A 56,171-nucleotide genomic window follows, 5' to 3' on the forward strand; every position below is an offset into this window, starting at 1 on the left:
GCCTGCGGCTGTTCTCCGCCGCCCAGCTGGTCACCACCGGCCGCCGCCGCTGGCTCCGCTTCACCGCCCGGTGGCCCTGGACGGATGTGATCACCGCGCGATCCAGCGACTCGTAGCCCTGCCGAACCCCGGCTGACCAGCAACTCCGACCGTCCCGACGAGCCTCAGCAACATCCCGGAGCCGTGGAACCCCGGCGCCCACCCGACGTGACAGCCGGGCCGCCAACCTGCCCCAGCCACGAAATTCCGCACCTCGCAAGCACGGAGCCCCCGTCAGCGAACCGACGAGGGCTCATGAACGATCGAGGCTATGGGAACGGTCTTGAAAACCGTCGTGGCGCGAGTCACCGTGGGTTCAAATCCCACACCCACCGCAGCAGGTCAGAGAAGGTACTGATCAGAAGGGGTGTCCCGACCAGGGGCACCCCTTCGTCATGGGGCCTGTCTCACCCTGAACCGCCCGTGTGCCGCTTTGGATCACCGTGTGTGGACCAGGCGTGGACCAAGAGGCGCCACGTAACCGCGCCGCAACGACTGCGAGGCGTGCGAGGGTTCCGGCACCAAGGATGCCGCTGGCAAGACACTCACGATCACCGACGGCGCCAGGCTCGTCATGCTTCACTGCCGGCGCGAGGGCTGGGCCCTGCCCGAGTGGGCGTAGGCGCGCAGGGGCACAACAAGTTCCACGAGTAAGTCCGCACCTGCACCGCACATGTCTTTGCCCGCGTCCACCCCGCCATGCTTGGCATTGCAGGGACGCACAACTCGGCCTCACTGGGTAGACCAGCGGGCCGTACGGCGGCCCGTTATACCTGAGGCAACTCCATGACTATTTAGGGCCAATCCTCAGGAGGCAAGCACGGCCGCGGGCAGAGACCGAACGATTGATCCTATGTTCAACCGAATATTCTCTTGAATATCAAGTCGAACTCGCATTCAGGATCCCCGGCAAATGAATCTAGTTTTCTGAGTTCGTCCGCGGTCGTGTAGGTGTCGCAGAAAGACTGCGCCTTCGCAATCTTTTCACCCTTAATAGAGTCTGGGTAGTAGCTTTCGATCGCACCCTTTTGTAGCACGAAGATGCCTTCTGCGCGAAGGCTGTCAGCCAGCCTCATCTTAGCTTCGAGTAGTTCGGGAGGATCGGCTGCTGCTAGCTCATCAAGCCGCTTTTGCGAGTTCGCGTGAGAGAAGAAGATCTCCACCTCCTTAGCGAGGTCATCCCACTCGCAGAGACCGTTCTTATGGTCCTCTGCTCTCTGGGTGACGCTCTCCCAGACGGACTTTATGTCCGGCGACTTCTGGAGAGCTCGAAGGTGGTCGCTTTTGATCTTTGCGTCGTCTGAAAAATCTGGTTTGGCGAACTGGTGAAGCTTATCCATAACGGACTGGCGAAGGGCGGCGGATTCTGCGCTCGCACCGAGTTTGTTGAAGCTCTTCAGTAGCGAATCCAGATCCGTCAGAGCGAAGACGGTCACCCCGAATGCTTCAAAGAACTTCCGGTATCGCTCAATGCTGCCCTTACCGCCTACTTTGGCGACTGCCACGCCGCGCTTATCGAAGTCCCACTCTGGGCTGAGCGTGCGTGCAATATGGGGAATCAGGATCTGATCGCTGTCACCCTCTACGAGGAGGACTGCGTCGCAGAAGAATGCTGCGTCGTTGTTTTCCTGGGTGATGATTTGGAACTGATCGCGAGCGTCCATATTGGTTAGATCGATGGATAGCGCCTGACCTGCCGGCGGGGATTGTGTCTGATCCTTGACCAGCTTCACGAAGGTTCCAGTGGCGTGTGCCGAATAGAACTGCGATGAATGGGTCGTCACGAGCACGTCGTTGTACTCGGAGAAGATCTTCAGGGCATCGAAGAGTTGCCGCTGAGCTCTGGGGTGCAGGAAGACCTCGGGCTCTTCGAATAGGAGCAGGCACGGCCGCGCCTCCGCCTGATCATGTTTTTCAGACCGGAGTTCCACATAAGCTCGAAGAATGGCAAACGTGACTGAGCGCTTGAGTCCGTCTCCCTTTGTGTTGAAGTGGCCGCTTACGCCATCATCGATAGAGATGGAAGCGCCCGACAGCAGACTGCGTAGAGTGGGAGGGGGTACCGATATGGCCACTGATGCGCCAGGAAATGATTGCTTGAGATTTCGCTCAATCGCATCCTCTACAGCACGAACTTCCGGCATCCGGTCATCTCTTGCTATCCCCTCAGAATCAACGGTGACGTTGAGTGCGCTTTGGAGATCGTCAAAGAGCTGTGCCACTTTGCCGAGCTGTGGTTCGATCTGTCCAAAGAGGATTGTCAATAGCTTTCCGAAAGTCGCGCTCTCGCTCGTCTTTAGTTCGTCGCTGAGTTCCTTCACTGCCGGGATGTAGATTACGTCAGGGAGGAAAGGGGTGGCCGAGCTCGCGATGCCCGTGGGAAGAGGGACCTCGCCGTCTTTCATCGCCTCTGGGGGGAGGGCCTGCGAGTACTCCTCAAACCAGTTGCGAAAAGCAACCTTGGTGACCCTCCCGTTATCGGGGATCGGGTATTCAGGGTACTGATACGCGACGGCCTCTTTCAGATGGTCACCCGCGCTGACGGATATGACCTCTTCCATGGCTGGCTTGGTAAAGCGATCCTCTGTCGGGACCTGGGTGAGTATCTTTACTTGCATCTTGCCGTCGTGTGGATACTCTCGGACGAGGGTCATCTGTCCGTCGACTACGTACTTCTCGATCCTTTTTCGGTGCTCGTAGTCAAGGCGATCCAGGTCTGAGGAACTGACGTCGCAGAATGTCGCGTGAATGCGTACAGAGTGAGACGTGTCGTAGTAGTCCGAATCCGAGAGCTTTGGCCCCTGAAGGAAGGTGTGCAGTGCTTGGACCACGGAGGATTTTCCAGCGCTATTCTCGCCGATTAGGCATGCGAACCTGGATATGTAAATTTCAACATCGCGGAGGCTTCTGAAGTTCTCGATGCGAAACTTTGAAATGCGCATGACGGTCCCGGGCTCGCTGGGTTGGCTGCGAGGTGCCGCCCACAGGTGACAGTGGCCCCTCTGGCATCCGGAGCTTACAAGTCGTCAACTTGCTGCACACCGAAATTCCCAAAGGTGTGGACCTTTTGCGTAGTTTACTACTTATAGCCCCATTGGTTCCTGTCATCGGTACGGAGGGCGTGCTCAATCTGCTGGTTGGCGTGGTCCTGGTTGCGGTGGAGGGCCTTGGCGTAGAAGCGGAAGGGCACGGCGATGCTGTGGCCGGCACGGCGGGCGACCTCGGCCGGGGAGACGCCGGACTCCAGCCAGAGGGAGATGCAGGCGGCACGGAGTCCGTACGGGACCTCGGCGAGAGGCGTCTTGGCTTCCTGTTCGGTGAGGACGGCTTCCCGGGCGGCCTTCCAGGTGTCGCCGTACTCCTTGCTGAGCAGGCCGCCGTTCCGGACAGCTCGGAAGAGTCGTCCGTCTTCGGCCGTGCCGAACTCCTTTATGTGGTCACGGATCAGGCGGACGAGGACCGGGGGATGGGCACCTCGCGGGTGGCCCGGCGGGCGCGCTTCTTGAGGCTGCGGGAGTCGTACGACTCGCCCGAGTCGGTCCAGCCGGAGCCGACACGCGCCGAGCTGGACGACAGGACGACTTGGCCCCAGCCCTCCTCGGGCAGGGTGAAGTCGGACGCCCGGAGCGTCACGGCCTCGCCGGGGCGGGTTGCCGCGTAGTAGATGCACCCGAAGAACGCCTTGAGATGCTTCCCACGATCACCTTGTGCTCCTACGGCATCGATCAGTTTCCTGGCGAGAGCCGGGCCAGGCACGTAGCGGAAATCGATCTCGTCGTCCGTCTCGGGCGGAGTCCAGTCCACCTTGGCCAGTGGAAGCGACGGCAGGCGTTCCAACTCGTCGGCCTAGCAAAGGCAGTTGCTGAAAACGGGCACCTTGCAGTTCACCGTGTTGTCCGCCGCAGCGGTGCCGTCCATCTTGCGGGCCAGCGCATCCAGGGCGGACCGGACGACGGCTGGCGTGTTCAAGGCAGAGATGTCCACGGACTTGCGTTCGATCCAGTCGAGGGCCCGTGAAGAACCCCGACAGCCGCCCCACGGTGGGCACGGCCAGCAGGAGCGGGGTGCATGTCAGGTCCGCGCCGGTCACCGCGGATTGCCGTTCAACCAGCTGTGGCTGGGGCGGTCGGCCTCCACGGCTTTACCCACTTGTTCGGGCCGGGGCCCGCGTCGGGCAAGTCCAGGGGGCCACTCGTTCAAATTCCGGGCAGGGGCAAAGCCTGCCCGAGTTGCCGGGCCAGCGTACGGCCCCCTGAACATGCCCGACCCCAACTCGAAGAGGACACCGGCCAAAGCCGCTCCGGCTGGCCGCTCGCTCGGCTTACCCGCGTGGAGGGTTCGGTTCAACCAGCCTTGCGGTGCGCGTGCCAGGCGTTGGCGGCATTCGAGAGGCGGAGGGTCCACGGGTCGGGGTCGGCGGTGCTGATCTCGGACCAGACGTTGGCGTTGGCGGCGGCGAAGGCGGTGATGCCTTCGGCGGGGGCGGTGTGCCAGGAGGGGATCTCGGCGGCCCAGCGCTCGGCGGATGCGGGGGTGTGGCCGGTGGCGATGAGCCAGACGACCCAGTAGCCGACGTCGAGCCAGGCCGCTCCGCGGGTGGCCCAGGCCCAGTCGACCAGGCGGGCCCGGTCGCCCGCCGGGGCGTGGTCGTCGACGAGGACGTTGGCGTTGTTCAGGTCGGTGTGGAGGAGGTGGGGTCCGGCGAAGAAGCGGAGGTCGTCCGGGTGGGCGACGTAGCGCTCCAGGCGCTGTTCGGCGAGGCGGAGTTCGATGCCGGGGCAGGGGGTCTCGCCGAGGCGGCGCAGGAGGGCGGCGACTTCGGGGAGGTCGGGGGAGCCGGGGGCGTAGTCGGCGTGGTGGCCGGTGAGGGCTTCGAAGCCGAGGAGGTCCCAGCCGGCGGTCTCGACGCGCCAGCGGAGGGCGGGGGCCAGGCCGCCGAGGAAGGGGGCGACCGAGGCTTCCCGGTGCTGGGTCCAGGCGCGGGGGTGGTCGGTGCGTAGACCCTTGATGTGCCAGGTGCCCGTGGCGGAGGTGACGCGGGCCGCGATCTCGCTGTTGAAACCCTCGGCCGTTTCCTCGACCGTGAGGAGGGGGCCGGTGTACTCCTCGATGGCGATACGGGCGGCGGGCGGCAGTTGGTCGAGGCCGATGCGGGTGGTCGCCATGGGGCTTCACTCTTCCAGGGGGGTAGTGGTGCGGGGGGCTCCGGACGGAAGAACGTCCGGAAGCCCCCGCGGTTCTGTGCGGCCGGTTGTCTACCGGTACGGGTTGTCGTCGTTGCAGCCGGGGATGGCGCCTTCGGTCAGTACCTCCAGGTCGTCCAGGAGGATGACCCCCTCGTGCTCCTCCGGGGCCGGCGGCCGGGGGCTGATCTCTACCATGACAGCGGTCATGACACTTCCTCGCTTCCGTGTTGGCAGTAGGTGTTCAGTGGTGCCTTCGCCTCCTGGTACGCCTTGGCGAGCGGTCGGCAGACCCGGCAGGTGCCGGAGAGCTGACAGCCGCCGCAGCCATCGGTGCGAAGCATCTGGGCATCGGCGATGCCGGGCAGACGGAGCAGTCCGTCCAGGCCCTCGGTCATGAGGTCGACGGGGTTCTCGCGGCCGACCTTGCACATGGTCGCGAGGCCGTGCGGGTCGACGTGGAAGAAGGTGTGGCCGGCGGGGCAGCCTTTGAAGACGCTGGTTTTGTCCAGGAAGCCGGGGGCCTGCGCGGCCAAGGGCTCGGGGGTCCCCGTGTACGTGGGGGAGATCGTGCCGTACTCCTGGCGGCCCGCCCCGTACCGCTCGGTGAGGGCCCGCATGGCGTCCAGCTCGTGGGCGTTGTGCCGAGTGATGATCAGCGCCAGTTCCAGCGCGATGCCGGCCTCGCGCGCCGCGACGAGCCCCTTCTCGACCAGCTTGAACGCTCCCGGCTTGCGGGTGAGCGAGTCGAAGCTGTCCGGGGTCGCCCCGTAGAGGGAGACGGTCACCTTGTGCGGCGGCAGCTCGCGCAACAGGCCGATGATCTCGGGTCGGTGGAGCCGGGAGCCGTTGGTCAGGATCTCGATCAGCATCCCGGAGCGGTGGGCGAGCGTGTACGCGTCCACGAAGTCCCGGTCGATCAGCGGCTCGCCGCCCGTGAACTGGAGCCACAGCACCCCGGCGTCCCGCAGCAGGTGCAGGAGCCGGACCTTGTCAGGCCAGGGCAGCCCCTCGAACTTCCGCTCCGCGAGGTAGCAGTGCTCGCAGTCGAAGTTGCAGCCCTTGTTGATCTCGTACGTGGCCCGGCCGTAGCCGAGGCCGGTCTCGGAGCGTACGAGAACGGTGTCCCGCATCACCGTGTCCGCCAGGTCCAGGCCCCAGGCCGTGCGGGCGTGGTCGAGGAGCCAGACCGGCAGAGGCCGGCTGCTCCCGGCGGTCGAGGCCAGCTCCTCGTACAGCGTCCGGGGGATGCGCATACCGCCCTTGGCACCGGGGCGGGCGATCAGGAACGTTCCGTTGTACGGGCTCGCGATCAGCTGGTGCACGAGACCTCCTCCAGGGCGTCTTCCCAGGTGTGCTGCTTGGCGTGGTCGGCGAACAGACAGCAGCCCTCACCGTCAGGACCTGGGGCGGCCACCGGGCAGTCCGGCAGTACGGCAAGTTCCGCCTCGTCCGTCCCGTGCCAGCGGAGCCACAGCGCGGTCCCGTACGCGCCGGCGTCGGTGAGGAGACCGAAGTGGTCACCTTCGTCGTGCGCGGACAGCTGGCACTGCACCGCCCTGTCGACGTACGGGGCGGCCGACTTCTCCCGCGCTTCCCGTGCCAGGGCGCAAGGCACCCGGCGCCAGTGCGCGCACCGCATCACGACACCGTCCGGAAGGACGCGACGGCATTCCGTTCCTGCTGCGAGCACCGGGGGCAGACGCACGGCGGGAAGCGGCCCGGGTTCTCGGGAACGACCGGGTCCTCGCCCACGCGTACCTCGGTGAGAGACCCCCACGTCTGGCCGGAGTCGCGGGAGACCTGCAACGTCATCCGTACGTCGTCCTGTTCGTTCGCCATGGCCAGGAGCATCGCGATCCACGGGCCCGGCCAGAAAGGCCAAGCGGATTACCCAACGTGGGTAACATCACCCTTGGTTGACCAAGTGCAGCGATCCGTAATCCTCATGCCGGAGCGTGCCCGATGCCCGATCCATCCCGCTCGAAGGAACTCCCGGTCAGCCTGCTCACGGACCCAGTGACGATCGAGGCATGCCAGGCCAGAGACTTCGGCCGCATCTTCCAACTGGTCAAGGCACGAGCCGGTATCTATCCGTCGATGATCGCGCGCCGCTGCGACCTGACCCCGAGCCGAGTGGGCGATGTGATCGCCGGACGGCGGCAGTTGCTGCACATGGACGTGATCGAACGGATCTCGGACGGACTGCGTATTCCCGGACACATGCTTGGACTTGCTCGACGCTCCTGGGAGACGCTGCCCAGCCTGACGGTCACGCCCCGCGAACCGGCTGAGGTGCCGGCCTCAGCAGTCGAACCGCTTTCCGTCGGACTACCGGGGGCGGACGGTGATGCCCGATCCCTAGCCGCCGATACGGAGCTCTCCGCCAGGCTCGCTCGTCACGCGGCGGAAACCAACGTCAACGCGCTCGTACTGGAGCAGTTCGATGCTGACGTTGAACGACTTGCCCGGGGCTTCGTCAGCCGGCCCCTGCCTTTTCTGATCCCGGAGATTCGCAAAGCTCAGGGTGGAGTGTTCCAGTTACTGGAAGGCCGCCAGCACCCCAGCCAGACCCGTCACCTGTACATGGTCGCGGGGTGGTTATCCGGGCTCGCGGCGCATGCGGCGCTTGACCTGGGGGACCGCTCTGCCGCGGCTACTCATGCCCGCACCGTGGTGCAGTGCGCGGAGATCTCGGAGCACTCACAGCTACGCGCATGGGCGCGGTCGTTCCAGTCACTGGTCGCCTACTGGGCGGGGGACTACCGGCGGGCAGGACACCTTGCGCAGGTCGGGCTGAGCGAGGGTCGAGGCCCCGGCACAGGAACGATCAAGGCCCGGCTGCTGAGCCTGGAGGCACGTGCACGCGCAGCCGCAGGGGACAACCGCAGCGCGCTGCGGATACTTGCATTGGCCCATGAGGCGCGGGGTGCTGCGGGACCCGACGAGTTGCCGGGGGTCTTCTCGTTCCCTGAGGCCAAGCAGTGGGCCTACGCCGGTACCACCCTGTTGGCAGTTGGGGGCGACGAGCAGATCCGGCACGCCATAAGCGCTTCCAATCGTGCCGTGGAGCTGTACCAGGCCGGGCCGGAAGGCGACCGTTCCCCCGGCGATCTACAAGCTTCCCACCTGGACCTGGCCACGGCCTACCTTGCGAGCGGCGAGGTCGAGGGAGCCGGCGAGAAGCTCTCGGAGGTGTTCACCGCTGAGGGATATACGGCGAGCATCACCATCAGGCTTCGCAATCTGGCCGCACTCCTTGGAAGCGAGCCGTACCGTGGCGCACAGTCGGCAGTCGATCTCCGCGCGCACATCCACGAGGTTACCGTCCGCCCTGCTCTGACCAGCAGCCCCACGGAGCCCCGATGACCGCCCAGCCCACGCATGATCATCTGGTCACTGACCGCAGCCTTCTTTCCACCAAGGCGTACGGCACGGGTCAGCACTTGGCCGCGCGCCAGTCCCTCTACCAGTGGCAGACCCCGAGCCACGACCTTCCGGGCATCGTCGTGAACGAACTGGCCGGCATACGCGGTGCGGTCGCGGACGTGGGTTGCGGTAACGGGAAGTTCGTCGCCCGGGTGCGGGACGACCGTCCCGACCTGAACGTGCTGCCCATGGACGTCTCTCACGGCATCCTCGGCGCCATCCCCGGAGCAGTCGTCGCGGACGTCCAACAGTTGCCCATCGCGGATGGAGCCCTCGGCGCGGTTCTTGCGCTGCACATGCTGTACCACGTCGAGGACCAGGCCCAGGCCGTACGGGAGCTGGGCCGCGCACTTGCACCCGGCGGCATCGCGATCGTCTCCACGAACAGTCAGACCGACAAGCGGGAACTGGAGCACCTTTGGCGCCAGGCCGCGGGCGATGTGCTGGGCATCCAGGAGGGCCCGGCCCGAGTGCAGCTGTCCGCCCGCTTCACCCTGGAGGACGCGCCGGCGATCCTCGGTACGGTCTTCGGGGAGATCCGCACGATCCCCCTTCCCGGGGTGATCGAGGTGACCGACGCTGAACCGGTCGTCGCGCACTTGGCTTCGTACCAAGCCTGGGCCGACAAGATGGGCGTTCCGTTCCGGGAGACGATCGATCGCGCGCGGGAACGGGTCAACGAGACCATCCAGGCAGAGGGCGTTTTCCGCGTCACCTGCCTCGGCGGCATACTCGTCTGCCAAGGACCACAGCGGTAGAACCTACGTTTCGGGCCCAGTGGACCAGGTGTGGACCGCCATCGGAGGCGAGGAGCCCCGGGGGTGGGGAACGAGCAGGCCAGCCACGGTGAAGACGCTTCCCACAGCACTCTCTTGAAAGCCGTAGGGGCTTAAAGCGTTCTGCGGGTTTCGAGTCCCACCGTCTCCGCGGGTCGGGGATGTGGTGTGTAGAAGGGGTGTCTCCCACTGAGGGGCACCCCCTTCTGCATGGTGCTGTCTCACCTTGATCCAGCGCTGTTGCGTCTTGGCTCACTGCGTGTGGACCAGGCGTGGACCAAAGTGACCGAGTCTCATCCACCCCCCATCCAGCCGGATTAGAGGTGCGCCACGTATGACTGAACCGGCCAGCTTGTCCACTGGCAGCGAGTAATCTGTGCGCTCCGTGGCGAAGCGCAGACGAGCGCATCATGGTCAGAGGGGGAGAACTGTCCGTGGAGTTGGGGCGTACATCCATCGGCTTACTTTCGGCGGTATCCGTGCCTGCTGCCTTAGGTTGGCTCAAGAAAGATCCCTGGTGGGGAGTTTTATTTACTCTCCTTTATGGGGGCGTAGTTATACTGCCCGAAAGTCGGGGTACTCATGCCTGGCTCATATTGCTAGGTGCCACCCTGATTTCCGTCTTTGGTGCTGTCTTTAATAGGCCGTGGACTAGTCTATCGATAAGTTTCGGCTGGCTTCCGTCCATGTCTCCCGTGCGGTACGTGGCAGTCGCCGGGGTGGCGGCGTCAACCTTCCTCTTGACTTATATCGGTTGGGACGCCGGATTGGATCGCTTGCATGAAATAGTGACTAATGATGATCGATTCGTGATTACTGCATCAGGTTTGTTGTTGGCTGTTTTCGGATTTCAATTCCTGATTTCCATTGCTGTTGATCCCCTCATCAAGAAGATCGACGTCGAAATCGCGGGTGGGCGACTCCCGGCGAGTGTGAGAAAATTCGTTGAAGTTGGATCTCATGTTGGCTGGATTGAGAGGCTTATTCTCTTCTCCTTTCTTGTCTCGGGGAGTCCGGAAGCGGCTGCTTTGGTGGTTACCGCAAAGTCTTTTGCGCGCGCCCCAGAGGTGAGGGAGGGTGGGCGACTGATTGGGGACTACTATCTGATCGGAACCCTTGTCAGCGTGGCGGCCGCCCTTGGGCTGTCCATCATCACTAGGCTGGGGCTCGGCCTGTCGCCTTTCTAGGGAGCCTAGATGTTGCGCGAGCATCCTTTCTTTCGGGAACTTATTATGCTGGGGCTTCCAGCGGATGGCTACGTGATCGCTGGAAGTGGGGCTATGTTCGCGCACGGCCTTAGAAAGGAAATTGGGGACGTTGATGTTGTGGCCGGCAGAATTGTGTGGGGAATGGCCTTAAAATTGGGGCAGCCGGAGCCGGCTCCGCTGGGATATGTGCAGCGCATAGTTTTGTTCGGTGGAGCCATCGAGGTCTTGGATGGATGGTTCGGCCATCCTGTCGATTCCCTGATTCTGGAGGCTGAAACGATTGAGGGAATCAATTTCATGCCCCTGAAGAGGGTACTTGAGTGGAAAATTAGATTCAGGGAAGGTGGGATGGATCGCAAAAAAGATGCGCGAGATATTGAATTGCTGGAGGAGTATCTGCGGTAGTTTCCTTGAGGTTATTGACGTGGATTGGGGAGTCATTGCAATCGACCCCACGGCGAGACTGGTCAGCGGCTGAGATGAGCTTGTGCCGATCCCGGCCGAACAGTGGGGACTTTGCTGCGGCTGCGCGGTATCCCCTCTTGAGAGTCAACCTACGCAGAGGGCGAGGGTTGCGGGACATGTGTGCCGAAGCAGCCCTTGCCTGAGATCGTCGGCAGTCCGTGGCCGCTGTCCTGCGTAGGGCGGCAGGGCAGCGTGCGGACAGTGGTGATGGCGGGGTGGGGCCGGGTTCGACGTCGGAGTCCCGCACTGGGGCGCGGCTCGGAGCTGATTGGACGAGGGAACGGAGTCAGTGGACCCCGTGTGGACCATGGCCCCGCGCAAGGCGTGAGGCCGGTACGCTGTACCCGCTCCGTCCCAGGTGGGCCGGGGCCAGGGTGGGTTGCCCGAGCGGCCTAAGGGAACGGTCTTGAAAACCGTCGTGGCGCGAGTCACCGTGGGTTCAAATCCCACACCCACCGCGCAGGTGAACGGCCTCCGACCAGGCATGACGGTCGGGGGCCGTTGTGCTGTTCGCTGGGTTTTTGGGGGCGCGAGAGGGTTTGCCGGACGGTCCTCACGCTTGCGGGGGAATCGGGTCGCCCCGTGGTTCGCCGGGGAATCGGCGGGCAGCTCCGGTGTCGCGACGTCGTGACCAAGCCGGGGCGGTCGGCCAGCTGCTCCGGAACAAGCCGTACTTTCGGTTCCTGGAGGAATTGACATGGCAAGCATCCGCACCGCTCGTGCCCTCGCCGCTGTCGCAGCCCTGCCTCTCGCCGCCGCTCTCTTCGGTGGTGTGGCCCAGGCCGACAACGGCTCGTTCGCGAACGACGGATCGAACGCGGCTGTTGCCACGGTCGCTGACAGCGGCGTCGGCGGCATCAACTCCGTTAATTCGTCCACGTCGCAGCAGCAGGCCGTCAGTTCCGGAGCGTCGAACCAGAGCAACTCCGCCCAGGTGAACGGCTCCGCGTTCACCGTCATCGATCAGCACAACGAGGATCTCGCCGTGAACTTCACCAAGCTCTGGTGAGTCGGGCCGGTCATGGGCCGGTCGAGGGGGCCGGGCCACGGCTGGTTGAACAGCGGCCTGCGCGAGGGTACTTCGGTGCCCGTGCGCAGGCCGCTTCGCGTGGTGCCGGTGGTCGTGCCGGGTTGTCGTCGACCTTGACAGCACATACAGATCTGACGGACAGTCAGAAACCTTGAACCCGCGTCCGTATCCGTATCCGCGTCCGTATCCGTGTCCGTACGCCCATGTCCGTACGCCCGTGTCCGGGAGGCAGCCGCCGTGCACCTCGCCCAGACGGAGCGACAGCAACAGCTGCGCGCCGAACTCCGTACGTACTTCCGCAAGGTGATGCCGAGGGGGGAGGAGAGGACGGGGCCGCCCGGGGCCGAGGACCCGGCCGGCCAGCGGCAACTGCTGTGCCGTATCGGTGCCGATGGCATGCTCGGGCTCGGCTGGCCCGTCGAATACGGCGGTCAGGGCCGCGGAGCCGACGAGCAGTTCGTCTTCTTCGACGAGGCATACCGGGCGGGTGCGCCCGTCTCGATGGTCACCCTCAACACCGTCGGACCGACACTGATGAAATACGGGACCGACGAGCAGAAGGCGTACTTCCTGCCCAGGATCCTCAGTGGCGATCTCGTCTTCGCCATCGGGTACAGCGAGCCGGAGGCCGGTACGGACCTCGCGGCGCTGCGCACCAGGGCCGTGCGGGACGGCGACTCCTGGGTGATCGACGGGCAGAAGATCTTCACCAGCAACGCGCAGAACGCGGACTGGATCTGGCTGGCCTGCCGTACGGACCCGGACGCGCCCAAGCACCAGGGCATCTCGATCATTCTGGTTCCGACGGACGCCCCCGGGTTCTCCTGGACGCCGATCGAGACCGTGGGCGGGCTGACCACGACGTCCACGTACTACGACGCGATACGGGTGCCCGTCACCCGCCTGGTCGGTGCGGAGAACGGCGGTTGGGGGCTGATCACCAACCAGTTGAACCATGAGCGGGTGGCTCTCGCCGCCATCGGAATGCAGGCCGAGGACTTCTACGAGTCGGCACTCGCCTTCGCTCGCACCCCCGACCCGGTCACGGGCCGGCGCCCGGTCGACGAGCCCTGGGTGCGGAGCCGGCTGGCCGAGGCGTACGCCCGGCTGGCGGCGACGCGCCTGCTCAACTGGCGCCTGGTGGGGGATGTCGGCGCGGGTGCGCTGGCACCCGGCGAGGCGAGCGGCGTGAAGTTCGTAGGAACCGAGAGTGCCGTCGAGGTGTACCGGATCTGCCAGGAGATCACGGGTGAGGCCGGGACGATCCGGGGCGGTTCGTCCGGCTCCTTCGGGGACGGGGAGCTGGAGCGGATGAACAGGGCGGCGCAGATCAACACCTTTGGGGGCGGAGTGAGCGAGGTGCAGCGGGAGATCGTCGCGACCATGCGGCTCGGGATGAAGAGGGGCAAGCGGTGACGGGCGCGCGGGAAGGGCGGGAAGAGCAGGAGGGTCGAGGGGCGCAGGAGGGCCGGGGAGCGCAGAAGGAACAGAAGGAGCAGAAGGCACGGGAGGGACGGGAGACACGGGAGGGACGGGAGGCACGGGAGGGACGGGAAGGACCGGAAACGCGGGAAGGACCGGAAACGCGGGGAGAACGGGGAGAACGGGGAGAACGGGGAGAACGGGAAGAGCGCGATGAGTTGTATGAGCGCCTCAAGGAGTTCGAGGGGCGGCCCGCCGCGACCGCGGGCGTCGGCAAGGATCCGGTCAACGAGCCGATGATCAGGCACTGGTGCGAGGCGATGGGTGACACCGGTCCCGCCTACACGGGACCGGACGCGATCGCTCCGGCGACGATGCTGCAGGCATGGACGATGGGCGGTCTGTCCGGGCACACCGAACGCTCCGAGGCGTACGAGGAGTTGTTCGGGCTGCTCGACGGCGCGGGCTGCACCTCGGTGGTCGCGACCGACTGCGAGCAGGAGTACCTGCGGCCGCTGCGGCCGGGCGACCGGATCACGTTCGACGCGGTGATCGAGTCCGTCTCGGAGCGCAAGACGACCAAGCTGGGGACGGGCTACTTCGTGACGACCCGGATGGATGTCCGGGCGGAGGGGGAGCGCGCCGGGACGCACCGCTTCCGGATCCTCAAGTACGCGCCCGCGGCGGTGAAGCGGGCGGTGCGGCCCGGCGGCCGGAGCCTGCGCCCGAGGCCGGTGATCAACCGGGACAACGCCGGGTTCTGGCAGGGCGTTGCCGAGCACAGGCTGCTGATCCAGCGGTGCGGCGGGTGCGCGGCGCTGCGCTTTCCCTGGCTGCCCGGCTGCAATGCGTGCGGCAGCCAGGAATGGGACACGGTCGAGGCGAGTGGCGAGGGCACCGTCTTCAGTCATGTGGTGATGCACCACCCGTCCTTTCCCGCCTTCGGGGCCCCGGACGGGGGCGGTCCGTACGCGGTGGCGCTGATAGAGCTGGCAGAAGGGGTGCGGATGGTCAGCAATGTGATCGGGGTGCCGTACGACAAGGTGCGGGCGGGCATGCCGGTACGGCTGGAATTCCTCCGTACGGACCCGGAGCTGGAGCTTCCGGTCTTCCGGGGAGGCGAGGGCTGACATGGACTTCGCACCCACTGAGGAACAGACCGCGGCGCAGGGGCTGGCCGCGCGGATCTTCGGGGATCTGTCGACGCACGAGCGCCTGGCCGCGGCCGGCACGGGGACGGACGCCGAGCTGTGGAAGGAACTCTGTGCGGCCGGGCTGACCGCGGCGGTCGAGGAGATCGGGCTGCTGGGCCTGGTGCTCCTGCTGGAGGAGCAGGGCCGGACGACGGCGCAGGTGCCGTTCGCGGCGAGCTGTGTGTACGGTCTGCTCGCCGTTGCCGCGCACGGCACCGACGAACAGCGGGAGCGGCTGCTGCCCCCGCTGCGGGACGGTACGGCCGTCGCCACCGGGGCGTTCCCGGCACGAGGGGGGATGCGGGCGGACGGTGAGGGACGGCTGAGCGGCAGCGTGCCGTACGTGCCGTGGCTGCGGGACGCGTCCCTCGTCCTCGTCGCCGACTCGGACCGGGGGCTGTGGATCGTGCGGACCGGTGATCCGGGTGTGGGGACGGAGCCGGTCGGGACCACGGCGCCGTGGTCGGCCGCGCGGCTCGTCCTGGACGGGGCGCGCGGGGAGCGGCTCGGTGGTGAAAGGGCGACCGGGGAGCAGCTCGGTGGTGAAGGGGGGCGCGAAGAACGGCGTACGGACATCGGGGGCGCCGGAGCGCACAGGGAGCCGCGCTTCGGGCACGTCGGGGCGTACGAGGCGGTGCTGGCTGCGAGCCGGACCGCGTTCGCCGGACTGCAGGCCGGGGTGTGCGCCGGTTCGCTCGCCCGTGCCGTCGCCCACACCAATACCCGGGAGCAGTTCGGGCGCCCGCTCTCCACCAAGCAGGCGGTACTGCTGCGCGCCGCCGACGCCCATATGGACACCGAGGCGATCCGGGTCACCGCGTACGAGGCGGCCTGGCGGTACGACACGGGACTGCCGTACGGACCGCAGGCGCTGACCGCCGCCTGGTGGGCCTCGGAGGCCGGAAAGCGGGTGGTGCACGCCGGACAGCATCTGCACGGCGGAACGGGCGCGGACCTCGACCACCCCGTACACCGCCACTTCCTCTGGGGCCGTCAGCTCGACGCCTACCTGGGATGCGGCAGCGAAGTGCTTCAGGAGCTCGGCCAGTCACTGGTGAAGGAGGGACCGGAGTGAAGGTCGGTGAGGAGCTGGCGCCGCTGGAGATCGCGGTGACCCGCACCCTGATCGTGGCGGGCGCCATCGCCTCCCGCGACTACCAGGACGTGCACCACGACGCGGAACTCGCCCGGGAGAAGGGCTCCCCGGACATCTTCATGAACATCCTGACGACCAACGGACTGGTCGGCCGGTATGTCACCGACCGCTTCGGCCCGTCGGCCGTGCTCCGCAAGGTCGCCATCAGGCTGGGCGCGCCCAACTACCCGGGAGACACCATGGTCCTGAGCGGCACGGTCACCGCCGTAGGGGAGGACGGGACAGTCGAGGTGAAGGTCGTCGGGGCCAACGGTCTCGGCAGGCATGTCACCGGCACCGTGACCGTCGGCGTTCCGGAGGGGGCGGCATGAGCCTGCGCAGGGCCGACTCGCTCGGCGGCAGGGCGGCGGTCGTGGGGATCGGGGCGACCGAGTTCTCCAAGGACTCCGGGCGCAGCGAGCTCAAACTGGCCGTCGAGGCGGTGCGGGCCGCCCTCGACGACGCCGGACTGACGCCCGCCGACGTCGACGGCCTGGTCACCTTCACCATGGACACCAGCCCCGAGATCACCGTCGCCCAGGCAGCCGGTATCGGTGAGCTGTCGTTCTTCTCCCGCGTCCACTACGGCGGCGGGGCGGCCTGCGCCACCGTGCAGCAGGCGGCCCTGGCCGTGGCGAGCGGGGTGGCGGACGTCGTGGTCTGCTACCGCGCGTTCAACGAACGTTCCGGGCGCAGATTCGGCTCCGGGGTGCAGCGGCGGGAACCCACCGCGGAGGGCACGGCGCTCGGCTGGAACCTCCCCTTCGGGCTGCTCACACCGGCCTCCTGGGTCGCCATGGCCGCCCAGCGCTATCTGCACGCGTACAACCTGACGCCGGACGCCTTCGGCCATGTCGCGGTCACGGACCGCCGCCATGCCGCCCGGAATCCCGCGGCGTACTTCTACGGGAAGCCGATCACTCTGGCCGACCATGCCGCGTCGCGGTGGATCGTCGACCCCCTGCGGCTGCTCGACTGCTGTCAGGAGACCGACGGCGGGCAGGCGGTCGTCGTCACCAGTGCGGAACGGGCCCGGGATCTGCCGCAGCCGCCCGCCGTGATCGTCGCCGCCGCCCAGGGGGCCGGGCGGGCGCAGGAGCAGATGACCAGCTTCTACCGCGACGGTCTCACCGGGCTGCCGGAGACGGAGGTGGTCGCCCGGCAGCTGTGGCGGAACTCCGGCCTCTCCCCCGCCGACATCGACGTGGCCATCCTCTACGACCACTTCACTCCGTTCGTCCTGATGCAGCTGGAGGAGTTCGGCTTCTGCGCACAGGGCGAGGCGGCCGATTTCGTCGCGGCCGACGCGCTGCCCCTGAACACGCACGGCGGCCAGCTGGGGGAGGCGTACCTGCACGGGATGAACGGCATCGCGGAGGCGGTCCGGCAGATCCGGGGCTCGTCGGTGAACCAACTGTCCGGGGCTGCCCGCACCCTGGTCACGGCAGGCACCGGCGTGCCCACCTCGGGGCTGATACTGGGCGCGGACGACTGACCCCGGGGCCGACCCTGAGCCCTGAAGACGACGACTCCACCTTCAGGAGGTGGAGCAGGCCCTACCCCTACACCCTGAGACGGACGCCGTTTCGGGACCTGGGGCCGATCCCCGGGGCCGCGCCCGCTCCTAGCGTGGAGCCATGACCACGCCAGTCTGCACGGGCACCTCCGGGGGAGCTGCCATCACCGGACACATCCCGCACGGCTCGGCCGCGACGCAGGGGACGCACGCGGCGAGTGCGCCGTTCGCCTCGCGCCCCGCGTACGCCTCACGGGCTCCGTATGCCCCGTACGCGCCATACGCTCCATACGCATCGTTTTCCTCGTTCGTACGGGCACGGGGCCCCGTACTGCTGCGCGCCGCCCGCTCGCTCACCGCGAACCCGAGCGACGCCGAGGACCTGCTGCAGACCGCGCTCGCCAAGACGTATGTCGCCTGGGAACGGATCGAGGACCACCGGGCGCTCGACGGCTATGTCCGCCGGGCACTGCTGAACACCCGGACCTCGCAGTGGCGCAAGCGCAAGGTCGACGAGTTCGCCTGCGACGAACTGCCCGAGCAGGAGGCCCCCGGGGCTCCCGACCCGGCCGAGCACCAGACGCTGCACGACGCGATGTGGCGCGCCGTGCTGAAGCTTCCGGACCGGCAGCGGGCGATGGTGGTCCTGCGGTACTACGAGGACCTGAGCGAGGCCCAGACGGCCGAGGTGCTCGGGGTGTCCGTCGGCACGGTGAAGAGCGCGGTGTCACGCGCGCTCGGCAAGCTCCGGGAGGATCCGGAGCTGGCTCCGGTCCGCTGACGCAGCGCCGGGGCGGGCATGATGGAACCGGCAGGTGCGATGTTGCCGGTGAGTGTGATGTGGCCGGCGGGTGCGATGTGGCCGGTGGGTGGGACGTTGCCGGTGGGTGGGATGGCGTCGGCGGGTGCGACGTTGCCGGTGGGAGTGATGTGGCCGGCCGGTGTGATGTTGCCGATCGGAACCGATTCGTACGCCCGGAGTAGTGACATACCGAATGGTATGTGAGCAGAATCGGCGGAACCCCTACTGCCGCGTAGCGCCCACCAGGAGGACGCCGTGCTGAGCACCATGCAGGACGTACCGCTGACTGTCACCCGCATCCTCGAACACGGGATGACCATTCACGGGAAGTCGCAGGTCACGACCTGGACCGGCGAGCCCGAGCCACAGCGGCGCAGTTTCGCCGAGATAGGCCGGCGGGCCACACAGCTGGCGAACGCGCTGCGCGACGAGCTCGGTGTCGACGGTGACCAGCGCATCGGCACCCTCATGTGGAACAACGCCGAACACGTCGAGGCGTATCTCGCGATCCCCTCGATGGGCGCGGTCCTCCACACCCTCAACCTCCGCCTCCCCGCCGAGCAGCTGATCTGGATCGTCAACCATGCCGATGACAAGGCCCTCATCGTCAACGGCTCCCTGCTGCCGCTGCTCGCGCCGCTCCTTCCTCATCTGACGTCGGTCGAACACGTGATCGTCACCGGGCCTGGCGACCGTTCCGTCCTGGCCGGCGCGGCGGCGCGGGTGCACGAGTACGAGGAGCTGATCGCCGGCCGCCCGACCGGCTACGACTGGCCCGAGCTCGACGAACGCCAGGCCGCCGCCATGTGCTACACCTCCGGCACCACCGGCGACCCCAAGGGCGTCGTCTACTCCCACCGCTCCATCTACCTGCACTCCATGCAGGTCAACATGGCCGAGTCGATGGGCCTGACCGACAAGGACACCACGCTGGTGGTCGTCCCGCAGTTCCACGTGAACGCGTGGGGTCTGCCGCACGCCACGTTCATGTCCGGCATCAACATGCTCATGCCGGACCGGTTCCTGCAGCCCGTCCCGCTCGCCGACATGATCGAGCGCGAGAGGCCGACCCACGCCGCCGCGGTGCCCACCATCTGGCAGGGGCTGCTCGCCGAGGTCACCGCCCGCCCGCGCGACCTCAGCTCCATGGCCCGCGTCACCATCGGCGGCGCCGCCTGTCCGCCCTCCCTCATGGAGGCGTACGACAGGCTCGGCGTCCGCCTCTGTCACGCCTGGGGCATGACGGAGACGTCACCGCTCGGCACCATGGCCAACCCGCCCACCGGGGTGACCGGGGAGGAGGAGTGGCCCTACCGCGTCACCCAGGGCCGCTTCCCGGCCGGCGTCGAGGCACGCCTGGTCGGCCCCGGCGGCGAGCTGCTGCCGTGGGACAACGAGTCGGCCGGTGAGCTGGAGGTGCGCGGTCCCTGGATCGCCGGGGCCTACTACGGGGGTGCGGACGGCGAGGCCCTGTGCCCCGGGGACAAGTTCAGCGAGGACGGCTGGCTGAAGACCGGTGACGTCGGTGTGATCAGCGACGACGGATTCCTCACCCTGACCGACCGGGCCAAGGACGTCATCAAGTCCGGCGGCGAATGGATCTCCAGTGTCGAGCTGGAGAACGCCCTCATGGCGCACCCGGAGGTGGCCGAGGCGGCGGTCGTCGCCGTACCGGACGAGAAGTGGGGCGAGCGTCCGCTCGCCACCGTCGTCCTCAAGGACGGGGCCCTGCCCGACTACGAGGCGCTGAAGGTCTTCCTCGCCGAGTCCGGCATCGCCAAGTGGCAGCTGCCGGAGCGCTGGACGATCATTCCGACGGTGCCGAAGACGAGCGTCGGCAAGTTCGACAAGAAGGTGATCCGCAAGCAGTACGCGGACGGCGAGCTGGACATCACCCGGCTCTGACCGGGCCCGGTCGGGGAGTACGACGAGGGCGGTACGGGATCTCCCGTACCGCCCTCGTCGTCATCCGCGCGTGTTCGCCGGTCAGTTCGTGCCGATCTTCGCGAGCAGGTCGACGATGCGCGACTGCACCTCGTCGCTGGTGGAACGCTCGGCCAGGAAGAGCACGGTCTCGCCCGAGCTGAGCTTCGGCAGCTCCGACCCGGTCATGTCGGCGGATGTGTAGACGACCAGTGGGGTCCGGTTCAACTGGCCGTTGGCACGCAGCCAGTCGACGATCCCGGTCCGGCGGCGGCGCACCTGCATCAGGTCCATCACCACCAGGTTGGGCCGCATCCGGGTGGCGAGCGTCACCGCCTCGTTGTCGGAGGAGGCCCGCGCGACCTGCATGCCACGGCGCTCCAACGTCTCCGTCAGCGCCAGCGCGATCTCCTCGTGCTCCTCGATCAACAGCACCCGCGGCGGATGCTGTTCGCTGTCGCGCGGGGCGAGCGCCTTGAGGAGGACGGCCGGGTCGGCGCCGTACGCCGCCTCCCGCGACGCCTGCCCCAGACCGGCCGTCACCAGTACCGGGACCTCGGCCGCCACCGCCGCCTGACGCAGCGACTGGAGCGCCTTGCGGGTGATGGGGCCGGTGAGCGGGTCGACGAAGAGCGCGGCGGGGAACGCCGCGATCTGGGCGTCGACCTCCTCGCGCGAATGCACGATCACCGGCCGGTAGCCGCGGTCGCTCAGCGCCTGCTGGGTGGAGACGTCGGGCGCGGGCCAGACGAGCAGCCGCCGCGGGTTGTCCAGTGGCTCCGGGGGCAGCTCGTCGTCGACCGGCTGCGGCGACGGACGGTTGGCGACCTCGACCGCGCCGCCCGGACCGTCCAGCGGCTCCGGCCCCTCGGCGCCCTCGTCGGGTGCCCCTATGGCGTACGCGCGTCCTTCGGCCTCCGGCTCGGAGAGCAACTGCCCCGAACCCGGGTTCGGGCCCTGCCCGGCGCCAGGCGGCGTGGGCTGGGCCGGCGCGGACTGGGCCGGCGCGGGCTGCGGCAGTGCCGCCTGCGGGGTGCTTTCGTCCTCCGGCGGGGCGGCGAGCTTACGGCGCCGTCCGGCACCGCCGAGCGTCTGGTTCTGCTGGTGCGCGATGTGCTGGGCGAACGGCACGCCCTGACCGAGCGTCCGCACGCTGAACGCGCGGCCCTGCGTCGAGTCCGACGAGCCGCCGGGCACCGGAGCCTCCGCGGGCAGCGGCTGCCTGCGCATATCCGGTCCGGGCGCGGTGTTCCGGGGACGGCTCTCCGCGGTGCCGGTGCCGGTGCCGGTGGCGTCGGCGGCGCCTGCGACGGCCGTGGTGCCGGTGGTGTGTGTCGTGTGTCCGGCCTCGGGCCAGTCCGACTCGCCGCCCGGCCGGGCGCCGGGCCGACCGGCGGCCTGCTCGCCGGGGTGGCTGTCGGGCAGCCCGTCGGCCCGCACGGCCTGCTGGGCAGCGTCGGCGTGACGCGCCCGGCGCCGCCCGGTCGGTACGGGGTGCGCCGGGGGCGGGGTGTGGTCCTCGTCCGGTGCGGTGCGTACGGCGTCGTGGCGTCCGGGCAGCGAGGCGTCCGCGTCGGCGGCTGCGGACGGGGTCCGGTCGGCATCCGCCGGCGGGAGGGCGAACGGGGTACGGGGCCCGGCCGGCTCGGCCTGGGCGGACCGCTCCTGCGTCGCCGCCAGGGCCCGCCGCGCCCGCCGCCCGGTCGGCTGGGGCGCCGCGGCGGGCGCGGCCCCGTCCCCGGCCTGCGGGAGGCCCTCGGAAGCGGAGGGAGAGGGAGTGGGAGAGGAAGAGGGAGAAGCCGCGGAAGGAGAGGCGGAGGGAGAAGCAGCGGAAGAAGCCGGCAGCGCCAACTGGTTCTCGCCGCCCTGGCGCGCCCGATGCCCACCCGTCGGCACCTGCGTCGGCGCCTCGGCCGGAACCCCCTGGGGCGGCACGGTCTGACCACGCTGCGAACGGCCACCGCCACCCTGCGCACCCTCGGCAGCGGTCACCACCGCCCCCTCGGACGGTGCGGAAGCCGCGGGCAGCGCCAGTGCCTGCCCCGTCCCCTGCTGCTCGGCAGCGGGTTCCCGGGGCCCCTGTCCTTGTCCCTGTCCCTGCTCGGGCAGCTGGGACAGCTGAGCCGGAAGCGCGTGCTGAGCACCGGTCTCGGCCGGGCTCGGCCGCCCCCGCCTGCGCCCCGAGCCCTCGCCCTGCTGGACGGGAATCATGTCGTGCGCGCCCTGCGTCTCCAGCGAGTCCTGTGCCGCGGGGTCACGACGCGCCCGGCGTCGCCCCGTCGGCTCGGCCGCCGCCGTGTCACTGTCACCGGAACCCGACCCGGCCCCCGGCCCGGAACCGCCCACAGGGCTCTCCAGGAACGCGTCCGTGGACGCCCGCCGCGCCCGCCGCCGTCCACCGCCCGGACCACCCTGACCGGCCACCGGCCCCGGCTCCGACTCCGGCCCCGGCTCCGGTTCGGGCTCCGCTTCGGGAGCCGACGGCATCACCGTGCCCGAGCCCGCGCCCAACGGCAGTTCGAGCACGTACGCGCTGCCGCTCATCCCCGGCACCTCGTGCGTCTGGAGCACACCGCCGTGCGCCCGTACGATCCCGCGCACGATCGGCTCGTGCACCGGGTCTCCCCCGGCGTACGGTCCACGCACCTCGATCCGTACGACCTCACCGCGCTGCGCCGCCGCGACGACGACCGTCGAGTCGACGTAGCCGCCGCCCGGCACCATACGGGCCTTGCCGGTCGAGTCGACCCCGGCGACATCCGCGACCAGATGGGCGAGCGCGGTCACCAGCCGGGCCGCATCCACCTCGGCCTCGATCGGCGGCGCGTGCACCGCGAACTGCGCCCGCCCGGGACCGATCAGCTCGACGGACGCGTCGATGCCGGCCGTCACGACCGAGTCGAGCAGCACGTTTGCCTTGACCAGGTCTTCCGAGCCGGCGTCCAGGCGCTGGTAGCCGAGCACGTTGTCGACGAGCGTGGTCATCCGGGCGTAACCCGCGGCCAGGTGGTGCAGGATCTGGTTGGCCTCCGGCCACAGCTGGCCGGCCGGGTCGGCGGCGAGCGTGGAGAGTTCGCCGCGCAGCTCCTCCAGCGGCCCGCGCAGCGACTCGCCGAGGACGGCGGTGAGCTGGGCGTGCCGGGCAGTCAGCGCGGCCAGCTGTTCGGCCTGAGTCTCCAGTTCGGCGGTGTAGCGCTCGGCCCGGTCGGCCAGTTCCGCGCTGTGCCGTTCCGTCAGCGCGGTGACCTCGGTGGTATGGCTCGCGGTCAGTTCGGCGATCTCGGCCCGGTGCTGCTCGCCGAGCTCCTCGTACGGCCTGCGGTCGGTGAACGTCATGACCGCACCGACCAGCTGGTCCCCGTCCCGGACCGGAGCGGTGGTCAGGTCGACCGGCACCTGCGCACCGCTCTTGGACCACAGCACCTGCCCGCGCACCCGGTGCTTGCGGCCGGACCTGAGGGTGTCGGCGAGCGGCGACTCCTCGTACGGGAACGGCTCGCCCTCCGCCCGCGAGTGCAGGATCAGCGGATGCAGCTCCTGGCCGCCCAGGTCGCTGGCGCGGAAGCCGAGGATCTGCGCGGCGGCGGGGTTGACCAGGACGACCCGGCCGTCCGTGTCCGTACCGACGACGCCCTCGGCCGCGGCCCGCAGGATCATTTCGGTCTGCCGCTGCGAACGGGCCAGTTCGGCCTCGGTGTCGACGGTGCCCGACAGATCCCGTACGACGAGCATCAGCAGCTCGTCACCCGTGTAACTGCCGTTGTAGCTGCTCTGGAAGGCGTTGTACGCGGCCTGCCCGTCCTCCAGGCCGGCGCTGGTGACCTCGACCGGGTACTCGGTGCCGTCGGTCCGCCGCGCGGTCATCCGTGTCGGCTTCGTACGGCCCCGGTCGTCGGCGGACTCGGGACGGCGCATCGACCCCGGAATCAGCTTGGAGTCGAATTCCGGCACCAGGTCGAGGAGCCCGCGCCCGACGAGTGCGGTGCCCGGCGCCTCGAACATTTCGAGGGCGATGGCGTTGGCGTTGACGACCGTGCCGTTGCAGTTGACGAGCAGCAGCCCGTCGGGGAGTGCATCGAGTATGGCTGCGAGGCGAGCAGTGCCTCGGGATGGCCTGCTGCTCACGACGACGCTTCCTCCCTGGTTACCGCACCTTGCCGACAGCGGGCCCCATTTTGCCCCTCGGGCCGCGGGCTGTCACGGAAGGAGTCTAAAGGCAGGGGAGGGGCGAGGGTCGGCGGATGAGGGGGAGCTCTCACCAAGGTTCTGTGCATACGGTGCCCCGGACAGGGGTAAGGGCCCCCGCTCACCGGACGTTGGGGAGCACGGGCCGCAGGTTGTTCCAGCGCGAAATCTCGCAGCCGTTGCGCCGGCCGAAGACCGTGTCGATGCTCCGTCCCTGCCAGGTACCGGTGACCCGGGCGGTGGCCGGACCTCCGAACTGCTGCGTGCACAGCGCGTCCCCGGGCACCGGCGCGAACGGGTTCGCGCCCTCCTGCGCCAGTTCCTCCAGCCGGTCGCAGGCCGGCTGCGCCGCCGGGTGGCTGCCGCCCGCCGGCGCGCACTCCAGCTCGAAGACGCCCTCGGTCGCGGGGGCTCCCGAACCCGAGACCGTCACCGTCAGCCGCGTACGGGCATCGTCCTCGTGCAGCAGCGGCAGCGGCAGCGGAAAGGATCCTCCGGCCGCGGTCGCGGCCGGCGCGGCGGCGGTCAGGGCGGCGAGGGACGCGACGGCGGTGAGGGCGAGACGGCGCAACATACGGGCTCCTGTGCTCGGGCGCTTCGACGGGGGCGAACGGCCTCCGTCCTCACTAACGCTCGGCACGCCACGGCGTTGCGCAACGGCAGGCGCTTTGCCCTCGTGGCCGACTGCCTAGTACCGTAGGCAGCGATTGGTGACGCAGTACTCAGCTGTGACATCATCTGCACGCACCACTCGCGCTCGCGCGGGGTGTGCTGGAGGCGTCGCCTAGTCCGGTCTATGGCGCCGCACTGCTAATGCGGTTTGGGTCTTAAAGCCCATCGAGGGTTCAAATCCCTCCGCCTCCGCTGCATCACCGAAGCCCCGTGCCACCGGCACGGGGCTTCGGTCGTATCCGGCCCCGAACGGCGTATGGCTCGCTCGGACGTCCGGTCCGGCAGTGCGCGCCCGGCGCTGCCAAACAGGGCGTTTTCGCAGGTCAGGGATGGTCTGGCTTAAGGATTTCGCGCTACGGCGCAGGTCATGTAATGTTGTTCTCGCAACGCCGACCAGGCAGAAAAGCCCGGAAAGCACAAGCACTCGTAGCTTAACGGATAGAGCATCTGACTACGGATCAGAAGGTTGCAGGTTCGAATCCTGCCGAGTGCACAGCAGGCCAGAGGCCCCGGAGAGATCCGGGGCCTCTGGCGTTGCCTAGGCATACAGCAGCGAAGTACAGCAACCGTGTCAGCTGGTGCCGCCCATCGCGTCGGACAGCTTGCCGATCGCGTCGCGTACTTCTTCCTCGCTCGCCTCGGCGCAGACCTCCATCGTCATCGTGATCTGTGAATGGCGGAGGATGCGCTGTGCCATCTTCGGGTGGAGTGGATCTCGAGCGCGACCAGGAGTGAACTGCATGTGTGTCGGGTGTTCCGCAGGGGGATGCCCCGGAGGCCGGCACGACGAGCCCGAAGGGCGAAGATCCGGGTGAGGTTCCCCGGCTCGATCGGGGCGCCGTACTTGGTCGTGAAGACCGGGCCGTGAGTGTCCTGCCAGAGATTCCCGGCGGCCTTCCGGTCGCCCACCTGCTGAGCCCGACGCATCCGAAGCGCCTTGAGGCAGAGCGCGGGCAGCGCCGATCTTCTCCTCCGTGACCGCATGGGTCAGCGCGGCTCGCAGAGCATCACGGGACGCCTGCACCACCCGGCGGGAGGGATACGACTCGCAGCAGTCCCCGACCGCACAGCACTTCTGCCGAGCCGGGTCCCGCTTGGCATCCTTGCCCTGGGCGCAGCACTGGCAGAGGGGGTCCAGCTTGGTGAGCCATTCCCGCGCGTCTCGCACGGTGAGCCATTCCCGCACGTCTCGCACGGTGAGCTTGTCCAGCCCCTTCCGCACCGAGGTGCGGGGAGATGCAGAGCCCCACGTACCCCTCGAACGAGACGTACGACAGCGGGGCCAGGTTGGGCTTCACGATCGAGTCAAGGCGCTCGGCTGCGCTGCGCTCCGCCGGGCGCGCTTCCCGGCTCTGGCCGCGCCCACGCTCCTGCCCGTGGGGGCTGGTGGTGGGCTTAGGCGGGGTTCTCGTCGAGCACCAGCATGATGTGCTCATGCTCGCCATACCAGACCGTCTCGGTACGCCGGAAGCCGTGTTTCTCCAGCAGTCGCACCGAGCCGGTGTTCCCAATGAAGGGATCGGCGTGCAGAGGACGGGCCTTCTCCCGCTCCAGGAACAGCGTCAGTGCCTGCGTACCGATGCCCCGCCCCCAGTACTGCCTGCCGAACCGGTATCCAATGAAGCGCCGGCCCTCGCCCCACCACGCCACCACGTTGCCCGCCAGTTCTCCGTCGACGGTGACGGCCTGCACGAAGACGGTGGGGTCCCCAAGGACCTTCGTTGCCCAATGGGTCATGAAGGCTTCCCGTTCCCGGGGCGGGAAATTCGACCGCTGGACGGTTTCAGGGTCGTGCTCCTGCGCGAAGAACTCCTCCAGATCGGCCTGTCCGACGTCTCTTATGCGCACCTGATCGCTCATGCCGACGGAGTCTGCCACCAGCCACTGACATTCCCGGCAGGAGGAATCCGGTCGGCTGACATCGTGTGACTGGGCGAGATAGTTGCCACTTGGGCGCGACACCTGCCACTGAGCATCTGGGTGCCCGATATCGGTAGCAACGATGCCGGACGGAAGAGACGATGCGCAGGCGAGTCGTCGGTTTGGCCACCAGACTCCCGTACGGCGGCCGAGCGTTGGAGGTTCGGCGCATCTGGTGCCGGGTCAGATCCCCGCGGACGTCCGGGCGTCCTTGGCGGGTGTCACGGGCGCCGCCTCAGGGTCGCTGCCGTGCCCTTTCGGGGACCCGAACCAGGCCACTGCCACCGCGCCCGATACGGCGAGCACGAACCCGGTGATCGCCGCCCAGGCGAAGCCGGGACGGGAGGCATCGCCGAGCCACAGCACGCCGATGATGCCCGGCAGGACGGTCTCGCCGACGACCAGCGCGGCGGTGGCGCCGTTGACCGAGCCGATCTGCAGGGCGACCGTGTGCAGGTACATGCCGCCGATGCCTGCCACCAGGATCGCGTAGAGCGCCGGGTCGCAGAGCAGCGCTCCCGGGTCGAAGGGGTCGATGCCGTTCAGCACACGGACCCCGACACCGAGGGCGCCGAAGCCCAGCCCGGACAGCAGGCCGGCCAGGATCGCGGCGCGCGCCCCCAGTAGGCGTACGACCACGGTGCCGCCCACGATCAGGAGCAGCGAGATCCCCAGCAGCCACCAGTGCGTGGAGATCGGGGTGTCGCCGCTGCCTTCCGGGCCCGCCGCCGTCGCCAGAAGCACCAGCGCGGAGCAGACCACAGCAATCGAGGTCCACTCGGCGCGGTTGAGGCGGATGCCGAGGAGCTTGGTGCTCAGCACCGCCGTGATCACCAAGTTGGCGCTGATCACGGTCTGCGACAGGAACAGCGGCAGGAGGCGCGCTGCCAGTGCGCCGAGCCCGAAGCCGACGAAGTCCAGGATGGTCCCGACGATGAACTCCCAGGTCATCGCCGCCTTCGCAGTGGACGACAGGCTCGGGCCACCGTGCTGGGTCACGCTGCCCGCGGCGGCCTCCCGGCGGGCTGACTTCCGTGATCCGACGGCCTGAAGGACGGAGCCCGTGCCGTAACAGATCGATGCTGCCACGGCGGTGATCAGTCCTATGAGCACCGAAAGCTCCGTTCATGTATGGGTCGGTGGGGTTCGGTCCCGTTCCTACTGGCAGACGTGGGTTTCGGCGCGAAAGTTGCTTCCGGCGAGTCAGTTACCGGCGTATCTCCCTCCACGGGCCAACTACGGTCAGCCACATTGCTCATAGCACACTGCAACAGGTCTTAGCGCAGCGTCACGGAGTGTCCCCTTTCGCGCGTATCTCCTCCGCGCCCCAAAAAGGAGCCCGCCCCCCCCGAAGCCGCATCACGGAGATCACCGTCGCAGCCCCGGTCCAGCGAAGTTGGTGACAACTAGAGCGGAAAACCCCAGATGGTGACAACTGGAATGCCCAAACGGTGACAGGTGCCGCGCTCAAGTCCACGCTCGGTGCCAGCTCACCGACCCACCGACCAGACTTCAGTGCCCTTGGGCCGCCTTGGGTCCATTGCTTCAACCTTCGTGATCCGGACGGCGATTCCGCTCATTTTGATAAGCCCGGGTGACAGCTGCGCGATGCTGTGCATCCATTGGCCTGACACCTGGGGGTAGCTGCCGGTGAAGCTTCCCCTTGACCCGGACCGATCACCCGCGAGAACACCGCCTTCCTCAGCTATCGCGACCCGTGGGCCGTCCTACGTGCCCCGCCCACCAATCGGGCCATCGCAGATCTCCCGGAAGACGCGCGCACACGCGCGCTCATCGGCCTCCAGGCACTCGCGATCGGCGCAGTCGCCCATCTCGAAGCCGGAACGGTGCAGCGACTTGAGACGTTCGCCTCCGGCGAGCGCAGCAGCGCCGGCCCGGAAACTCTCGCGCTCACACTCCAGAGCCAACCCGACCAGGAAGAGGCCCGCACCCCATGACGCACCAGAATCCCACCCGCACGACAGAAACTCCCGGCATCCCGGGCGAGTCCGCCAGGCCCTGGCTGCCCCGCCAGGAATGGGTCAAGACCCAGCCCCAGGCACTCATCGCCTCCTGCGTCGTGCTTCTCGACCAGCAGGGCCGGATGCTCATGCTGCGCTACGCCGAAAGCGACCCGGGCGGCGGCACCTGGTGGTTGCCGGGCGGGATGCTCGACCATGGCGAAGACCCGTTGACCGCAGCGCGGCGAGAGTTGCACGAGGAGACGGGACTCACGGTGAACCCCGCCCCGCGTCTGATCGGCTACGACCACCGCGTCGATGTCGGCGGCACCGGACCGGTGCTCGACTTCTTTTGGTACGGAGGCACCCTCGCGGACAACCCCGCGATCCGATTGAGCCCCGAGCACGATCGGCACGCCTTTCTAGGGCTGGACGAACTGACCAACACGCCACTCGCCGCGCATATGCGCACTCTGGAAGCACTGCACACCGCTGCCACAACCGGGACCGTCGTCTGTCTGCGGGAAGAAAAGCCACTCGGACCTGACGATTCGTCGCTTTAGTGTCAAACCAAGGCGCAACTGGAGCCAGGCCACCAGTGAGAACTATCGGCGGATTCCAGGCGTCGTCGCGACACTCTGTGTGGTGTGGCGACCTCATCTGTGTCCCGGAGGCGGCGGTCCGTGGTTGACGCGGTCCATGGTCGGGCGTTTGCTGGGCGGCTTGTTGTTCGTGACGCCGTTCTCGGTGCCGGGGAAGTCGGGGTTCTTCGCGGCGTCTGGAACGTGGCCCTCGGGCCGGCTCGCCTGCCCCGGGCTTGAGCCGGGAACTCTGCGGCCGGTGTCCCCGCGTCGGATCACCGCGGGCAGAGCAGAGGGAGCCCGGTGCGAGCCGGGCCCCCTCGACTGGTGGTGCGCTGCTACAGGACGGCTACGGTGAACGGCCGGTCCGCAGCGGTACCGCTGCTGTCGCTGGTGACGACCGTAATGGTGTCGGCGTTGTTGCCGCAGCAGGAGTGCGGTGCGCCGATGGCGGTGATCTCGCCTCGGCTGTTGTTGAGCGTGGCGACGATCGCCGCCGTGGCCAGGTCGTGGACAGCGCGGGCCGAGACCTTCACGCAGTAGACACCCTTGCTGGACGTGCCGTTGCCTCGGGTGACCGAGGTCACGTTCTTGGTGTCCAGGAGCGTGGCGTTGCCGGCGACCTTCGCGGCGGCGACGGCGTATTGGGGCACGTGATCGCTATCCTGGGCGATCCTGACGGGAGGTTGCCGGGGATCCTCGTCACGTGCTGCCCGATCCTACGGATCAGAAGGTTGCAGGTTCGGATCCTGCCGAGTGCACAGTGGCAAGAGGCCCCCGGACGGGTCCGGGGTCTTTTGGCTTTCCCTCCACATGGATCGGAATCCGGGAGTTCGCGCATGGGATGGGAGTGCACCGGACTGCGGTGGCCGGACGTGCAGGGGCCGCCCGTGCTGGGGTGGCGGCGGGGCGGGGTCGTGCGGGTGAGCGCGCCGGCCTTCGGGACGGAGCTCGGGTTCCGAGCGGTCGGGCGGCGGCGCTGTGTCGGGGCGCGCGGCAACGCGTGTCCGGTCGGGGCCGCGGTGCCGGGGCGGAGTACGGGGGCGCGGTGTCCGGAGTGTGCGCGGCTGGACCGGGCGCACTCGGTGGCCGCCGACACGATCGCCGACGACCCTCGGACGTACCGCGTGTACCTCGCCTGGTTCGGGCCGGGGATGGTGAAGGTCGGGATCACCGCCGAGGAGCGGGAGGCGGCGCGGCTGCGGGAGCAGGGCGCCGTGGTGTTCAGCTGGCTGGGGCGGGGGCCGTTGATGGCGGCGCGGCGGACCGAGGAGCTGCTGCGGTCGGCGCTCGGGGTGCCGGACCGGATTCCGTACGCCAGGAAGCGGGCCGTGCGCGCGGCGCTGCCGGGGGCGGCGGAGCGGCGCGCCGAGGTGGCGGAGCTCTACGGGCGGGCCGTGGCGCTGGAGGGGGCCGGGTGGCCGGAGTCGCTGGAGCGGTTGCCGTTCGAGGCGGTCGACCACGCCGGGGTGTTCGGTCTCGACGGCACGGTCGAGGTTGCGTGGGCGGTCACCGAGTTGGTGGACGGGGGCGTGGTCGCGGGGCGGCTGGTGGCGGCGGCCGGGCCCGATCTGCATCTGGAGACGGTGACGCACGGGGGTGTGGTGCTGGACACCCGGCTGATGACCGGATGGGAACTGGCGGGCGCCGGCGCGCGGGCCGGGGTGGGGGTACCGGTGGCCGACATCGGGGGCGGCGGCGTGCAGGGCGGGCTGTTCTGAGATCGTCGGGGGTTGGACAGCGAGAGGGGAACGCGATGAGGAGTGACGCCGACGACGTCGTGCGGTTCTGGGAGCGGCTGGGACTGCCCGGGATCATCGATGTCCATACGCACTTCATGCCGGAGCGGGTGCTTCGCAAGGTCTGGGCGTACTTCGACTCCGCGGGGCCGCTGACCGGGATGGAGTGGCCGATCGAGTACCGGCACGACGAGGACGAGCGGCTGGGGCTGCTGCGCTCGTTCGGTGTGCTCCGGTTCACCTCGATGCTCTATCCGCACAAGGCGGGGATGGCGGCCTGGCTGAACGGCTGGGCGGCCGACTTCGCGCACCGGGTGCCGGACTGTCTGCACACCGCGACGTTCTTCCCGGAGGAGGGCGTGGAACGGTACGTGCGCGAGGCCGTGGAGGCGGGGGCGCGGGTCTTCAAGTCGCACCTCCAGGTCGGCGCGTACGACGCCAACGACCCGCTGCTGGAGCCCGTGTGGGGGCTGCTCGCGGAAGCCGGGATCCCGGTGGTGATGCACTGCGGCTCCGGACCGGCGCCCGGCAAGCACACGGGGCCCGAACCGGTCGGCCGGCTGCTCGCCCGCCATCCGCGGCTCCGGCTGATCGTGGCGCACCTGGGGATGCCGGAGTACGCGGAGTTCCTGGCGCTCGCGGAGAGGTACCCCGAGGTACGGCTCGACACGACGATGGCGTTCACGGACTTCACGGAGGAGTTCAATCCGTTCCCGGTGGCCGAGCGGGGGCGGCTCGCGGCGCTCGGGGACCGGATCCTGCTGGGCACGGACTTCCCGAACATCCCGTATCCGTATGCGCATCAGCTGTACGTGCTGGAACGGCTGGAGCTGGGGGACGACTGGCTGCGCGCGGTCTGTCACGACAACGCGCGCGCGTTGTTCGCCGTGGAGTGACCGGACCGGGCGGCTGGACCGGCGGTTCGGGAGAGGGCGCTCCGCCCGGGTTTTCTCAGGGAATTCACAGAATCGGGAAAGGGACCTCTCAGAGGGGCCTCACAGGGTTGAGGCATGACGACGACGACCTCGCCCCAGGGGCGTACCGAGCTGCTGAGGGCGGACCGCAGCCCCGTCCGTGTGCTGGTGGTGGACGACGAGGCCCCGCTCGCCGAACTGCTCTCCATGGCCCTGCGCTACGAGGGCTGGGAGGTGCGCAGCGCAGGGGACGGTGCCGGTGCCGTACGGATGGCGCGCGACTTCCGGCCCGACGTGGTGATCCTCGACGTGATGCTGCCCGACGCGGACGGGCTCGCCGTACTGGGCAGACTGCGGCGGGAGCTCTCCGGGGTCCCCGTGCTGTTCCTGACCGCGCGCGACGCGGTGGAGGACCGGATCGCCGGGCTGACGGCGGGCGGCGACGACTACGTCACCAAGCCGTTCAGCCTGGAGGAGGTCGTGGCGCGGCTGCGCGGGCTGATCCGGCGGTCCGGCACGACGGCCGTACGCAGCGAGTCGACGCTCGTCGTCGGCGATCTGACCCTGGACGAGGACAGCCATGAGGTCGGCCGGGGCGGTACGTCCATCCACCTCACCGCGACCGAGTTCGAGCTGCTGCGCTTTCTGATGCGCAATCCGCGGCGGGTGCTGAGCAAGGCGCAGATCCTCGACCGGGTGTGGAACTACGACTTCGGCGGGCAGGCGAACGTCGTCGAGCTCTACATCTCGTACCTGCGCAAGAAGATCGACGCCGGACGGTCGCCGATGATCCACACCCGGCGCGGGGCGGGGTATCTCATCAAGCCGGGTGAGTAGACCGGCGGGCAGGCGTCCGGACCGGTGGCGGGGCCGTGGACGCTGCGGACCCGGCTCGTGGTCTCGGCGGTGACGCTGATCGTCGTGGTCGCCGCGGTGATCGGGGCGGTCACCACTTTCGCCTACCGCAGCTACATGTACGGCAGGCTCGACGACCAGCTGCACTCCATCGCCATGCGGGCCTCGAAGCCGCCCGGCGGCGGGGGACCGATGCCCGTCGGTGCGCCGCGGAGCGGCGACCTCCTGGCCTTCGTCGATGCGCGCGGGCTGCCCGTGGGCGCCTTCGGGGCGGTTCTCATGGACGGCTCGGTCACCGAGTCGAGGGTGGTCACGGAGAGCTCCACCACGTCGTCGCCGCGACCGGGGCCGGGGCCGGGAGCCGAGGATGGCGGACAGCCGTTGACCGGCGCCCAGCAGAGCGCCCTGGCCGCGGCGGACACCGCGGCCGGCAGTGCCACCTTCTACGGCCTGACCCGCCCGGCTTCTACGACCTGACCCGGCCGACTTCCACGGCTTGACCCGGCCGAAGAGCGGGACAGCCCTTGGCCGAAGGGCTTGCAGGGAAGCAACACCTTGATTGCCTGCAAGCCCCTCAGCGCCGCAGCAGCAGGTCGGCGACAACCGGGCGGTGGTCCGAGGCGAGCGTCTCGGCCACCGCCGCGTCACGTACCCGTACGGAATCCTTCGACACTGCCACGTAGTCGATCCGCCGCACCGGATCCTGCGCCGGGTACGTCGGGCCGCCGGGCTCGATGTCCGTCAGTTCCTCCCACAGCGGGGCGAGTTCGGGAGCGGCCGGGACCGCGTTGAAGTCGCCGAGCAGGATCTGCCGCACCTTCTGCCGGCCGGGGGCCCTGTCCTCCGCCATGATCCGGCGGGTGTCGGCGACCTGGGCGGCCCGCACGGACGGGTCGGCGCGGTAGTCGAGATGCGTCACGTACACGTGCACGGGCAGTCCCTCCACCCGAAGGACCACTTCGCCGAAGCCGGGCGCGGGGGCCGGCACGGGGTCCGGGTCCTGGGTGGAGAGCCGGGTGATCTCGTGGTTCTCGGCGCTCGCGATCCGGTACCTGGACAGCACCGCGACCCCGAACTCGCGCCGGGGCGCCCCCGGAGTCCCGGGGTCGAGGCTGTATACCGGGGCGAACGAGACATACATGTGCAGCCGTGCGGCCAGCTCACCCGCCAGATCGCGCCACTCGCTGCGGGTGCCCCAGTGGACGTCGACCTCCTGGAGGCCGATCACATCGGCGTCCAGCGCGCGCAGCTCGGCCGCCTGCCGGTCGAGATCGAAGACGTTGTCCATGCCTGCGCCCGCGTGGATGTTGTACGTGGCCACGCGCAGCGGCACCGCGTGCCCCTGCCCGGCGGCCGACGCGGGAGGTGCGAGGGCGGCCCCCAGCAGGCCCGCTGCGATGAGAACGTCCACCGTACGACGACGCAGTGACATACCACTCCAGTCCTTGTCGGATCAGCGGCGAGCACGGTACCGCGCGGAAATGGGTTGTACACCGTATGAGGCGAGCTATACGGTGTATGTCTTGCCCCTGTACGCCGTATAAGGAACAGAACCGGGAGTCCGTATGACGGCGACCGCCGCCGAGCAGAACCACCTTGCGCCGCCGAGCCATCCGCAACGCTGGCTGATCCTCGGCGTCATCTGCCTCGCCCAGCTCACCGTGTTGCTCGACAACACCGTGCTCAACGTGGCGATCCCCTCCCTCACCCGGGAGCTGGACGCCTCCACCGCCGACGTGCAATGGATGATCAACGCCTATTCGCTGGTCCAGTCGGGCCTGCTGCTCACGGCCGGCAGCTCCGCCGACCGCTACGGCCGCAAGAAGATGCTGGTCGCCGGCCTCGCCCTGTTCGGCATCGGCTCGCTGGTGGCCGGGCTCGCCCAGTCGTCCGCGCAGCTGATCGCCGCCCGCGCGGGCATGGGCATCGGCGGTGCGCTGCTGATGACGACGACCCTGGCCGTCATCGTGCAGATCTTCGACGATTCCGAGCGGGTCAAGGCCATCGGTATCTGGTCGACCGTCAGCTCGCTCGGCTTCGCCATCGGGCCGCTGATCGGCGGCGTGATGCTCGACCACTTCTGGTGGGGTGCGATCTTCCTGATCAACATCCCGGTCGCGGTCATCGGACTGGTCGCCGTGACCCGGCTCGTCCCGGAGTCCAAGAACCCCAGCGGCGAGCGTCCCGACCTGCTCGGCGCGCTGCTCTCCACCATCGGTATGGCATCCGTCGTGTACGCGATCATCTCCGGCCCGGAACACGGCTGGGCATCGGGCAGGGTGCTGCTGACCGCCTTCATCGGGGTCGCCGTCCTCACCGGATTCGTGCTGTGGGAGCTGCACATCCCGTACCCGATGCTGGACATGCACTTCTTCCGGAACCAGAAGTTCGTCGGCGCGGTCGCCGGCGCGATCCTGGTCGCCTTCGGGATGGGCGGCTCGCTCTTCCTGCTCACCCAGCAGCTCCAGTTCGTCCTCGGCTACGGGCCGCTGGAGGCCGGTCTGCGGACGGCTCCGCTGGCACTGAGCGTCGTCGCCCTCAACCTCACCGGACTGGGCGCGAGGCTGGTGCCCAAGCTGGGCACGCCGGTGACCATCGCGGCCGGGATGAGCCTGCTGGCCGCCGGTCTCGCCGCGGTCGCGCTGCTCGGCGGCGACGGCTACGGCGGCATGCTGCTCGGTCTGGTCGTGATGGGCGCGGGCATCGCGCTCGCCATGCCCGCCATGGCCAACGCGATCATGAGCGCCATTCCACCGGAGAAGGCGGGCGTGGGCGCGGGGGTCAACGGCACGCTCGCCGAATTCGGCAACGGGCTGGGGGTCGCCGTCCTCGGCGCGGTGCTCAACTCCCGGTTCGGGGCGCTCGTGCCGGCCGCCGTCGGGGCGGCCTCGTTGCCCGCGGCGCTGGCCTCGGCCACCGACGACGGGGAGCGGGCGCGGATCACGGACGCCTACGCCTCGGGGCTGGAGACCAGCCAGCTCGTCGGGGCGGTGGCGGTACTGGCCGGCGGCCTGCTGGCCGCGGCGCTCCTGCGCCGTGCGGAGCGGGCGGAGCCCGCCCGGGCGGGCTCGGCCGACGCCGCGGCATCGGCATAGCATCGAGGCGGGGCGCATCGGACCGTGCGAATCCGTTTCGGGCGCGCGGGTACGTATCCGGCCCTCGCGCGCGGGTACGTATCCCGTACCTGCGCGCGGGCACGTATCCGTTCCTGCGCGCGGGTACGCATCCGGTCCGTCCCGCCGGCAAGAAGAGGAGAGTGCGCCATGGTGTCCGCGGCCGACCGTGTGAAGAACCCTGCCAGGACCAGTGTGTGGCTGGAACAGCGGGTGCCGTCGCGCACCCGTAAATCGGACCAGCCGACCGGCCTCGACCGGGAGAAGATCACCGCGGCGTCGGTCCGGCTGCTGGACGCCGAGGGCCTCGCCAAGTTCTCCATGCGCCGGCTCGCCGCCGAGCTGGACGTCACCGCGATGTCCCTCTACTGGTACGTGGACACCAAGGACGATCTGCTGGAGCTGGCCCTCGACTCGGTCTACCGCGAGATCGCACCCCCGCGCGAGGACGCGCACTGGCACGACCGGCTGCGCGCACTCGCCGTCTCCTACCGGGAACTGCTGAGCCGTCACGTCTGGGTGTCACCGCTCGCCGGCCATTTCCTCAACATGGGCCCGTACGCGATGCTGTTCTCGCACACCATGCAGGACGTGGTCCGGGCGACGGGGCTGCCGCTGCACCAGCAGACGGGCGCGCTCTCCGCGGTCTTCCAGTTCGTGTACGGATTCGGCACCATCGAGGCCCACTTCGTGCAGCGCAGCGCGGAGAGCGGGGTCAGCCAGGACGAGTTCTTCCAGCAGGCCCTGGGCGCCATCCGGAGCCAGCCGCAGCTCAGCCGTGTCGTCGAGTGCTCGCAGAACCTGATGGACGCCCGTGGCGGCGACACGGTCGAGGAGATGCGCGACCGGGACTTCACCTTCGCCCTGGACCTGCTGATCGCGGGCATCGAGGCGATGCGGGACCGCTGAGATCCGTCCCGTCCCGGCCCGGCCGTGCGTCGGCCCCGGACGGCCACGGTCCCGCGGCCGGCAGGGCGTCCGTACAGGCGTTCACGCTTCCGTACCGGCGTTCACGCCGTGGAACCTCACCACCGGCGTTCACACGGTGGAATCTCACCACCGCCGTTCACGCCGTGGACCTCACCAGCGGTCCGCCCCGCAGCGCGGCCGGCAGCCGGGCCCGCGCGAGCAGGCCCGGAGACGGAAGGCGTGCCGGTATCCGGGTGGGCATCCGGGAGGCACCGGGAACGGCCGTCAGCTGCCGGACGCGAGAGACGCGGGGAAGCCCCCGGTGGCGACCGGACCCCACCGCTCCGGAGTGATCCGGATGATCGACTTGCCCAGTTTCACCATCGCCGCCCGGTACTCGTCCCAGTCCGGGCGCTCACCCGAGATGTTCCGGAAGTACTCGACGAGCGGCCCGACCGAATCCGGCGCCCTGGGGACGGCCGTCGGACCGGGTGGTCAGCAGGATCGCCCGGTGCCGGGGACGCACGAAAGCCAGCAGCTCGTCGAGTTCCACGGCGGTGTTCGTAGCGATGTGGGGTGCCATGTCCGCGGACTACGACGGCAGGGACTCACCCTGCACGGCTTGGATGTCCAGCTCGATCCGCAGCGTCGTGCCGATCGCCGAGATACCCGCCTGCACCACCTGGTTGTAGTTCATGGCGAAGTCCTCGCGACGCAGCTCGGTCGTCGCGCTGAACGCCGCACGCACCCCGCCCCACGGGTCCGGGCCCGTCCCGAGGTAGCTCAGGTTCAGGTCGACCGGGCGCTCGACGCCGTGCAGCGACAGCTCACCGTGGACCAGCCAGCGGTCGGGGCCCGCCGGGGTCAGCCCGTTGGAGCGGTAGGTGATCTCCGGGAACCGGTCCGAGTCGAGGAAGTCGGGGGAGCGCAGGTGCTTGTCGCGCATCCCGTTGCCGGTGTCGATGCTGGCCGCGTTGATGACGGCGTCGACCCGGGACCGGTGGACCTCCTCCGAGATCTGGATACGGCCGCCGAACTCGGTGAACCGGCCGTGCACGCTGGAGATCCCCAGATGCTGCGCGACCGCGCCCACCGAGGAGTGCGCCGGGTCCAGCGACCAGGCGCCGGGCGGCGGCAGCTCCACACCTCCCTGGCGGGCCAGCACCACCGTGCCCGCCTCGGCCCGCCCGCTCGCCGTGACGAGGGCGGTGGAGGCGGCGGGGGCGTACCCGACCGCCGTGACGATCACTGTGTACGCGCCGGCCTGCAGGGGGGTGTCGCTCCGCACCGTCCCGTCCTCGTCGGCAGTGGCCCGCACCACCTGCGCGCCGGTCATGTCGGTGACCGTCACGACCGCGTGCTGGACCGCCCAGCCGTCCCGCGTCCGTACCTGTGCGCGAAGTCCCATCCGTTCTCTCTCCTTGCTCAATGACTCAATGAGTCGGGCCCCGGGGCGGGGACGACAGGCCGTCCCCTGCCTGCCGTCCCCGCCACCGGGGCCCATTTCCACCGGCCGGTACAGCGTCTCCGCTCGAAACGCCGACCCGCCAGGGGTCTGTGGTGACCACCTCGCCCACGATTGTCAGTGGGCGAGGTCGTTACTCGCCGGGGTGGGCGAGTTCGATGTCGTGGCCGTCGACCCCGCGACCGGCCACGGTCAGTGCGCCGGCGACCGGCGGGTAGCCGGTCGCGACGACCGAGTACTCGCCCGCGTCCAGGTCGGCGAAGGCGTACGCCCCGTCCTCCCCGGTCGTCGAGGTGGCGACGACATTGCCCGCCGCATCGACCAGTGTGACCCGGGCATCCGGCAGCGGCCGCCGGCCGGAACCGGCCCGCACGACACCCTGCACCAGCGCACCGGCCTGCAGCGCGGCCTCGATCCGGGTGACACCCTGGCCGCCGATCTCCACCGGCAGCGCCAGCGGACGGAACCCGATGGCGTTCACCGCGACGGTCACCGAGCCGGGGACCAGCTCACCGAAGGCGAACTCGCCCGTCTCACCGGACTTGCCGGTGGCCAGCACATCGCCGCGCACATCGGTCACGATGACCACGGCGCCCTCGACCGGCGCGGCGGTCTCGGCGGTCCGCACGATCCCGGCCAGGCCGCTCGTGCCCGAGAGCAGGATGTCGTACGAGAGCGGCTCGTCACCGACGACCACGGTGGACGCCTGCGGCTGGAAGCCGTCCGCGGACGCGATCAGGACGTAGCTGCCGGAGCCCGGCGCGTCCAGTGCGTAGCCGCCGTCGGCCTGGGCGACGGAGCGCCCCAGCTGCCGGCCGGCCAGCGAGATCAGCGTGACGGCGGCCCGGGCGACGGGGGCGCCCTCGGCGCCGCGCACCACACCGTGCACGGTCGTGCCGCCCTGCAGGGTGGCGACGGGGGCTTCCAGGGTGTCGACCGAGGTGCCTCCGGCCGTTCCCCCGGCCGATTCCTCGGAGACTGGTGCGGCCGCGATGGCCGGAGCCTCGACCGTCTCCGCGACGGGGGAATCGGCCGTGGCCGGGGCGTCGCTCACCGCGTTCGTCTTCAGCGCGACCTCCTTGATGAAGATCGTGATCACGAAGGCGATCAGTGCGGCCGGGGCGGCGTACAGGAAGACATCGCCGACACCGTGCCCGTAGGCGCTCTCCACGACCGTACGGAACGGGGCGGGCAGCGCGTCCAGGTTGGGGATGCCCCCGCCGCCGGTGCCGCCGTGGCCCATGGCGGCGCCATCGGGGCCGAGCTCCGTGAGACCTTCCTTGACGTAGTGGGTGACCCGGTTCGCCATGACGGCGCCCAGCGCCGAGACGCCGATCGCACCACCGAGCGAACGGAAGAAGGTGACGACGGAGCTGGCCGAGCCGAGGTCGGACGGAGCGACCTGGTTCTGCGTGGCGAGCACCAGGTTCTGCATCATCATGCCGATGCCGAGACCCATGACGGCCATGAAGATCGCGATGTGCCAGTACTCCGTGTCGTACCGGATGGTGCCCAGCAGCCCGAGCCCGGCGGTGACCAGGAAGCCACCGGTGACGAGCCAGGCCTTCCAGCGGCCGGTCCTGGTGATGATCTGGCCCGAGACCGTCGAGGAGATGAACAGACCCGCGATCATCGGGATCGTCATGACACCGGACATCGTCGGCGACTTGCCGCGCGCCAGCTGGAAGTACTGACTGAAGAAGACGGTGCCCGCGAACATCGCGATACCGACGAACAGCGAGGCAAGCGAGGCCAGCGTGATGGTGCGGTTACGGAAGAGGCGCAGCGGGATGATCGGCTCGCTGGCCTTGGACTCGACGGCGATGAAGAGCGCGGCGAGGGCGGCGGAGCCGATCAGCATCGCGGCGGTCTGCCAGGAGAGCCAGTCGTACTTGTCGCCCGCGAAGGTCACCCAGAGAAGGAGCAGCGACACGGCGGCACTGATGAAGAACGCACCCCACCAGTCGACCTTGACCTCACGCTTCACGACCGGGAGCTTCAGCGTCTTCTGGAGCACGATCAGCGCGATGACGGCGAACGGCACACCGACGTAGAAGCACCAGCGCCAGCCCATCCAGCTGGTGTCGGTGATGACGCCACCGAGCAGCGGACCACCGACGGTGGCGACGGCGAACACCGCACCGATGTATCCGCTGTAGCGACCGCGCTCACGCGGGGCGATCATCGCCGCCATCACGATCTGCGCGAGGGCGGAGAGACCGCCGGTGCCGATGCCCTGGATGACACGGCAGGCGATCAGCATGCCGCTGCTGGTCGACATACCGGCGACGACCGAGCCCGCGACGTAGATGATGAGCGCTATCTGGACCAGCAGCTTCTTGCTGAACAGGTCGGAGAGCTTGCCCCACAGGGGGGTGGTGGCGGTCATCGCCAGCAGTGAGGCCGTGACGACCCAGGTGTAGGCGCTCTGGCCGCCGCCGAGGTCGGAAATGATCTCGGGAAGGGCGTTCGAGACGACCGTCGACGACAGGATCGCGACGAACATGCCGAGCATCAGCCCGGCCAGTGCCTCCATGATCTGCCGGTGTGTCATCGGCGCGCCGGACGAGGCATCGGCTGATCCCCCGTGCTTGGCGTGGCCGCCCCGCACACCGGTTGGTGTGGTCGTAGCCATTGAGTTCCTTGTCTTTGCTTCTGTTACACAGGTGTACGGGTGTGCACGTCGTTGTCGCTGTCGGCAACAGGCCGCGAGCGACAGTCGCCGACGTGCCTTCCGGGGGTGCACCCCCCGGGGCCGCGGCAGGCGAAACTGTCACGCAGCCGGGCCAGCAGCGTGTTGAGCTGTCCGACCTCGTCGTCGGACCAGTCGGCGAGGTTGTGGACGAAAAGTTCGGTGACCCGCTGGTTCAGACCACTGAGCAGATCGTGTCCGGCGGGGGTCAGCCGCAGGATGCGGGACCGCTTGTCCGCCGGGTCGGGGGACCGCTCGATCCAGCCGCGTTCTGCCACGTGGGCGACATGACGGCTGGTCACGGACATGTCGATGGCCATGAGTTCGGCCAGTCTGCTGATCCGCATTTCGCCGTGCTCACGGAGAAGTGCCAGTACGGCGGCGGAGCCGGCCGGGCATTCGGCGGGCAACATGCGGGCGAGACCTCGTTTGACGGCTCCGACGGCGCTGAGCTGCCGGGCCAGTTCTTCGTACTGGCTCCGTACGGCCACGGGCCCCCCAGGCATCTCATCCGCGCATCTTGTTGCTTAGGGCAACCATAGAAGCCGTTGGTTGCTGAAGGCAAACGAAAGTGGGCTTGCAGAAGTAAAGGAAAATAAAAGGCTGCGTAGGGCCCGGGTCAAACGCCCAGCGTGCGGGGGACGGGTCGGGGCGGGTGTGTCTCCTGCCACAGGCGGGACGGCCGGGCGCCCGTTCCGGGACGCGTGCGGGGCGGCTCAGGGGGATGTGCCGGGCCGGTTCCGCCGCGTATATCGCGTATATAAGGGGTGTGCGGGCGTGGGATGTCCGGGATGCCGGAGGTGTAGGGACGCGGGGGGCGGCGGTTCCGGGGCGGGGGCGCGTCTCTCCTCGACCCGGTCCCCCGGCACCGGCCACGGCCCTTCGGCGACCCGGGGGTTGGGCCGTAACGCCGAGTTCGCTAGGGTCCTGGCACATGGCACACAACCCCCATGCCCCGCAGGGCCCCGAGGGCAACAACGACCCGGCCGGCAGCACTCAGATGTTCCGCGCCTTCGTCGACGACGGCGAGCCGCAGCGCCGGCAGCAGCCGGCCGCCCCGGCCGGACCGAGGACCGGGATGATCGTCACCGTCGTCGCGGTGGTCGTCGTCCTCGCGGCGGTCGCCTGGCTCGCGCTCGGCTGACCGGCGCACCGGTTCCCCGTACCGCCTCGCTTCCATCCATCACTTCGATACGGCGGTGACGTCCCGGGTCTCGACATGCATCCCCAGGGGCACCCTCCAGGCCTCCACGCAGACGGTGTACGTCTTCGTCCGCGCAGCTCCCGCGTCGATCGGCGCGGGCAGCGGCGCGGACGTCTCGACAGTCGCCCAGTCGACCCCCAGCCCGCCGATGATGTGCGTGGCGAAGGTGGCGGTCCCCGATACCACCGGTGATTCTCCGGTGTTGCGGAACTCAACCGTCACCTTCTCGCACCAGCGATCCTCCGCGGCCGCCCGTTCGGGGGCGCCCACCACCAGCACGGCAGGCCCCGCGGGCGGGGTGGTGCCGGGCGAGGGCGGGGCCGAGGGGTCCGTCGGGTCCGTGGGGCCGCTTCCGGTACCCCCGGTACCGCCCGAGCTGCCGGTACTCCCGCTGCCCGCCCCAGCCGTGCCGGGCCCGGACGGGCCAGGGCTCCCGGACGGCCTGCCGGCTCCTTCGCCCGCGGCGCCCGTGCCCCCGGAGCCGTCGCCGTCGCGATCGGCAGGGGTGCCCGGTGATGTCTTGTCGCCGTCCGCCCGGCCGCCGGTACTCCCGCCGGCCCCGTCGCCCTTGCCGTCGCCGTCCCTGCCGTCCCGGTCCAGCGGAACCAGCGTCACCTTCCCCGACGGGGGCGCCGCACCGGACAGCGGTCTCTCCGGGCCGGTGCCCGCCGCGCCGACTGCCACGTAGCCGTCGTCCGCCGTACCGCCGCCGCAGGCGGCCAGCGCGCCGCCCAGACACAGCACGGCCGCCGAGGCGACGATCACAGTGCCCCGGCGGCGGCCGGTCGAGTCGAGTATCTGACGTCGCATCGCGCCAGTGTGGCTGACGGTCCGTCAAATCGAAACCCTTGCGCCGCGGTGCGGCGGTCCATGGCGGTCAGTCGGCGATGAGCCCTTCCCTGAGCTGGGCGAGCGTACGGGTCAGCAGGCGCGAGACGTGCATCTGCGAGATGCCGACCTCCTCGCCGATCTGCGACTGGGTCATGTTGGCGAAGAACCGCAGCATGATGATCTGGCGCTCGCGCGGCGGAAGTTTGGCCAGCAGTGGCTTGAGCGACTCGCGGTACTCGACGCCCTCCAGCGCCGAATCCTCGTATCCCAGCCGGTCCGCGAGGGAACCCTCGCCGCCGTCGTCCTCGGGTGAGGGCGAGTCCAGTGAGGAGGCGGTGTACGCGTTGCCGACGGCGAGGCCGTCGACCACGTCCTCCTCGGAGACGCCGAGCGCCTTGGCCAGCTCCGGCACGGTCGGCGAGCGGTCGAGCTTCTGGGAGAGCTCGTCGCTGGTCTTGGTCAGCGCGAGGCGCAGCTCCTGCAGGCGGCGCGGGACGCGCACCGACCACGAGGTGTCGCGGAAGAACCGCTTGATCTCCCCGACGACGGTCGGCATCGCGAACGTCGGGAATTCCACCCCCCGTTCGCAGTCGAACCGGTCGATCGCCTTGATCAGGCCGATCGTGCCGACCTGGACGATGTCCTCCATCGGCTCGTTCCGGCTGCGGAACCGCGCCGCGGCGTACCGCACCAGCGGGAGGTTGAGCTCGATGAGCGTGTCCCGTACATAGGCCCGCTCCGGGCTGTCCATTCCGTCGGGGCCCGGTGCGGGCCCCAGCGCGGCGAGCCGCAGGAACAGCGAGCGGGACAGCGTGCGGGTGTCGATGGCTTCCGGCGAGCTGGTGAGCACAACGGGTGCGGGCGCGCTCTTCGTGAGCGTGAGCACCTTCGAGCTGCCCTGTTCTGCGGACATGCCACCCCCTTGAGGTCGCGGACGGTCGCGTTGAGCCGCGACCATCGGAGGAACGCAGCCCCCACCTGAATACCGGAGGCGAGGCCACGGCAAACGCGGTTCCTGCAGAATGTCACATGTCGGCAACACGCTGTAGTGACATGTCGACAAGTCTTTGCGACATCCGCGCAGTTAACAGGGGGTGTGACGCAATTCCGGTCGTCCGAACCGGACTTCGAGTGATCTACCCGATCCGGTTAAGCCTCGATCCTGTTTGCGGATCGAAGTCGGGCGAAGCTGCGGGCCAGCAGTCTTGACACATGCATCTGGGAGACGCCCAGTTCCGCGCTGATCTGTGACTGGGTCAGATTGCTGTAGTAGCGGAGCAGCAGGATGCGCTGCTCGCGCTCGGGCAGTTGTACGAGCAGATGCCGGACCAGGTCGCGGTGCTCGACCCCGGTGAGGGCCGGGTCCTCGTAGCCCAGCCGGTCCAGCAGTCCGGGCAGCCCGTCGCCCTCCTGGGCGGCCTCCAGTGAGGTCGCGTGGTAGGAGCGGCCCGCCTCGATGCAGGCCAGCACCTCGTCCTCGGAGATCTTCAGCCGTTCGGCGATCTCCGCGGTGGTGGGCGAGCGTCCGTGAGCGGTCGTCAGGTCCTCGGTGGCGCCGGTGACCTGGACCCAGAGTTCGTGCAGCCGGCGGGGGACGTGAACGGTGCGCACGTTGTCCCGGAAGTACCGCTTGATCTCGCCCACGACGGTCGGCATCGCGAAGGTCGGGAACTGGACACCGCGTTCGGGGTCGAACCGGTCGATGGCGTTGATCAGGCCGATCGTGCCGACCTGGACGACGTCCTCCATCGGCTCGTTGCGGCTCCTGAAGCGCGCCGCCGCGTACCGCACGAGGGGAAGGTTCGCCTCGATCAGCGCGGCCCGCACCCGGCGGTGCTCGGGGGTCCCCGGATCCAGGTTCTTGAGCTGCCCGAAAAGGACCTGGGTGAGCGCCCTGGTGTCCGCGCCCCTGGTCCTGGCGGGCGTCGTTGTGGTGCTGTCCGGAGTCTCGGTCTGAATCGGTTGGGCCGCTGGGGCCGCCCCGGCACTCTGGACGATCTGGGGAGGCACTTGAGGCGCTGTACTGGCCGGCACGGTGAGGCCACCCCTTTGCGGTCAACTTCGGTCAACTCATCCGTCAAAAGCGGTCATAGCATCACAAGACATGTCCACTGTAAGCAAGCACCGAATAGCGTCGTGTTGGGTTCAACTTGGTTTAAACACTTAAAAAAGCCCCTCACCGCAATGGTGAGGGGCTCGGGTGACCGACTGCAGCAGGCGGAGCGGGCGGATCAGAACGGATAGTCGGCAATCACCCAGGTGGCGAACTCACGCCACTGGGCGGCGGCGGCCTGATGGGCCGGATGCTCGACGTAGCGCTTCAGCGCGTCCTCGTCGGCGACCGCGGAGTTGATGGCGAAGTCGTACGCGATCGGCCGGTCGGTGATGTTCCAGGCGCACTCCCAGAACTCCAGCTCGGGGATCTGCCCCTCCAGCTCCCGGAAGGCCCTCGCCCCCGCGACGACCCGCGGGTCGTCCCGCTCGACGCCGTCGTTCAGCTTGAACAGGACCAGATGGCGGATCATGGGGGTTACTCCTACTTCACGAGCTCGGACATGAAGTCTCCAACGGCCTGTGCGGCACTCGAAACGCCCTCGAACCCTACCTGGACCAGATCCGCCGCCCGGGCCGGGGACGTGATGATCGTGTACAGCACGAAGACGACTACCACGTAGAGAGCTATCTTCTTCGCTTGCACCATCAGCCCCAGCCTCCCCTTCGTTCCCCTGTGCAGTCGGCCGATTCTAGCCGCACGTATGGCCGCATCCCCTGATGGTTCCGGTCACTCACATAGCCTTTAAGGACCAAGGGCCCGGCCAATCAGGGCCCTTTGCCTGCTCACGAGGTCTCCGCGAGGCAGCAGGATGGGCGGTGAGCCCCGCGGATCCGGCAGGAAATCCGGGGGGCGAGGAACAGGACCTCACTGTGGGGCCCTCGCCGCGAGCTTCCCCCCTGACTGCGACGAGGGCTTGAGCGCCCTGTTCTCACCGGGGGAAGCGGCTTGTCCCCCTGATGCCGCTTCCCCCGACCTGGCTGCTTCCCGTTGCGTCGCGCGTCCGGACGGGGGCGGCGGCCCGAGGGGCGGATCGGTCCCCGGACGCGCGGGGACCACGGATGGAACCGGGCGCCCCTGTCTTCCTGGCAGGGACCACCCCCGCACGCGCGGGGACCACTCGGTGTCGGCGGCCTGCTTGGCCCGGTCCTTGGGACCACCCCCGCACGCGCGGGGACCACTTGCTGAGCTGCGGCTTTATGTCGGTCGAAGGTTGTTTTTACCCACTTCTTTAAATTCGGACATGAGGGACTTTCGTTGCGTCAGGGATGTAGGTGGAATACCCGGGGCTGGCGTCACGCCCACGACCTTCCTCACGTACAGGCAAGCACAATTATCGGTCCGCCGAGCCTCAATTTCGGCCTCTTGCCAGCCTTGAAGTGCGGCGTCCGTCGGTCATAGCACGTCAACCGGCAAACCAGCGGCACGCACGTGCTTCGTCGATGGTCGCCGCAGTGCCGTCGCCCTTGTCCCGAAGGCGGAATGCCGTCCCATCGGCAACGAGTCGGTCGGCTCATTTGATGAGTTCGGCGTCGGCTGCCTCAAGACCGGTCGGTCTGCAGTCTCGTGGGGCATGGACACGACTCAACCGCTGCTCCGACGAAGTGGTCGAAGACCGGGGCGTGGGCTGGTTTCACCTTCATCGACGGGTAGGCACCATTCTTCTGTCAGATCCATCTGTGTGGTCACGGTAAGGATCGTCACCTTCAACCCCTCAGATGGACAGCAGGTCCCGAACCCTGTCGCGTGCCGTTCGGACGGAGCACGGGGCGCGGTGTCCCGCTGTGTACTACGGGTACAGCTCTCCCCAGTTGGGCACGCGCGCGGACTGGGTGCAACGGGCGGCCCGACCGCTCGTTGCGCTTCGTGTGCACTGCCGTTGATGTCTCCGGCCAGGAAGCGGCATTCGGCCAGGCCGATGCGGTCGAGGGCATGAGACCGGCGGGCTTCTGCTCTGCGAAGCGAAAGGGCTGAGTGGATCTTTTCGGCAGTTGGCTCGGCGTGCCGACCGGGATCCATTCGTGCCGGTTCGAGGAGTCCTCGGCCACCAGTGACTCCAGCCAACTCTGCCTGATCGAAATGTGCGATCCAGTAAGGCTCGTTGTCATCTCCCCTCGTGTGGGAGAGTGCTTCGGCCCGCCCGGACCGTTGCCCGCTGGAACCCGGCGAGCCGTCCCTGCGCTGCCTCCGCGTGGCGATCCTCAAGCACGCCCGCCACCTCGGCGAGCCGGCCGAGCACCGCCTTACGGCGCAGGCCGTCGCCGTACCGGTGATCCCACTGGCGGAAGGCCCGCGCCATGGTCTCCGGCTCCTCGGCCTCTCAGGTGCCCAGCCTCCCCGGCAAGCCCGACCCGGGCGTCTCGACGCGGGTTCTGCCAGCGCAGGCAGGGTGCTGAGCGCGGGCGGTGTTTGAGCGTGTCGACCCAGTCGGTGCACGCACGAGAGGACACCGTGACCGAGACAAGATGCAGTGAAGGGGCAGACCCGAGTGGGTCTGCCCCTTCATCTAGCTGCGGTAGCGGAGGGATTTGAACCCTCGGTGAGTTTCCCCACACTCGCTTTCGAGGCGAGCTCCTTCGGCCGCTCGGACACGCTACCGAGAGAGAGCTTAGACCATCCCGGGGCGTGGACAGAAATCCAACGTCAGAGCTCGCGGAAGAACGCCGTCAGCCGGTCGGCGCAGATGTCCTCCAGTACTCCGTGGATCACCTCGGGGCGGTGGTTGAGCCGGCGGTCGCGTACGACGTCCCAGAGCGAGCCCGCCGCGCCCGCCTTCTCGTCCCGGGCCCCGTAGACCACCCGGTCCACGCGGGACTGGACCAGCGCGCCCGCGCACATCGTGCAGGGCTCCAGGGTGACCACCAGGGTGCAGCCGGACAGCCGCCACCGGCCGAGCGCCACCGCGGCCCGGCGGAGGGCGAGGATCTCGGCGTGCGCGGTCGGGTCGCCGGTCGCCTCGCGTTCGTTGTGTCCCGTGGCGAGCAGAGTGCCGTCCGGGCCGAGCACGACGGCGCCGACCGGCACATCGCCGGCCCGCGCCGCCAGGTCGGCCTCGGCCAGGGCGCGGCGCATGTGCGCCCGCCACGGGTCTCTTACGGGGTCGTGCGGAGCCCGGACGGGTTCGCACGGGTCACGCGGTCGGCACGGCTGGTGCTGTGCCTGCGGTTCTTGCGGGTGCGGTGGTTCGCTCACCCGCGGACCCTAACGGACGGTCTCCAGGACCTCGGCCGCACCCAGCGCGTCCGCGATCTCCACCAGAGCGTCCGTACGCAGCATCAGCAGCTCCGCCTCGGGGAGCCCGAGGTCGGCCAGGACCCCGGTGTCACCGAGCGGGCCCGCCGGTACGGCGTCGGCATCGAGTTCGTCGTCATCGTCGTTGTCGTTGTCGGGGGTGGTCTCCGGCTCGCCGTCCTCCGTACCGTCGAGGCCGACGAGCTCTTCGAGGGCGGCAATCGTGTCCTCGGCCCCGGGTTCGCGGCCGAGCAGTTCGTCGGTGAGCAGGATCTCCCCGTACGAGGAGCGGGAGGCGGCGGTGGCATCCGAAATGAAAATACGGGGGTCCTCCTCACCATCCACTCGGACGACGCCGAACCAGGCGTCCTCCTGCTCGATGAAGACGAGAACCGTGTCCTCGTCCACCGAGGCCTCACGGGCCAGATCCGTCAGGTCGGACAGGGTCTCCACATCGTCGAGTTCCGTGTCGCTCGCTTCCCACCCGTCTTCGGTGCGCGCGAGCAGTGCGGCGAAGTACACCGTGACTCTCCCACTGGTCATAGGGGTGTCGGTCCGGCGGGAGGGCAGTCGGTGGTCCGGCTGTCCTGCGTCCCGCCCATCGGAATCGTGGCAGAAACAAGGCCTTCGCGAGAGGAGTTCGGCCGTTGCGTCGGCCATCAGTTCTCCTGGACGCCGCCACCAGAGGGACCCCGGGCCGCCGTCCGACCTACCAGCGGAAGCTCCGCATCCGCATCGCCTGGCGCATTCGGGCCGCCCGGGCCCGGCGCGGCTGGACCCGGTCGCGGAGTGCCTTCGCCTCATGAAGCTCGCGCAGGAACTGGGCGCGCCGCCTGCGGCGCGCCGCCTCGGCCTCCTGTGGGTCCTGTGGGTCCTGCGGGTCCCGCGGGTTCTGTGGGTTCTGTGGATCCTCCGCGTCCTGCGGGGCCGGCGTGTCCGGCTGGTCCCGCTCCCGCTGTTCCCCGTCCGGCATCGGCTCATCACCCCAAGGCTGGGTCCGTATGCCACCACCTTCCCTCCGAACGTGTGATTGATGCCAGCGCAGAGGTGCGGGAGGCCCCGGTTACTGTTGAACTCATGCGGATCCACGTCGTCGACCACCCGCTGGTCGCGCACAAGCTCACCACCCTGCGCGACAGGCGCACCGACTCCCCGACCTTCCGGCGGCTCGCCGACGAGCTGGTCACCCTGCTCGCCTACGAGGCCACCCGGGATGTGCGCACCGAACAGGTCGACATCGAGACCCCGGTCACACCGACGACCGGTGTGAAACTGTCGCACCCGCGCCCCCTGGTCGTACCGATCCTGCGGGCCGGCCTCGGCATGCTCGATGGCATGGTGCGGCTGCTGCCGACCGCCGAGGTGGGCTTCCTGGGCATGATCCGCGACGAGGAGACGCTCCAGGCGTCCACGTACGCGACGCGGATGCCGGAGGACCTCTCGGGCCGCCAGGTGTACGTCCTGGACCCGATGCTGGCCACCGGCGGCACACTGGTCGCGGCCATTCAGGAACTGATCAAGCGCGGTGCGGACGATGTCACCGCGGTCGTGCTGCTTGCCGCGCCCGAGGGCGTCGAGGTGATGGAGCGCGAGCTGGCGGGCACGCCTGTGACGGTGGTCACCGCCTCGGTCGACGAGCGGCTCAACGAGGACGGCTACATCGTCCCGGGCCTCGGTGACGCGGGCGACCGGATGTACGGCACGGCCGACTAGGGACTTCAGTTCGGACCACCCCGCGAGCCCGGCGGGATCCGAACGAGAGGACCCAGGACCCGAGTGGGTTGTGTGCTGGGCCTGGGCTGCCGGGACCGACCCGGCAGCCGTCAGCAGGACGGTGCGGGGGCGGGCTTCGCCAGGGCGGCGAGGGACGCCGCGGCCGACTGGGGCGTGCTGAACGCCTTGAATTTCGTACCGAGAATCAGATCGACGTCCGCCGTCCTGCGGGCGTCGGTCTTCGGTACGGCCCCCTGCAACTGCGTGCCGAGGACCGGGAACGAGCCGTTCGTGGCCGACGGGGCGCCCAGCAGCACCCCCGGACCGGCGACCTTCTTGTCGTACGCGGCCGGGGCGTTCCCCACCTTGCCGATGGTGAAGCCGCGCTTCTTCAGCTCGTCGGCGGCCTTCTTGGCGAGGCCGCTGCGCGGTGTCGCGTTGTAGACGTTGACGGTGATCTTCGCGGGCTCCGGCAGAGCCTTCGCGGGCGCGGACGGTTTGGCCGACAGGCAGTCCGTCTTCTGGTCGGCGGCGCTGGCCTTCCGGTTGCCGCCCGTGAAGACGTCGATGAGCTGCAGTGTGCCCCATCCGGCCAGGCCGAGGGCGACCACGGAAGCGGCGGCGGCGAGGATCAGTCTGCCGCGACGCCGGGGGCGGCCCATGTGCGGGTACTTGTCGCCCGTGATGCGGTACTTTCCGCCCATGCCGGGGGGAGTGAGCATGCTCATGGGCGCAGCGTAGTGCGGCCCGGTGATGATGCCTACTAAATGATCAATGGATCGCACCCGTCCGGGTGCGAAAGCACCCGAACGAACCCGGAGAGGGCCCACAGGGCTTGCGGGCCCTACGAGGGTCCCGTAAGAGGTCCGCGGTGAACCTGGGGGCAGTCCGTGGGGAGCCCGTGAGGCCCCGTCAGCCGAGTTCGAGTACCCGGGCGTGGAGTACCTGGCGCTGCTGGAGCGCGGCGCGGACCGCGCGGTGCAGTCCGTCTTCCAGGTAGAGGTCGCCCTGCCACTTCACGACGTGCGCGAACAGGTCGCCGTAGAACGTCGAGTCCTCGGCGAGGAGGGTCTCCAGGTCCAGGTTGCCCTTGGTGGTCACCAACTGATCGAGGCGGACCGGGCGCGGCGCGACGTCCGCCCACTGCCGGGTGCTTTCCCGGCCGTGGTCGGGATAAGGCCGCCCATTTCCGATGCGCTTGAAGATCACACGGAAAGCCTACCGGGCAAGAGCCTCCGGGCGCAGCCATGGGGCGGGACTGTCATGCCGGCAAGAACGCCACAAAAGCGGGCATTCCGGAACCCGGGTCGTGATGAGTGACAGTGACAGTACGGGTGGAGGCCCGGGTCCGGGCGTCGGCGGCGGTTCGGACATCGGCGTGGCGCGGGACACCGGCGTGGTGCCGGGGGCGGGGTGTGGCGCATGGTGGCGGTGCGTCTGGGGGTGGCGTGGCGGCGGGCGATGGTGGTGAGTCAGACGGTTCGGGTGCGGCGTGCGACGGGCCTGCGGCGGCGTTCGGCGGGCGCGCGCGGTCGAGGGGGGCGTGCGTGCGGGGGTGCGGGCGTGCGTTGGGTGGTCGGGTACGGGTGGGGGTGGGGGTGCGGTGCCGGTACGGGTCGGCTACTTGTCGGCTGCGCGTTTGGCGGCCTTGGCCGCCTGCTTGGCCTGCTGCTTGAACGCGCGGACCTCGGCGAGTGACTCCGGTCCGGTGATGTCGGCCACCGACCGGTGCGAGCCCGCCTCGCCGTACGGTCCGGCCGCCTCCCGCCAGCCCGTCGGCCGGACTCCGAACTGCTTGCCCAGCAGAGCCAGGAAGATCTGCGCCTTCTGCGTGCCGAACCCCGGCAGGGCGTTCAGCCGTTTCCGCAGCTCGGCCCCAGTGGGGACATCGCTCCACACCGCGCTCGCATCGCCGTCGTACTCCGCCACCAGGTACTGGCACAACTGCTGGACCCGCTTGGCCATGGAGCCCGGATAGCGGTGCAGGGCAGGTTTGGCGGTGAAGAGTTCGACGAAGGCCTCCGGGGCGTACGCGGCGATCTCGTGGGCGTCCAGGTCGTCGCCGCCCATCCGCACGGCCAGGGTGTGCGGGCCGGAGAAGGCCCATTCCATCGGGACCTGCTGGTCCAGCAGCATGCCGACCAGAGCGGCGAGCGGGCTGCGTGCGAGGAGTTCGTCCGCGGCCGGCTCCTGGGCGATCCGCAGGGTGATGTCCTGGTCCTTGTTGGTCTTCGTCATGCCTTCAATCATCCCGACGGCGGCGTGGCCCGGCCACTCCGCTGTCCCTCGATGCAGCCGTTTGCCGCCGGATTCCGTTCGAGGAGTGAAGTGGAGGGCGGTGAAATGACGGGGAGCAAGGGAAGGGGAGGGGAGCAGAGGAAGGTGAGTAGAGGAAGGGGAGCGGAGAAGGGGAGCGGAGAGGGAGTAGAGAGAGCGGAGGGGGAGCGGAGACGGCAAGGCGATGCGGCGGGCGGGGCCGATGGCTACTGTCCGTGGATGCCGATGGGCGGCGGGCGTGACTGTCAGTGGTGGATGGCAGGCTCGGGGATGTGGACATCGACAACTGGAAGTTCTTTCTGGAGCGTTGGAGCCGGCACTGGGTCGCCACCAGGGACCTGCTCGATCCCGAGGAGGTCGAGGAGGAGGCCGACAGCGAGGCGGTGGTCGCCGGATCGCTGGCGCTGCCGGCCGCGACCGAGGAACAGGTGGTCGCGCTGGAGCAGCGACTGGGACTCGTGCTGCCGCCTTCGTACCGGGCGTTCCTCCAGGTCTCCAACGGGTGGCGGCATGCGAGCAGTTCGATCTACCTGATGGGGGTCGCGGAGCGCGTCGAGAGGCACGGCGACCCGTTCGATCTGCGAAAGCTGTACGAGGAGAACCTGGACGAGAGGTCCGGGCAGGCGGAGCGGCTGATGGCCGGAATGTGGGACCGGTCGTTGCAGTTGTCCCAGGACTCGGACATGACCGATGTCCTGCTCGACCCGGGTGACGTGGGCGAGGACGGCGAGTGGGCGGTGTATGTCTACCGTGGCTGGTCCGGTGATTTCCCGGACCGCTATCCGTCGTTCGCGGAGTTCATGCGGGCCATGTACCGGGAATTCCACTGCTGGTACGGCGACGATCCCCGGTTCGAGAACGAGATGACGCGCGAACTCGACGCCGCGGTGGAGCGGGCCCGGCTGGCCTGTCTGGCGGGGGCCGACATCGATGAACAGCTCGCGGTGTTCGACGAGGCCGACGGGTACGGAAGGGGCCGGGCCCGGCGGCTGCGGGACCAGATCCATGCCATGTTCACGCCGGTCACCCATGTCGCGGCGACCATCGACATGGACGACCCGTTGTACGTACGGGAGATCCTGCCGCTCATGGCGCAGGCGCACCGCAGGGTGAGCAGGGGCGACGACTGGTTCCTGAGACCGTACGACGACAGGGGCCGGGCCGGGGCGGAGGCCGCGCTGCGTGCGGCCGACGAGCGTTCCTTCCGGTACGAGCCGCCGGGGCCGTTCGGCCGGGCCGTCGCGGAGGCCCGTGAGCTGGCGCGCTGGGGCGATACGGAGGGGGCCTGGCGGATACTGGCCGCCGCGGTGCCCGACTGGGAGCCGTACGACACCGAACACGTCGCGCCCGTCGGACTTCTCGCCGATCCGTTCCTGGGGCCGGTCGTCACACCGGAGCGCGGACGGCAGATCCTGACCACGCCGCGCGCGGGACAGGGTTCGGCCCCGCGACCCGTGGAGCCCGCCGCCTCCACCTCGCCGACTGGGCCCGACGGGCTCGGCTGGCTGGCCGAATCCGATTCCGGTACGCACTCGGACGGCTTTCGCTTCGTCCTGGTCCAGGGCGTGGCGCCGCAGGAACTGGTGGAACGGCTCGGTGAGGGGCCGCTGTTGCCCGTGTGCTCCGAGAGCGACCTGCAGCAGTGGGGCCGGCAGAACGGACCGGTGGGAGAGGGGGCGCACGCTCGGATCGGATCGTGCGGCGGGGACTGGAGCTTCTTCTTCGAGAGCGGTCCCGAGCCCTTTCTGGAGGACCGGCTGACCGGCCTGGACGCGCGGGCGTCCCTGGGCACCAGGGCGATATCGGTCTGGTGCCCAGGGACCCGTGCTCCCGGAGGCTCCCCTTCCGTCACCGCTCCGCAGACCTTCCGCTTCTCGTACGCCGAGGACGGCCGGGAGGTGTACGGCTACACGCTCGACGGCGGCGTGCCCATGACGAGGGGCCCGCTTCCCGCGCCGCTCGGTGCGCTCCCGTCTGGTGGGCCCGCGCTCGACGCGATCGCGGCGGCATACGGGGTTTCGCTGCCCCGATTCGCCCTGAGGAGGGGGCGGTTGCACGCGGTGGCAGCGAAGTCGTGGACCGGGTCCCCGAGGCGGGGAGGGGGGCGTGTGGCCTTCACCGCCGTCGCGGTCCTGCGCACCCGCACGGCGGGCTGAAGCCTCCTTCCGTCCGCCCCTCACCGGGCCCCGCGGCGGGTCACTCGAAGGGTCGGGGAGGCGGCGGCGAGGGCGGGGAACGTGGCGAGGGACGCGGCGGGTCCGTACGAACGGCCCGGGTGCCCGAAGGGGCAGTGCCGGCTGCCCCCGGCCGACGGGGTCCGGGCTGGACGAGGCAGTGGCACGTCGTGAAGGTGGAGTGGTGGGGCCATCACGACGCGCCTTCGACCGGAGCGCGGTCAGGGGAGATGACGATGCACGCACAGGAATGGGACCAGGAACACGACCACGAGCGTGACCACGGGAACGGGCACGGACATGGCCAGGAGCAGGTGCACGACGAGGCCCCGCACGCGTCGGGGGCGGCCGATGGCCTGCAGGCGGCGGGAACCCCGCACCTCTACCGTGCGGCGGCCGCCGGGCGGGCCGATGTGGTCGGGGCCGCTGGCATGAGCGTGCTCCAGCGTGCGGTCGGCAACGGCGCCGTGAGGTCGATGCTCCAGAGGCAGGGGGAGGAGGAGCGTTCCCCCGTGCACGACGTGGTCTCGTCCGGCGGCGGGCAGCCCCTGGACACCGATACCCGAGCCGATCTGGAGGGACGGATGGGCGCGGACTTCTCCGACGTGCGCATCCACACCGGTTCCGCCGCGCACGAGTCGGCGAAGGGCGTGGGCGCCCACGCGTACACCGTCGGCAACAACGTGGTCTTCCAGCGCGATGCGTACGACCCGTCCTCGCCGCAGGGCCGCACCACACTGGCCCATGAGCTCACCCATGTGATCCAGCAGCGCAACGGCCCGGTGGAGGGTACCGAGGTGCCGGGCGGGATCCGGGTGAGCGACCCGTCCGACCGCTTCGAGCGGGAGGCCGTCGCGAACGCCGACCGGGTGCTGTCGGACCCGGCTCCTGCTCCTGCCCCGGACTCGGCGCGTGCCGCTGACTCCGACTCGGCGCGTGCTCCGGACTCGGTTGCGGAGGGTGCTTCGGCTTCCGGCCTGTCTGCGGCGCCTGCGACAGGCGCGGCCGGCCACGACGCGTCCCCTGCCGCGTCCCTCGCCGCGTCACCCGCCGCGTCCCCCGCCGTGACGTCCGCCGCGTCACCCGCCGTGCAACGGGCGGCGACGGAGGACGAGGACGAGCAACCCGCCGATGTGCAGGGCTCGTTCGTCCAACGGGCCGAGGAAGGGGCCGAGGAGGAGGAAGAGGCCCCGCCCGCCTGACCGGAGTCAGCCCGCGGTGTCCGTCCGCATCGTGCCACCGAGGAACAGCGATTCCGCACACCGCGAAGGCGCCGGGGCGTTCACGGGCTTGCCCACCTTCCGGCAGTCGACGGTCATCGTGACCTTGCCGCCCGCGGGCACCAGGATCGGCGTGACGAAGTGGTAGTCGGAGTCCCGGAAGTTCTCCAGCGCGAGGCGGAGCACGGGCGCGTTCCGGCCGGAGGAGACCACGAGCGTGCCCGCGTCGCCCTGCGGGTTCTGGACCACGATGTCCGTCAGCTGGAAGGTGTGCCCGCGGGGCACCTGCAGGGCTGTCGAGGTGTTCGACCCGCCGCCCACCGAGTCCCTGACCTGCACCT

At 69.1% G+C, this 56,171-nt stretch carries 53 protein-coding genes, 5 tRNA genes and 2 pseudogenes (1 of these 60 running past the window's edge); 27 read left to right on the top strand and 33 right to left on the bottom strand.

Features of this window, described 5'->3' with window-relative positions; all coding sequences use genetic code 11:
* Positions 1 to 266 precede the first annotated feature (266 nt).
* Positions 267 to 371, top strand: a tRNA-Ser gene (locus ACF08M_RS28335).
* 525 nt (positions 372 to 896) lie between these two features.
* Here ACF08M_RS28335 and ACF08M_RS28340 read toward each other — a convergent pair.
* From ACF08M_RS28340 to ACF08M_RS28375, 8 genes are all read right to left on the bottom strand, one after another.
* Entirely contained in the window at positions 897 to 2,981 is a 2,085-nt protein-coding gene (locus ACF08M_RS28340) for an ATP-dependent endonuclease (protein ID WP_392188099.1), read from the bottom strand.
* 502 nt (positions 2,982 to 3,483) lie between these two features.
* Positions 3,484 to 3,876 carry a hypothetical protein gene (locus ACF08M_RS28345; protein WP_392188100.1) on the bottom strand — a complete coding sequence of 131 codons (393 nt, stop codon included), beginning with the start codon at positions 3,874 to 3,876 and terminating at the stop codon, positions 3,484 to 3,486.
* Between the two features lie 9 nt (positions 3,877 to 3,885).
* A complete protein-coding gene (locus ACF08M_RS28350) occupies positions 3,886 to 4,023 on the bottom strand; it encodes a hypothetical protein (RefSeq protein ID WP_392188101.1) in 138 nt (45 codons plus the stop codon).
* Positions 4,024 to 4,382: 359 nt separating this feature from the next.
* A complete protein-coding gene (locus tag ACF08M_RS28355) occupies positions 4,383 to 5,204 on the bottom strand; it encodes an aminoglycoside phosphotransferase (protein ID WP_392188102.1) in 822 nt (273 codons plus the stop codon).
* 90 nt (positions 5,205 to 5,294) lie between these two features.
* Entirely contained in the window at positions 5,295 to 5,432 is a 138-nt protein-coding gene (locus tag ACF08M_RS28360; RefSeq protein WP_392188103.1) for a hypothetical protein, read from the bottom strand.
* On the bottom strand, positions 5,429 to 6,547 hold the full coding sequence (locus ACF08M_RS28365; RefSeq protein ID WP_392188104.1) for a radical SAM protein: 1,119 nt from the start codon (positions 6,545 to 6,547) through the stop codon (positions 5,429 to 5,431). The genes ACF08M_RS28360 and ACF08M_RS28365 overlap by 4 nt, the downstream gene beginning before the upstream one ends.
* Complete coding sequence (locus ACF08M_RS28370) at positions 6,535 to 6,864, bottom strand: hypothetical protein (protein WP_392188105.1); 330 nt, start codon at positions 6,862 to 6,864, stop codon at positions 6,535 to 6,537. The genes ACF08M_RS28365 and ACF08M_RS28370 overlap by 13 nt, the downstream gene beginning before the upstream one ends.
* Positions 6,864 to 7,064 carry a hypothetical protein gene (locus tag ACF08M_RS28375; RefSeq protein ID WP_392188106.1) on the bottom strand — a complete coding sequence of 67 codons (201 nt, stop codon included), beginning with the start codon at positions 7,062 to 7,064 and terminating at the stop codon, positions 6,864 to 6,866. The genes ACF08M_RS28370 and ACF08M_RS28375 overlap by 1 nt, the downstream gene beginning before the upstream one ends.
* Positions 7,065 to 7,187: 123 nt before the next feature.
* Between ACF08M_RS28375 and ACF08M_RS28380 the strand changes: the two genes are divergently transcribed.
* The 13 genes from ACF08M_RS28380 to ACF08M_RS28440 all read left to right on the top strand — a co-directional run bounded on the left by ACF08M_RS28380 (position 7,188) and on the right by ACF08M_RS28440 (position 20,103).
* Positions 7,188 to 8,591, top strand: a complete 1,404-nt coding sequence (locus ACF08M_RS28380) for an XRE family transcriptional regulator (protein WP_392188107.1) — start codon at positions 7,188 to 7,190, stop codon at positions 8,589 to 8,591.
* The gene (locus tag ACF08M_RS28385; RefSeq protein ID WP_392188108.1) at positions 8,588 to 9,409 is read left to right on the top strand and encodes a class I SAM-dependent methyltransferase; all 822 of its coding nucleotides are present in this window, start codon (positions 8,588 to 8,590) and stop codon (positions 9,407 to 9,409) included. Before ACF08M_RS28380 ends, ACF08M_RS28385 begins: the two co-directional genes overlap by 4 nt.
* Positions 9,410 to 10,131: 722 nt before the next feature.
* Positions 10,132 to 10,614, top strand: coding sequence for a hypothetical protein (locus ACF08M_RS28390; protein ID WP_392188109.1), 483 nt, complete (start codon positions 10,132 to 10,134; stop codon positions 10,612 to 10,614).
* Positions 10,615 to 10,623: 9 nt separating this feature from the next.
* Positions 10,624 to 11,040: a hypothetical protein gene (locus tag ACF08M_RS28395; RefSeq protein ID WP_392188110.1), complete on the top strand. Its 417-nt coding sequence runs from the start codon at positions 10,624 to 10,626 to the stop codon at positions 11,038 to 11,040.
* Positions 11,041 to 11,473: 433 nt separating this feature from the next.
* Positions 11,474 to 11,558, top strand: a tRNA-Ser gene (locus ACF08M_RS28400).
* 239 nt (positions 11,559 to 11,797) lie between these two features.
* Positions 11,798 to 12,109 (top strand): hypothetical protein, encoded by a 312-nt coding sequence (locus ACF08M_RS28405; protein ID WP_392188111.1) that lies wholly within the window; start codon positions 11,798 to 11,800, stop codon positions 12,107 to 12,109.
* A gap of 258 nt (positions 12,110 to 12,367) precedes the next feature.
* Complete coding sequence (locus ACF08M_RS28410) at positions 12,368 to 13,546, top strand: acyl-CoA dehydrogenase family protein (protein WP_392188112.1); 1,179 nt, start codon at positions 12,368 to 12,370, stop codon at positions 13,544 to 13,546.
* A gap of 224 nt (positions 13,547 to 13,770) precedes the next feature.
* Positions 13,771 to 14,682, top strand: coding sequence for a bifunctional MaoC family dehydratase N-terminal/OB-fold nucleic acid binding domain-containing protein (locus ACF08M_RS28415; protein ID WP_392188113.1), 912 nt, complete (start codon positions 13,771 to 13,773; stop codon positions 14,680 to 14,682).
* Position 14,683: 1 nt separating this feature from the next.
* Positions 14,684 to 15,820 (top strand): acyl-CoA dehydrogenase family protein, encoded by a 1,137-nt coding sequence (locus tag ACF08M_RS28420; RefSeq protein WP_392188114.1) that lies wholly within the window; start codon positions 14,684 to 14,686, stop codon positions 15,818 to 15,820.
* The gene (locus tag ACF08M_RS28425; RefSeq protein ID WP_392188115.1) at positions 15,817 to 16,212 is read left to right on the top strand and encodes a MaoC family dehydratase; all 396 of its coding nucleotides are present in this window, start codon (positions 15,817 to 15,819) and stop codon (positions 16,210 to 16,212) included. The genes ACF08M_RS28420 and ACF08M_RS28425 overlap by 4 nt, the downstream gene beginning before the upstream one ends.
* Positions 16,209 to 17,375, top strand: coding sequence for a lipid-transfer protein (locus tag ACF08M_RS28430; protein WP_392188116.1), 1,167 nt, complete (start codon positions 16,209 to 16,211; stop codon positions 17,373 to 17,375). The genes ACF08M_RS28425 and ACF08M_RS28430 overlap by 4 nt, the downstream gene beginning before the upstream one ends.
* Positions 17,376 to 17,517: 142 nt before the next feature.
* Entirely contained in the window at positions 17,518 to 18,177 is a 660-nt protein-coding gene (locus ACF08M_RS28435) for a SigE family RNA polymerase sigma factor (RefSeq protein ID WP_392188117.1), read from the top strand.
* Between the two features lie 276 nt (positions 18,178 to 18,453).
* Positions 18,454 to 20,103 (top strand): long-chain fatty acid--CoA ligase, encoded by a 1,650-nt coding sequence (locus ACF08M_RS28440; protein ID WP_392188118.1) that lies wholly within the window; start codon positions 18,454 to 18,456, stop codon positions 20,101 to 20,103.
* An 81-nt stretch (positions 20,104 to 20,184) separates the two neighbouring features.
* Here ACF08M_RS28440 and ACF08M_RS28445 read toward each other — a convergent pair whose 3' ends face one another.
* The gene (locus tag ACF08M_RS28445) at positions 20,185 to 24,246 is read right to left on the bottom strand and encodes a PAS domain-containing protein (protein WP_392188119.1); all 4,062 of its coding nucleotides are present in this window, start codon (positions 24,244 to 24,246) and stop codon (positions 20,185 to 20,187) included.
* 181 nt (positions 24,247 to 24,427) lie between these two features.
* Positions 24,428 to 24,880 (bottom strand): SSI family serine proteinase inhibitor, encoded by a 453-nt coding sequence (locus ACF08M_RS28450; RefSeq protein WP_392188120.1) that lies wholly within the window; start codon positions 24,878 to 24,880, stop codon positions 24,428 to 24,430.
* A gap of 199 nt (positions 24,881 to 25,079) precedes the next feature.
* Here ACF08M_RS28450 and ACF08M_RS28455 point away from each other — a divergent pair.
* Both ACF08M_RS28455 and ACF08M_RS28460 read left to right on the top strand, forming a co-directional pair.
* A tRNA-Ser gene (locus tag ACF08M_RS28455) sits at positions 25,080 to 25,170 on the top strand.
* 228 nt (positions 25,171 to 25,398) lie between these two features.
* A tRNA-Arg gene (locus ACF08M_RS28460) sits at positions 25,399 to 25,471 on the top strand.
* Positions 25,472 to 25,549: 78 nt separating this feature from the next.
* On the opposite strand, the pseudogene ACF08M_RS28465 reads toward ACF08M_RS28460, so the two are convergent.
* The 3 genes and pseudogenes from ACF08M_RS28465 to ACF08M_RS28475 all read right to left on the bottom strand — a co-directional run.
* Positions 25,550 to 26,288 (bottom strand): annotated as a pseudogene (locus ACF08M_RS28465) (site-specific integrase); the annotation flags it as partial.
* Positions 26,289 to 26,373: 85 nt separating this feature from the next.
* A complete protein-coding gene (locus tag ACF08M_RS28470) occupies positions 26,374 to 26,838 on the bottom strand; it encodes a GNAT family N-acetyltransferase (RefSeq protein WP_392188121.1) in 465 nt (154 codons plus the stop codon).
* A gap of 243 nt (positions 26,839 to 27,081) precedes the next feature.
* Positions 27,082 to 28,011: a hypothetical protein gene (locus ACF08M_RS28475; protein ID WP_392188122.1), complete on the bottom strand. Its 930-nt coding sequence runs from the start codon at positions 28,009 to 28,011 to the stop codon at positions 27,082 to 27,084.
* 841 nt (positions 28,012 to 28,852) lie between these two features.
* On the opposite strand from ACF08M_RS28475, the gene ACF08M_RS28480 reads away from it, so the two are divergent.
* Positions 28,853 to 29,422: an NUDIX hydrolase gene (locus ACF08M_RS28480; RefSeq protein WP_392188123.1), complete on the top strand. Its 570-nt coding sequence runs from the start codon at positions 28,853 to 28,855 to the stop codon at positions 29,420 to 29,422.
* Between the two features lie 356 nt (positions 29,423 to 29,778).
* On the opposite strand, the gene ACF08M_RS28485 is transcribed toward ACF08M_RS28480, so the two are convergent.
* Complete coding sequence (locus tag ACF08M_RS28485) at positions 29,779 to 30,093, bottom strand: hypothetical protein (RefSeq protein WP_392188124.1); 315 nt, start codon at positions 30,091 to 30,093, stop codon at positions 29,779 to 29,781.
* Between the two features lie 186 nt (positions 30,094 to 30,279).
* Here ACF08M_RS28485 and ACF08M_RS28490 point away from each other — a divergent pair, with 186 nt between their 5' ends.
* The 4 genes from ACF08M_RS28490 (at position 30,280) to ACF08M_RS28505 (ending at position 33,425) form a co-directional block, all read left to right on the top strand.
* Complete coding sequence (locus ACF08M_RS28490; RefSeq protein WP_392188125.1) at positions 30,280 to 31,161, top strand: DUF2797 domain-containing protein; 882 nt, start codon at positions 30,280 to 30,282, stop codon at positions 31,159 to 31,161.
* A 35-nt stretch (positions 31,162 to 31,196) separates the two neighbouring features.
* On the top strand, positions 31,197 to 32,075 hold the full coding sequence (locus ACF08M_RS28495) for an amidohydrolase family protein (RefSeq protein WP_392188126.1): 879 nt from the start codon (positions 31,197 to 31,199) through the stop codon (positions 32,073 to 32,075).
* A 114-nt stretch (positions 32,076 to 32,189) separates the two neighbouring features.
* Positions 32,190 to 32,930, top strand: coding sequence for a response regulator transcription factor (locus ACF08M_RS28500; protein ID WP_392188127.1), 741 nt, complete (start codon positions 32,190 to 32,192; stop codon positions 32,928 to 32,930).
* A gap of 24 nt (positions 32,931 to 32,954) precedes the next feature.
* Positions 32,955 to 33,425, top strand: coding sequence for a hypothetical protein (locus ACF08M_RS28505; RefSeq protein WP_392188128.1), 471 nt, complete (start codon positions 32,955 to 32,957; stop codon positions 33,423 to 33,425).
* Positions 33,426 to 33,522: 97 nt separating this feature from the next.
* Here the strand turns inward: ACF08M_RS28505 and ACF08M_RS28510 are convergent, their stop codons facing one another.
* Entirely contained in the window at positions 33,523 to 34,380 is an 858-nt protein-coding gene (locus ACF08M_RS28510; protein WP_392188129.1) for an endonuclease/exonuclease/phosphatase family protein, read from the bottom strand.
* A gap of 133 nt (positions 34,381 to 34,513) precedes the next feature.
* On the opposite strand from ACF08M_RS28510, the gene ACF08M_RS28515 reads away from it, so the two are divergent.
* On the top strand, positions 34,514 to 36,043 hold the full coding sequence (locus ACF08M_RS28515; RefSeq protein ID WP_392188130.1) for an MFS transporter: 1,530 nt from the start codon (positions 34,514 to 34,516) through the stop codon (positions 36,041 to 36,043).
* Positions 36,044 to 36,211: 168 nt separating this feature from the next.
* Positions 36,212 to 36,970, top strand: coding sequence for a TetR/AcrR family transcriptional regulator (locus ACF08M_RS28520; RefSeq protein WP_392188131.1), 759 nt, complete (start codon positions 36,212 to 36,214; stop codon positions 36,968 to 36,970).
* 285 nt (positions 36,971 to 37,255) lie between these two features.
* Here ACF08M_RS28520 and ACF08M_RS28525 read toward each other — a convergent pair.
* The 4 genes and pseudogenes from ACF08M_RS28525 to ACF08M_RS28540 all read right to left on the bottom strand — a co-directional run bounded on the left by ACF08M_RS28525 (position 37,256) and on the right by ACF08M_RS28540 (position 41,618).
* Positions 37,256 to 37,553, bottom strand: a pseudogene (locus tag ACF08M_RS28525) (hypothetical protein).
* A gap of 9 nt (positions 37,554 to 37,562) precedes the next feature.
* Entirely contained in the window at positions 37,563 to 38,378 is an 816-nt protein-coding gene (locus ACF08M_RS28530) for a YceI family protein (protein ID WP_392188132.1), read from the bottom strand.
* Positions 38,379 to 38,568: 190 nt separating this feature from the next.
* Entirely contained in the window at positions 38,569 to 41,070 is a 2,502-nt protein-coding gene (locus ACF08M_RS28535; protein WP_392188133.1) for an MFS transporter, read from the bottom strand.
* Between the two features lie 23 nt (positions 41,071 to 41,093).
* Complete coding sequence (locus tag ACF08M_RS28540; protein WP_392188193.1) at positions 41,094 to 41,618, bottom strand: MarR family winged helix-turn-helix transcriptional regulator; 525 nt, start codon at positions 41,616 to 41,618, stop codon at positions 41,094 to 41,096.
* 443 nt (positions 41,619 to 42,061) lie between these two features.
* Here ACF08M_RS28540 and ACF08M_RS28545 point away from each other — a divergent pair, with 443 nt between their 5' ends.
* Positions 42,062 to 42,271 carry a hypothetical protein gene (locus ACF08M_RS28545; protein ID WP_392188134.1) on the top strand — a complete coding sequence of 70 codons (210 nt, stop codon included), beginning with the start codon at positions 42,062 to 42,064 and terminating at the stop codon, positions 42,269 to 42,271.
* 39 nt (positions 42,272 to 42,310) lie between these two features.
* Here ACF08M_RS28545 and ACF08M_RS28550 read toward each other — a convergent pair whose 3' ends face one another.
* The 10 genes from ACF08M_RS28550 to ACF08M_RS28595 form a co-directional block, all read right to left on the bottom strand.
* Positions 42,311 to 43,141, bottom strand: coding sequence for a hypothetical protein (locus ACF08M_RS28550; RefSeq protein ID WP_392188135.1), 831 nt, complete (start codon positions 43,139 to 43,141; stop codon positions 42,311 to 42,313).
* A gap of 67 nt (positions 43,142 to 43,208) precedes the next feature.
* Entirely contained in the window at positions 43,209 to 44,075 is an 867-nt protein-coding gene (locus tag ACF08M_RS28555; protein ID WP_392188136.1) for an RNA polymerase sigma factor SigF, read from the bottom strand.
* Between the two features lie 236 nt (positions 44,076 to 44,311).
* The gene (locus tag ACF08M_RS28560) at positions 44,312 to 45,196 is read right to left on the bottom strand and encodes an RNA polymerase sigma factor SigF (RefSeq protein ID WP_392188137.1); all 885 of its coding nucleotides are present in this window, start codon (positions 45,194 to 45,196) and stop codon (positions 44,312 to 44,314) included.
* A gap of 197 nt (positions 45,197 to 45,393) precedes the next feature.
* Entirely contained in the window at positions 45,394 to 45,687 is a 294-nt protein-coding gene (locus ACF08M_RS28565; RefSeq protein ID WP_392188138.1) for a Dabb family protein, read from the bottom strand.
* An 11-nt stretch (positions 45,688 to 45,698) separates the two neighbouring features.
* Entirely contained in the window at positions 45,699 to 45,863 is a 165-nt protein-coding gene (locus tag ACF08M_RS28570; protein ID WP_392188139.1) for a hypothetical protein, read from the bottom strand.
* A 1,456-nt stretch (positions 45,864 to 47,319) separates the two neighbouring features.
* Positions 47,320 to 47,514 (bottom strand): hypothetical protein, encoded by a 195-nt coding sequence (locus tag ACF08M_RS28575; protein WP_392188140.1) that lies wholly within the window; start codon positions 47,512 to 47,514, stop codon positions 47,320 to 47,322.
* Between the two features lie 214 nt (positions 47,515 to 47,728).
* Positions 47,729 to 47,813: transfer RNA gene (locus ACF08M_RS28580), tRNA-Ser, on the bottom strand.
* A gap of 45 nt (positions 47,814 to 47,858) precedes the next feature.
* On the bottom strand, positions 47,859 to 48,287 hold the full coding sequence (tadA, locus tag ACF08M_RS28585) for a tRNA adenosine(34) deaminase TadA (RefSeq protein ID WP_392188141.1): 429 nt from the start codon (positions 48,285 to 48,287) through the stop codon (positions 47,859 to 47,861).
* A 129-nt stretch (positions 48,288 to 48,416) separates the two neighbouring features.
* The gene (locus ACF08M_RS28590) at positions 48,417 to 48,968 is read right to left on the bottom strand and encodes a hypothetical protein (protein WP_392188194.1); all 552 of its coding nucleotides are present in this window, start codon (positions 48,966 to 48,968) and stop codon (positions 48,417 to 48,419) included.
* Positions 48,969 to 49,155: 187 nt separating this feature from the next.
* Complete coding sequence (locus ACF08M_RS28595; protein ID WP_392188142.1) at positions 49,156 to 49,419, bottom strand: hypothetical protein; 264 nt, start codon at positions 49,417 to 49,419, stop codon at positions 49,156 to 49,158.
* Between the two features lie 104 nt (positions 49,420 to 49,523).
* Here ACF08M_RS28595 and upp point away from each other — a divergent pair, with 104 nt between their 5' ends.
* Entirely contained in the window at positions 49,524 to 50,159 is a 636-nt protein-coding gene (gene upp, locus ACF08M_RS28600) for a uracil phosphoribosyltransferase (protein WP_392188143.1), read from the top strand.
* A 110-nt stretch (positions 50,160 to 50,269) separates the two neighbouring features.
* Here the strand turns inward: upp and ACF08M_RS28605 are convergent, their stop codons facing one another.
* From ACF08M_RS28605 to ACF08M_RS28615, 3 genes are all read right to left on the bottom strand, one after another.
* The gene (locus tag ACF08M_RS28605) at positions 50,270 to 50,863 is read right to left on the bottom strand and encodes a LytR C-terminal domain-containing protein (RefSeq protein WP_392188195.1); all 594 of its coding nucleotides are present in this window, start codon (positions 50,861 to 50,863) and stop codon (positions 50,270 to 50,272) included.
* Between the two features lie 208 nt (positions 50,864 to 51,071).
* Entirely contained in the window at positions 51,072 to 51,368 is a 297-nt protein-coding gene (locus tag ACF08M_RS28610) for a type II toxin-antitoxin system VapB family antitoxin (protein WP_072488263.1), read from the bottom strand.
* Between the two features lie 411 nt (positions 51,369 to 51,779).
* A complete protein-coding gene (locus ACF08M_RS28615) occupies positions 51,780 to 52,397 on the bottom strand; it encodes an HhH-GPD-type base excision DNA repair protein (RefSeq protein WP_392188144.1) in 618 nt (205 codons plus the stop codon).
* Between the two features lie 311 nt (positions 52,398 to 52,708).
* Here ACF08M_RS28615 and ACF08M_RS28620 point away from each other — a divergent pair, with 311 nt between their 5' ends.
* Positions 52,709 to 54,592 (top strand): SMI1/KNR4 family protein, encoded by a 1,884-nt coding sequence (locus ACF08M_RS28620; RefSeq protein ID WP_392188145.1) that lies wholly within the window; start codon positions 52,709 to 52,711, stop codon positions 54,590 to 54,592.
* Between the two features lie 254 nt (positions 54,593 to 54,846).
* On the top strand, positions 54,847 to 55,812 hold the full coding sequence (locus tag ACF08M_RS28625) for a DUF4157 domain-containing protein (RefSeq protein ID WP_392188146.1): 966 nt from the start codon (positions 54,847 to 54,849) through the stop codon (positions 55,810 to 55,812).
* A gap of 6 nt (positions 55,813 to 55,818) precedes the next feature.
* On the opposite strand, the gene ACF08M_RS28630 is transcribed toward ACF08M_RS28625, so the two are convergent.
* A protein-coding gene (locus ACF08M_RS28630) for a hypothetical protein (protein ID WP_392188147.1) crosses the window boundary here: on the bottom strand, positions 55,819 to 56,171 show its 3' portion. Its footprint extends 982 nt past the window's final position; the window shows 353 of its 1,335 coding nt (coding positions 983-1,335); its start codon lies beyond the right edge, outside the window; the stop codon is at positions 55,819 to 55,821.

It is taken from the genome of Streptomyces sp. NPDC015032 (assembly GCF_043080425.1).
GTDB lineage: Bacteria > Actinomycetota > Actinomycetes > Streptomycetales > Streptomycetaceae > Streptomyces.

Bases quoted from the DNA above. Each gene is read 5' to 3' on its own strand.
- ACF08M_RS28490 (WP_392188125.1), top strand. From the start codon at position 30,280: ATGGGATGGGAGTGCACCGGACTGCGGTGGCCGGACGTGCAGGGGCCG.
- ACF08M_RS28545 (WP_392188134.1), top strand. From the start codon at position 42,062: ATGGCACACAACCCCCATGCCCCGCAGGGCCCCGAGGGCAACAACGAC.
- ACF08M_RS28615 (WP_392188144.1), bottom strand. From the start codon at position 52,397: ATGACGAAGACCAACAAGGACCAGGACATCACCCTGCGGATCGCCCAG.
- ACF08M_RS28340 (WP_392188099.1), bottom strand. From the start codon at position 2,981: ATGCGCATTTCAAAGTTTCGCATCGAGAACTTCAGAAGCCTCCGCGAT.
- ACF08M_RS28530 (WP_392188132.1), bottom strand. From the start codon at position 38,378: ATGGGACTTCGCGCACAGGTACGGACGCGGGACGGCTGGGCGGTCCAG.
- ACF08M_RS28515 (WP_392188130.1), top strand. From the start codon at position 34,514: ATGACGGCGACCGCCGCCGAGCAGAACCACCTTGCGCCGCCGAGCCAT.
- ACF08M_RS28375 (WP_392188106.1), bottom strand. From the start codon at position 7,064: ATGGCGAACGAACAGGACGACGTACGGATGACGTTGCAGGTCTCCCGC.
- ACF08M_RS28550 (WP_392188135.1), bottom strand. From the start codon at position 43,141: ATGCGACGTCAGATACTCGACTCGACCGGCCGCCGCCGGGGCACTGTG.
- tadA (WP_392188141.1), bottom strand. From the start codon at position 48,287: ATGCGCCGCGCCCTGGCCGAGGCCGACCTGGCGGCGCGGGCCGGCGAT.
- ACF08M_RS28495 (WP_392188126.1), top strand. From the start codon at position 31,197: ATGAGGAGTGACGCCGACGACGTCGTGCGGTTCTGGGAGCGGCTGGGA.
- ACF08M_RS28570 (WP_392188139.1), bottom strand. From the start codon at position 45,863: ATGGTGCAAGCGAAGAAGATAGCTCTCTACGTGGTAGTCGTCTTCGTG.
- ACF08M_RS28405 (WP_392188111.1), top strand. From the start codon at position 11,798: ATGGCAAGCATCCGCACCGCTCGTGCCCTCGCCGCTGTCGCAGCCCTG.
- ACF08M_RS28370 (WP_392188105.1), bottom strand. From the start codon at position 6,864: ATGCGGTGCGCGCACTGGCGCCGGGTGCCTTGCGCCCTGGCACGGGAA.
- ACF08M_RS28435 (WP_392188117.1), top strand. From the start codon at position 17,518: ATGACCACGCCAGTCTGCACGGGCACCTCCGGGGGAGCTGCCATCACC.
- ACF08M_RS28380 (WP_392188107.1), top strand. From the start codon at position 7,188: ATGCCCGATCCATCCCGCTCGAAGGAACTCCCGGTCAGCCTGCTCACG.
- ACF08M_RS28510 (WP_392188129.1), bottom strand. From the start codon at position 34,380: ATGTCACTGCGTCGTCGTACGGTGGACGTTCTCATCGCAGCGGGCCTG.
- ACF08M_RS28625 (WP_392188146.1), top strand. From the start codon at position 54,847: ATGCACGCACAGGAATGGGACCAGGAACACGACCACGAGCGTGACCAC.
- ACF08M_RS28500 (WP_392188127.1), top strand. From the start codon at position 32,190: ATGACGACGACGACCTCGCCCCAGGGGCGTACCGAGCTGCTGAGGGCG.
- ACF08M_RS28575 (WP_392188140.1), bottom strand. From the start codon at position 47,514: ATGGCGCGGGCCTTCCGCCAGTGGGATCACCGGTACGGCGACGGCCTG.
- ACF08M_RS28450 (WP_392188120.1), bottom strand. From the start codon at position 24,880: ATGTTGCGCCGTCTCGCCCTCACCGCCGTCGCGTCCCTCGCCGCCCTG.
- ACF08M_RS28470 (WP_392188121.1), bottom strand. From the start codon at position 26,838: ATGAGCGATCAGGTGCGCATAAGAGACGTCGGACAGGCCGATCTGGAG.
- ACF08M_RS28535 (WP_392188133.1), bottom strand. From the start codon at position 41,070: ATGGCTACGACCACACCAACCGGTGTGCGGGGCGGCCACGCCAAGCAC.
- ACF08M_RS28480 (WP_392188123.1), top strand. From the start codon at position 28,853: ATGACGCACCAGAATCCCACCCGCACGACAGAAACTCCCGGCATCCCG.
- ACF08M_RS28565 (WP_392188138.1), bottom strand. From the start codon at position 45,687: ATGATCCGCCATCTGGTCCTGTTCAAGCTGAACGACGGCGTCGAGCGG.
- ACF08M_RS28385 (WP_392188108.1), top strand. From the start codon at position 8,588: ATGACCGCCCAGCCCACGCATGATCATCTGGTCACTGACCGCAGCCTT.
- ACF08M_RS28595 (WP_392188142.1), bottom strand. From the start codon at position 49,419: ATGCCGGACGGGGAACAGCGGGAGCGGGACCAGCCGGACACGCCGGCC.
- ACF08M_RS28430 (WP_392188116.1), top strand. From the start codon at position 16,209: ATGAGCCTGCGCAGGGCCGACTCGCTCGGCGGCAGGGCGGCGGTCGTG.
- ACF08M_RS28605 (WP_392188195.1), bottom strand. From the start codon at position 50,863: ATGGGCGGAAAGTACCGCATCACGGGCGACAAGTACCCGCACATGGGC.
- ACF08M_RS28355 (WP_392188102.1), bottom strand. From the start codon at position 5,204: ATGGCGACCACCCGCATCGGCCTCGACCAACTGCCGCCCGCCGCCCGT.
- ACF08M_RS28520 (WP_392188131.1), top strand. From the start codon at position 36,212: ATGGTGTCCGCGGCCGACCGTGTGAAGAACCCTGCCAGGACCAGTGTG.
- ACF08M_RS28395 (WP_392188110.1), top strand. From the start codon at position 10,624: ATGTTGCGCGAGCATCCTTTCTTTCGGGAACTTATTATGCTGGGGCTT.
- ACF08M_RS28555 (WP_392188136.1), bottom strand. From the start codon at position 44,075: ATGTCCGCAGAACAGGGCAGCTCGAAGGTGCTCACGCTCACGAAGAGC.
- ACF08M_RS28360 (WP_392188103.1), bottom strand. From the start codon at position 5,432: ATGACCGCTGTCATGGTAGAGATCAGCCCCCGGCCGCCGGCCCCGGAG.
- upp (WP_392188143.1), top strand. From the start codon at position 49,524: ATGCGGATCCACGTCGTCGACCACCCGCTGGTCGCGCACAAGCTCACC.
- ACF08M_RS28420 (WP_392188114.1), top strand. From the start codon at position 14,684: ATGGACTTCGCACCCACTGAGGAACAGACCGCGGCGCAGGGGCTGGCC.